Source organism: Marinomonas sp. ef1, assembly GCF_002806845.1.
GTDB lineage: Bacteria > Pseudomonadota > Gammaproteobacteria > Pseudomonadales > Marinomonadaceae > Marinomonas > Marinomonas polaris.
Genome location: NZ_NHTT01000007.1, coordinates 173,014 through 230,684, shown reverse-complemented (window position 1 = coordinate 230,684; position 57,671 = coordinate 173,014). Strand labels below are relative to the sequence as shown.

At 43.2% G+C, this 57,671-nt stretch carries 51 protein-coding genes and 9 tRNA genes (1 of these 60 running past the window's edge); 19 read left to right on the top strand and 41 right to left on the bottom strand.

Annotated features, from left to right (window positions below):
- Positions 1-58: 58 nt before the first annotated feature.
- From trmD to ffh, 4 genes are all read right to left on the bottom strand, one after another.
- Entirely contained in the window at positions 59-811 is a 753-nt protein-coding gene (gene trmD / locus CCS02_RS12120; RefSeq protein ID WP_100187645.1) for a tRNA (guanosine(37)-N1)-methyltransferase TrmD, read from the bottom strand.
- Between the two features lie 22 nt (positions 812-833).
- A complete protein-coding gene (gene rimM, locus CCS02_RS12115; RefSeq protein WP_072841534.1) occupies positions 834-1,379 on the bottom strand; it encodes a ribosome maturation factor RimM in 546 nt (181 codons plus the stop codon).
- A 15-nt stretch (positions 1,380-1,394) separates the two neighbouring features.
- The gene (gene rpsP / locus CCS02_RS12110; protein ID WP_012071436.1) at positions 1,395-1,643 is read right to left on the bottom strand and encodes a 30S ribosomal protein S16; all 249 of its coding nucleotides are present in this window, start codon (positions 1,641-1,643) and stop codon (positions 1,395-1,397) included.
- Between the two features lie 178 nt (positions 1,644-1,821).
- Positions 1,822-3,204 (bottom strand): signal recognition particle protein, encoded by a 1,383-nt coding sequence (ffh, locus tag CCS02_RS12105; RefSeq protein ID WP_072841532.1) that lies wholly within the window; start codon positions 3,202-3,204, stop codon positions 1,822-1,824.
- A gap of 129 nt (positions 3,205-3,333) precedes the next feature.
- On the opposite strand from ffh, the gene CCS02_RS12100 reads away from it, so the two are divergent.
- From CCS02_RS12100 to CCS02_RS12090, 3 genes are all read left to right on the top strand, one after another.
- Entirely contained in the window at positions 3,334-4,101 is a 768-nt protein-coding gene (locus CCS02_RS12100) for a cytochrome C assembly family protein (protein ID WP_072841531.1), read from the top strand.
- 83 nt (positions 4,102-4,184) lie between these two features.
- On the top strand, positions 4,185-5,441 hold the full coding sequence (locus CCS02_RS12095) for an HlyC/CorC family transporter (RefSeq protein ID WP_072841529.1): 1,257 nt from the start codon (positions 4,185-4,187) through the stop codon (positions 5,439-5,441).
- Between the two features lie 9 nt (positions 5,442-5,450).
- Positions 5,451-5,996, top strand: a complete 546-nt coding sequence (locus CCS02_RS12090) for an NUDIX hydrolase (protein WP_100636687.1) — start codon at positions 5,451-5,453, stop codon at positions 5,994-5,996.
- Here the strand turns inward: CCS02_RS12090 and CCS02_RS12085 are convergent.
- From CCS02_RS12085 to dinB, 10 genes are all read right to left on the bottom strand, one after another.
- A complete protein-coding gene (locus CCS02_RS12085; RefSeq protein WP_100636686.1) occupies positions 5,977-6,285 on the bottom strand; it encodes an NGG1p interacting factor NIF3 in 309 nt (102 codons plus the stop codon). The two genes, CCS02_RS12090 and CCS02_RS12085, sit on opposite strands and share 20 nt — an antisense overlap.
- A gap of 47 nt (positions 6,286-6,332) precedes the next feature.
- On the bottom strand, positions 6,333-7,196 hold the full coding sequence (locus CCS02_RS12080) for a DUF72 domain-containing protein (protein WP_100636685.1): 864 nt from the start codon (positions 7,194-7,196) through the stop codon (positions 6,333-6,335).
- A complete protein-coding gene (greB, locus tag CCS02_RS12075) occupies positions 7,193-7,702 on the bottom strand; it encodes a transcription elongation factor GreB (protein WP_100636684.1) in 510 nt (169 codons plus the stop codon). Before greB ends, CCS02_RS12080 begins: the two co-directional genes overlap by 4 nt.
- A 117-nt stretch (positions 7,703-7,819) precedes the next feature.
- The gene (locus CCS02_RS12070) at positions 7,820-8,650 is read right to left on the bottom strand and encodes a mechanosensitive ion channel family protein (protein ID WP_072841521.1); all 831 of its coding nucleotides are present in this window, start codon (positions 8,648-8,650) and stop codon (positions 7,820-7,822) included.
- A 35-nt stretch (positions 8,651-8,685) separates the two neighbouring features.
- Positions 8,686-9,057 carry a hypothetical protein gene (locus CCS02_RS12065; RefSeq protein WP_072841519.1) on the bottom strand — a complete coding sequence of 124 codons (372 nt, stop codon included), beginning with the start codon at positions 9,055-9,057 and terminating at the stop codon, positions 8,686-8,688.
- Positions 9,057-9,515, bottom strand: coding sequence for a DUF2489 domain-containing protein (locus CCS02_RS12060; RefSeq protein ID WP_100636683.1), 459 nt, complete (start codon positions 9,513-9,515; stop codon positions 9,057-9,059). Before CCS02_RS12060 ends, CCS02_RS12065 begins: the two co-directional genes overlap by 1 nt.
- Positions 9,516-9,545: 30 nt before the next feature.
- On the bottom strand, positions 9,546-10,358 hold the full coding sequence (locus CCS02_RS12055; RefSeq protein ID WP_100636682.1) for an inositol monophosphatase family protein: 813 nt from the start codon (positions 10,356-10,358) through the stop codon (positions 9,546-9,548).
- Between the two features lie 39 nt (positions 10,359-10,397).
- Positions 10,398-11,066: an alpha/beta hydrolase gene (locus CCS02_RS12050; protein WP_100636681.1), complete on the bottom strand. Its 669-nt coding sequence runs from the start codon at positions 11,064-11,066 to the stop codon at positions 10,398-10,400.
- A gap of 121 nt (positions 11,067-11,187) precedes the next feature.
- Positions 11,188-12,168 carry a hypothetical protein gene (locus tag CCS02_RS12045; RefSeq protein ID WP_072841511.1) on the bottom strand — a complete coding sequence of 327 codons (981 nt, stop codon included), beginning with the start codon at positions 12,166-12,168 and terminating at the stop codon, positions 11,188-11,190.
- A 70-nt stretch (positions 12,169-12,238) separates the two neighbouring features.
- Positions 12,239-13,297, bottom strand: coding sequence for a DNA polymerase IV (dinB, locus tag CCS02_RS12040; protein ID WP_072841509.1), 1,059 nt, complete (start codon positions 13,295-13,297; stop codon positions 12,239-12,241).
- Between the two features lie 394 nt (positions 13,298-13,691).
- On the opposite strand from dinB, the gene CCS02_RS12035 reads away from it, so the two are divergent.
- From CCS02_RS12035 to CCS02_RS12010, 6 genes are all read left to right on the top strand, one after another.
- The gene (locus CCS02_RS12035; protein WP_072841507.1) at positions 13,692-14,321 is read left to right on the top strand and encodes an LPP20 family lipoprotein; all 630 of its coding nucleotides are present in this window, start codon (positions 13,692-13,694) and stop codon (positions 14,319-14,321) included.
- A gap of 3 nt (positions 14,322-14,324) precedes the next feature.
- Positions 14,325-15,518, top strand: a complete 1,194-nt coding sequence (locus tag CCS02_RS12030; protein WP_072841505.1) for a flagellar assembly protein T N-terminal domain-containing protein — start codon at positions 14,325-14,327, stop codon at positions 15,516-15,518.
- Between the two features lie 58 nt (positions 15,519-15,576).
- Complete coding sequence (locus CCS02_RS12025; protein ID WP_072841503.1) at positions 15,577-15,807, top strand: cell division protein ZapB; 231 nt, start codon at positions 15,577-15,579, stop codon at positions 15,805-15,807.
- The gene (locus CCS02_RS12020; protein WP_072841501.1) at positions 15,804-16,277 is read left to right on the top strand and encodes a hypothetical protein; all 474 of its coding nucleotides are present in this window, start codon (positions 15,804-15,806) and stop codon (positions 16,275-16,277) included. The genes CCS02_RS12025 and CCS02_RS12020 overlap by 4 nt, the downstream gene beginning before the upstream one ends.
- Positions 16,278-16,463: 186 nt before the next feature.
- Complete coding sequence (locus tag CCS02_RS12015) at positions 16,464-17,432, top strand: ProQ/FINO family protein (RefSeq protein ID WP_100636680.1); 969 nt, start codon at positions 16,464-16,466, stop codon at positions 17,430-17,432.
- Positions 17,433-17,483: 51 nt separating this feature from the next.
- Positions 17,484-17,567 (top strand) — tRNA-Tyr (locus CCS02_RS12010).
- Positions 17,568-18,159: 592 nt separating this feature from the next.
- Here the strand turns inward: CCS02_RS12010 and CCS02_RS12005 are convergent.
- The 9 genes from CCS02_RS12005 to CCS02_RS11965 all read right to left on the bottom strand — a co-directional run bounded on the left by CCS02_RS12005 (position 18,160) and on the right by CCS02_RS11965 (position 20,062).
- A tRNA-Lys gene (locus tag CCS02_RS12005) sits at positions 18,160-18,235 on the bottom strand.
- Between the two features lie 27 nt (positions 18,236-18,262).
- Positions 18,263-18,339 (bottom strand) — tRNA-Pro (locus CCS02_RS12000).
- A 1-nt stretch (position 18,340) separates the two neighbouring features.
- A tRNA-Asn gene (locus tag CCS02_RS11995) sits at positions 18,341-18,416 on the bottom strand.
- 40 nt (positions 18,417-18,456) lie between these two features.
- Positions 18,457-18,532: transfer RNA gene (locus tag CCS02_RS11990), tRNA-Lys, on the bottom strand.
- A gap of 13 nt (positions 18,533-18,545) precedes the next feature.
- Positions 18,546-18,621: transfer RNA gene (locus CCS02_RS11985), tRNA-His, on the bottom strand.
- A 28-nt stretch (positions 18,622-18,649) separates the two neighbouring features.
- Positions 18,650-18,726: transfer RNA gene (locus tag CCS02_RS11980), tRNA-Pro, on the bottom strand.
- Position 18,727: 1 nt separating this feature from the next.
- Positions 18,728-18,803 (bottom strand) — tRNA-Asn (locus CCS02_RS11975).
- Positions 18,804-18,844: 41 nt separating this feature from the next.
- Positions 18,845-18,935, bottom strand: a tRNA-Ser gene (locus CCS02_RS11970).
- A 62-nt stretch (positions 18,936-18,997) separates the two neighbouring features.
- A complete protein-coding gene (locus CCS02_RS11965) occupies positions 18,998-20,062 on the bottom strand; it encodes a polysaccharide deacetylase family protein (RefSeq protein ID WP_072840058.1) in 1,065 nt (354 codons plus the stop codon).
- A 199-nt stretch (positions 20,063-20,261) separates the two neighbouring features.
- Here CCS02_RS11965 and CCS02_RS11960 point away from each other — a divergent pair, with 199 nt between their 5' ends.
- The 4 genes from CCS02_RS11960 to glsB all read left to right on the top strand — a co-directional run bounded on the left by CCS02_RS11960 (position 20,262) and on the right by glsB (position 24,478).
- Positions 20,262-21,482, top strand: coding sequence for a glycine C-acetyltransferase (locus CCS02_RS11960; protein WP_100636679.1), 1,221 nt, complete (start codon positions 20,262-20,264; stop codon positions 21,480-21,482).
- Positions 21,482-22,507, top strand: a complete 1,026-nt coding sequence (gene tdh, locus CCS02_RS11955) for an L-threonine 3-dehydrogenase (RefSeq protein ID WP_100186387.1) — start codon at positions 21,482-21,484, stop codon at positions 22,505-22,507. Before CCS02_RS11960 ends, tdh begins: the two co-directional genes overlap by 1 nt.
- A 73-nt stretch (positions 22,508-22,580) precedes the next feature.
- Positions 22,581-23,399, top strand: coding sequence for an NAD(+) diphosphatase (gene nudC, locus CCS02_RS11950; RefSeq protein WP_072840061.1), 819 nt, complete (start codon positions 22,581-22,583; stop codon positions 23,397-23,399).
- A gap of 167 nt (positions 23,400-23,566) precedes the next feature.
- On the top strand, positions 23,567-24,478 hold the full coding sequence (glsB, locus tag CCS02_RS11945) for a glutaminase B (RefSeq protein ID WP_072840062.1): 912 nt from the start codon (positions 23,567-23,569) through the stop codon (positions 24,476-24,478).
- Between the two features lie 112 nt (positions 24,479-24,590).
- On the opposite strand, the gene ppnN is transcribed toward glsB, so the two are convergent.
- The 3 genes from ppnN to CCS02_RS11930 all read right to left on the bottom strand — a co-directional run bounded on the left by ppnN (position 24,591) and on the right by CCS02_RS11930 (position 28,257).
- Positions 24,591-25,964: a nucleotide 5'-monophosphate nucleosidase PpnN gene (gene ppnN / locus CCS02_RS11940; protein ID WP_072840063.1), complete on the bottom strand. Its 1,374-nt coding sequence runs from the start codon at positions 25,962-25,964 to the stop codon at positions 24,591-24,593.
- A gap of 167 nt (positions 25,965-26,131) precedes the next feature.
- Positions 26,132-27,271, bottom strand: a complete 1,140-nt coding sequence (gene zapE / locus CCS02_RS11935) for a cell division protein ZapE (RefSeq protein ID WP_100636678.1) — start codon at positions 27,269-27,271, stop codon at positions 26,132-26,134.
- A gap of 80 nt (positions 27,272-27,351) precedes the next feature.
- The gene (locus CCS02_RS11930) at positions 27,352-28,257 is read right to left on the bottom strand and encodes a LysR family transcriptional regulator (protein WP_100636677.1); all 906 of its coding nucleotides are present in this window, start codon (positions 28,255-28,257) and stop codon (positions 27,352-27,354) included.
- Between the two features lie 125 nt (positions 28,258-28,382).
- Here CCS02_RS11930 and CCS02_RS11925 point away from each other — a divergent pair, with 125 nt between their 5' ends.
- Complete coding sequence (locus CCS02_RS11925; RefSeq protein ID WP_100636676.1) at positions 28,383-30,005, top strand: NADH-quinone oxidoreductase subunit L; 1,623 nt, start codon at positions 28,383-28,385, stop codon at positions 30,003-30,005.
- Positions 30,006-30,014: 9 nt separating this feature from the next.
- Positions 30,015-32,453, top strand: coding sequence for a DUF2309 domain-containing protein (locus CCS02_RS11920; RefSeq protein WP_100636675.1), 2,439 nt, complete (start codon positions 30,015-30,017; stop codon positions 32,451-32,453).
- 35 nt (positions 32,454-32,488) lie between these two features.
- Here the strand turns inward: CCS02_RS11920 and CCS02_RS11915 are convergent, their stop codons facing one another.
- From CCS02_RS11915 to CCS02_RS11855, 13 genes are all read right to left on the bottom strand, one after another.
- Complete coding sequence (locus tag CCS02_RS11915) at positions 32,489-33,709, bottom strand: MFS transporter (protein WP_100636674.1); 1,221 nt, start codon at positions 33,707-33,709, stop codon at positions 32,489-32,491.
- Between the two features lie 186 nt (positions 33,710-33,895).
- Positions 33,896-36,718 (bottom strand): M16 family metallopeptidase, encoded by a 2,823-nt coding sequence (locus CCS02_RS11910; RefSeq protein WP_100636673.1) that lies wholly within the window; start codon positions 36,716-36,718, stop codon positions 33,896-33,898.
- Between the two features lie 99 nt (positions 36,719-36,817).
- Positions 36,818-39,574 (bottom strand): TonB-dependent receptor, encoded by a 2,757-nt coding sequence (locus CCS02_RS11905; RefSeq protein ID WP_157807990.1) that lies wholly within the window; start codon positions 39,572-39,574, stop codon positions 36,818-36,820.
- 112 nt (positions 39,575-39,686) lie between these two features.
- Positions 39,687-40,673 carry a FecR domain-containing protein gene (locus CCS02_RS11900; RefSeq protein ID WP_100636671.1) on the bottom strand — a complete coding sequence of 329 codons (987 nt, stop codon included), beginning with the start codon at positions 40,671-40,673 and terminating at the stop codon, positions 39,687-39,689.
- A gap of 5 nt (positions 40,674-40,678) precedes the next feature.
- Positions 40,679-41,197 (bottom strand): sigma-70 family RNA polymerase sigma factor, encoded by a 519-nt coding sequence (locus CCS02_RS11895; RefSeq protein WP_012071476.1) that lies wholly within the window; start codon positions 41,195-41,197, stop codon positions 40,679-40,681.
- A gap of 161 nt (positions 41,198-41,358) precedes the next feature.
- A complete protein-coding gene (locus CCS02_RS11890; protein WP_100186398.1) occupies positions 41,359-42,024 on the bottom strand; it encodes a glutathione S-transferase in 666 nt (221 codons plus the stop codon).
- Between the two features lie 246 nt (positions 42,025-42,270).
- Positions 42,271-43,488 carry a M20 family metallopeptidase gene (locus CCS02_RS11885; protein ID WP_100636670.1) on the bottom strand — a complete coding sequence of 406 codons (1,218 nt, stop codon included), beginning with the start codon at positions 43,486-43,488 and terminating at the stop codon, positions 42,271-42,273.
- Positions 43,489-43,498: 10 nt separating this feature from the next.
- Positions 43,499-44,914 (bottom strand): M20 family metallopeptidase, encoded by a 1,416-nt coding sequence (locus CCS02_RS11880; protein WP_100636669.1) that lies wholly within the window; start codon positions 44,912-44,914, stop codon positions 43,499-43,501.
- 58 nt (positions 44,915-44,972) lie between these two features.
- Positions 44,973-45,806, bottom strand: coding sequence for an ATP-binding cassette domain-containing protein (locus CCS02_RS11875; protein ID WP_100186401.1), 834 nt, complete (start codon positions 45,804-45,806; stop codon positions 44,973-44,975).
- Positions 45,806-46,804 carry an ABC transporter ATP-binding protein gene (locus CCS02_RS11870; RefSeq protein WP_100186402.1) on the bottom strand — a complete coding sequence of 333 codons (999 nt, stop codon included), beginning with the start codon at positions 46,802-46,804 and terminating at the stop codon, positions 45,806-45,808. Before CCS02_RS11870 ends, CCS02_RS11875 begins: the two co-directional genes overlap by 1 nt.
- Before the next feature lie 16 nt (positions 46,805-46,820).
- Positions 46,821-47,738 carry an ABC transporter permease gene (locus CCS02_RS11865; protein ID WP_072840077.1) on the bottom strand — a complete coding sequence of 306 codons (918 nt, stop codon included), beginning with the start codon at positions 47,736-47,738 and terminating at the stop codon, positions 46,821-46,823.
- Between the two features lie 10 nt (positions 47,739-47,748).
- Positions 47,749-48,666: an ABC transporter permease gene (locus CCS02_RS11860; protein ID WP_072840078.1), complete on the bottom strand. Its 918-nt coding sequence runs from the start codon at positions 48,664-48,666 to the stop codon at positions 47,749-47,751.
- 116 nt (positions 48,667-48,782) lie between these two features.
- Positions 48,783-50,357, bottom strand: a complete 1,575-nt coding sequence (locus CCS02_RS11855) for an ABC transporter substrate-binding protein (protein WP_100636668.1) — start codon at positions 50,355-50,357, stop codon at positions 48,783-48,785.
- A 205-nt stretch (positions 50,358-50,562) separates the two neighbouring features.
- On the opposite strand from CCS02_RS11855, the gene CCS02_RS11850 reads away from it, so the two are divergent.
- The gene (locus CCS02_RS11850) at positions 50,563-51,483 is read left to right on the top strand and encodes a LysR family transcriptional regulator (RefSeq protein WP_100636667.1); all 921 of its coding nucleotides are present in this window, start codon (positions 50,563-50,565) and stop codon (positions 51,481-51,483) included.
- A 100-nt stretch (positions 51,484-51,583) separates the two neighbouring features.
- Here the strand turns inward: CCS02_RS11850 and CCS02_RS11845 are convergent, their stop codons facing one another.
- Both CCS02_RS11845 and CCS02_RS11840 read right to left on the bottom strand, forming a co-directional pair.
- Positions 51,584-52,921, bottom strand: coding sequence for a D-serine ammonia-lyase (locus tag CCS02_RS11845; RefSeq protein ID WP_100636666.1), 1,338 nt, complete (start codon positions 52,919-52,921; stop codon positions 51,584-51,586).
- A gap of 29 nt (positions 52,922-52,950) precedes the next feature.
- Positions 52,951-54,438 (bottom strand): amidase, encoded by a 1,488-nt coding sequence (locus tag CCS02_RS11840; protein ID WP_100636665.1) that lies wholly within the window; start codon positions 54,436-54,438, stop codon positions 52,951-52,953.
- Positions 54,439-54,864: 426 nt separating this feature from the next.
- On the opposite strand from CCS02_RS11840, the gene CCS02_RS11835 reads away from it, so the two are divergent.
- The 3 genes in view from CCS02_RS11835 to CCS02_RS11825 are tightly spaced (each overlapping or abutting the next) and all read left to right on the top strand, a layout consistent with a single transcriptional unit that may run on beyond the window.
- Positions 54,865-55,548 (top strand): thermostable hemolysin, encoded by a 684-nt coding sequence (locus CCS02_RS11835; protein WP_100636664.1) that lies wholly within the window; start codon positions 54,865-54,867, stop codon positions 55,546-55,548.
- Positions 55,548-57,044: an AMP-binding protein gene (locus CCS02_RS11830; RefSeq protein WP_100636663.1), complete on the top strand. Its 1,497-nt coding sequence runs from the start codon at positions 55,548-55,550 to the stop codon at positions 57,042-57,044. The genes CCS02_RS11835 and CCS02_RS11830 overlap by 1 nt, the downstream gene beginning before the upstream one ends.
- Positions 57,041-57,671, top strand: partial view of a TenA family transcriptional regulator gene (locus CCS02_RS11825; RefSeq protein ID WP_100636662.1) — the 5' portion only. It continues 41 nt past the right edge of the window; 631 of the gene's 672 nt are visible here — the first part of the coding sequence; it begins with the start codon at positions 57,041-57,043; its stop codon lies off the right edge, out of view. Before CCS02_RS11830 ends, CCS02_RS11825 begins: the two co-directional genes overlap by 4 nt.

The window sequence follows — 57,671 nt, the reverse complement described above, 5'->3', positions numbered from 1 at the left end:
CTAATGATATGGTTTCTTATCAGCATGAAGGCTCTTCTTTCTGATAAGCTCGCAATTCCTACTCTGCCGAGGTTGAATCTTCAGTTTCGCGAATAAACTCTTCTAACAGCAACTGCTGTTCCTTGTCCAACTCAAGGTTCTGCAGAAGGTCTGGCCGGCGCTGAAAAGTTCTTGCGAGCTTTTGCTTTAAACGCCAGCGTCTAATCTCCTCGTGGTTGCCACTAAGCAGCACCGATGGCACAGGTTCACCATTTAGTACTTCTGGGCGAGTATAATGCGGACAGTCCAACAACCCATCCGAGAATGAATCTTCATCCGCAGATGCTTGCTTTCCTAACACTCCTGGAACCATACGAAATACAGCATCCATGAGCACCATTGCCGGCAACTCACCACCGCTTAGGACAAAGTCGCCAATTGACCATTCTTCATCAATCTCAGATTGAATCAAACGCTCATCAACTCCTTCATAACGACCTGCTACCAGAATAAATTCTGCTTGTTTAGCAAGCTGTTGCACGCCTTCTTGCGTTAGCGTACGCCCTTGAGGGGATAGATAAATAACTTTTGCATTGGGTACCAATAACTTAGCACTCGCAATAGCATCTTTGAGAGGCTGAACTTTCATCAGCATCCCTGGACCACCACCATAAGGTCGATCATCTACAGTCTTATGCTTGTCATGAGTAAAATCGCGGGGATTAAAAAAATCCACCTCAACCAACCCAGACTTAATGGCTCTGCCTGTTACTCCATATTGGGTAATGGCCTGAAACATCTCCGGAAAGAGCGATATAACGCTAACCTTCACGTTGTGACCTCAGCTTATCTGTTTAAAATTCTGGATCCCAGTCAACTACCATTTCCTGCTGTTCTAAATCTATATTTAAAACATAAGTTCCTGGAGCATAAGGAATCAATCGCTCTTCACGATCAAAGCTACCTTCACACGCGCGGACAACAACTACATCATTCGCACCAGTTTCCATAAGTTGAGAAACCTTCCCTAAGAGGACACCCTCTTTGGTAATAACCCTCAGTCCTTCCAGTTGGCTCCAGTAATAATCACCTTCTTCCAAATCTGGTAGTTCTGCTGCATCTATATAAACGTCCATACCACAGATATCTTTTACTTGATCTCTGTCGGTATAACCTTTTACCGATGCTACCAAACCTCGCCCTTGCAGACGGCCTTGGCTTAATTCAACGATCTTCCACCCACTAGGAGTTTTCAACCACCAATGCTTGTAATCAAAGATCCCTTGCATTGGATCGGTGTGCGAATATAACTTCACCCACCCTTTAACACCATATACCGATGTAATGCGTCCAACCACAAGGGCTTGCTCAGGAGCGGCCGCTTGTTTTAATTCAGACATAGCATTACCTCAGTATTAAGCGTTTTTGCTAGCATCTTTTACAAGCTGCGCAGCACGGTCAGAAAGTTGAGCGCCTTGGCTAACCCAATGATTTACGCGATCTAGATCGATGCGTAGACGTTCTTCTTGACCACGAGCAACAGGGTTAAAGAAACCCAAACGCTCGATATAACGACCATCACGTGCACGACGGCTATCAGCCACGTTCAAATGATAGAATGGGCGCTTTTTAGAGCCACCACGAGAAAGACGAATAGTTACCATATGATTGGTTCCTTATTGCTTAACGAAACACCCCTTGCCGAGTCGAATTTTTGACTCATACAACAAGAAGGCGGCATATTCTAGTCGATTAACTAGAAAAACAAAAGGGTGAATTACTCACCCAGACATTAAAAACGGCAGTTTTTTAACTGCCGTTAGTAAAAACAAGAAGATATGCTTAAAATTTAGGGAAATTTCCGCCGCCAGGCATACCACCGCCCGGCATCATCCCCCCCAAACCACGCATCATTTTCTTCATTCCACCTTTGGCGGTCATCTTCTTCATCATCTTCTGCATTTGTTTATGCTGCTTTAAAAGACGATTCAAATCTTGAATTTGTAAACCCGCTCCCGTTGAGATACGTTTTTTACGAGAACCATTAATAACATCTGGATTATGACGTTCAGCTGGTGTCATGGAATTTATCAAGGCTTCCATTTGAACGAACATTTTATCATTCACTTTATCTTGGATATTACCTAGCTGCCCCATTCCAGGAAGCTTATCCAACATGGAACTCATACCGCCCATGTTTTTCATTTGCTGAAGCTGCTCTTTGAAATCTTCTAAATCAAAGCCTTTGCCTTTTTTCAGCTTACCTGCAAGTTTCTCAGCTTTTTCTTTGTCGATCTTTTGCTCTGCTTCCTCTATTAAGGAAAGCATATCGCCCATACCAAGAATACGAGACGCTAAACGATCAGGATGAAAAGGTTCTAATGCATCGGTTTTCTCGCCAACACCTAAGAACTTAATCGGCTTACCTGTAATGTGTCGAACAGATAAAGCAGCACCACCACGGGCATCACCATCAGTCTTGGTTAAGATAACACCGGTGAGCGGCAACACATCACCAAAGGCTTTTGCCGTATTCGCCGCATCTTGGCCCGTCATGGCATCCACAACGAATAAAGTTTCAATAGGATTGACAGCGGCATGCAGAGCTTTAATCTCTGCCATCATGTCTTCATCAATCGACAAACGACCTGCCGTATCGACAATCAACACATCTTTATGGGCTTTTTTAGCGTAATCGATAGCGTTATTAACAATATCAATCGGCTTTTGTGACAAGTCACTTGGGATGAAATCTACTCCCACTTCACCCGCCAATGTTTCAAGCTGTTTAATAGCCGCTGGACGATATACGTCAGCACTAACAACCGACACCGATTTTTTCTCACGCTCTTTTAAGTATTTTGCTAGTTTAGCCGCAGATGTGGTTTTACCAGCACCTTGCAAACCAGCCAATAAGATTACTGCTGGGCGGGCTGCACGAAGATTAAGGCCATCGTTAGCCTGCCCCATAACATTTTCAAGTTCCTGCTTAACAATTTTCAGGAAGACTTGGCCAGGACTCAAACTTTTCGAAACTTCGGTCCCTATCGCACGCTCTTTAACAGCAGCAATGAAATCTTTAACAACTGGCAAAGCAACGTCGGCTTCAAGAAGCGCCATACGCACTTCACGCAACACTTCTTGTATGTTGTCTTCAGTTAATTTAGCTCGACCTCGAATACGATCAAGCGAGGAAGTTAAGCGATTCGATAAATTGTCGAACATATTGCCCTCAAATTTTGGCTCTAAATGGAAAAAACCTACGGTTTCAGTTTATCCAAGGTGAAATTGTCTCTATTATAACGGATAAATGATTATCACCCTATACCTTTACCCTGCGGAACCTTTAGTTTCATGACTCAATTATCGCTTTGGCTTGCTTGTATCGCTTGTTTGATTGCTGGCACAGCGTATTACCTGCGTCCAGAAAATCGCTCAACCCAGTACATTGGGGCAATTACGATTGCCATACACACATTTTCTCTCACACAAGTATTACTGAATAGAGATGGCTTTAACTTTTTAACAATTGGGCTACTTATTGCTTTAATTGGCAACAGCCTACTTTGGTTCAGTAACCGCGACAAAGATTTGTCGCTATTGCTCGGCACCGCATTCCCACTTGGCGCGATTATTATTGCATTAAACGCGATCGAGCCGTGGAACTTAACCCAACTGCACAGCAACTCTTGGGGCACTAGTGCTCATATTCTTATTGCCTCTGCTGCTTACAGTTTATTCACTGCTGCTTGTGGCGTTGGTATTCTGCTTGCTATGCAAGAGTACCAACTTAAAAATCACAAGTTAAAGCAACTACTTAGAGTACCGCCATTACAAGTCCTAGAACGCTTGATGTTTGAGTTTATCTGGGCGGCTTTCATTTTGTTAACCATCACAATAGCAACTGGCTTTTATTTTATTGAAGACATGTTTGCCCAACACCTAGTTCACAAAACATTTTTCACAATTGCTTCTTGGTTTGTGTTTGCAGGATTACTACTTGGCAGACATATAGCAGGCTGGCGTGGACAACTGGCGGTAAAACTGACGTTGAGTGGTTTTTTCTTGCTAATGCTCGGCTACTTTGGCAGCCAAATAGCACTACAAATATTACGTCATTAGCTATTAATGACGTAAAGTATGTTTGACAGTCTGATCTTAAGAACCAATAATCCAGTTATCTACATAATTGAGGCGATCCCTTTTTGAACGAAGTACCCTTAGGTGTTCTTAGTGGAATACTTTTTTGTCTTATTTTACTTTCTGCTTTCTTTTCGAGTTCCGAAACAGGAATGTTGTCGATAAATAAATATCGACTCAAACACCTTGTTAAGAACAAGAATCGATCTGCAATAAAAGTAAACTCTCTTTTAGAACGTCCTGATAGACTTATCGGCGTTATCTTAATCGGAAACAACTTTGTTAATATCCTTGCTTCTGCTATAGCAACGATCATTGCCGTGCGCTTATGGGGCGATGCTGGTGTCGCTATCGCTACAGCTGCGCTCACTATGGTTGTACTGATTTTCGCAGAAGTCACACCAAAAACATTGGCCGCGATACATCCTGAGAAAATTGCTTTTCCAGCTTCTTGGATCCTTGCAATTTTGTTAAAGGTTCTTTATCCGCTAGTTTGGTTGGTAAATGGCTTATCTAATGGCCTTTTGCGTTTAATCGGTGTGCATGCCTCACAAAAAAGCCACGACACGCTTGACTCGGAAGAGCTAAGAACCGTGGTAAATGAAGCGAGTGGATTGATCCCTGCTGCTCACCAAGAAATGCTTATTTCAATTCTGGATTTAGAAAAAGTCTCTGTCGAAGACATCATGATTCCTCGCAATGAAGTCATTGGCATCGACATTGAAGACTCGATCGAAGAGATTATCGAACAAATCTGCCAAAGCAGACACACGCGTATGCCTGTCTATAATGGTGAGATCAACAAAGTCATCGGTATACTTCACGCACGTCATGCTGCGGTATTTCTTCGCGATCCGACACCATCAAAGGCTGCCCTTTTGAAAGCAACCGTTGAACCTTACTTCATCCCTGAAAGCACATCTCTAAACACAGTACTGCTGAACTTCCAAAAAGATCATCAGCAAATGGGTATCGTGGTAGATGAATATGGTGATGTCCAAGGTATTGCCGCTTTAGAAGACGTACTTGAAGAAATCGTGGGTGAGTTCACTCCACCAACCCAAGACGAAGAAGAAGAAATTCAAACTCTTGATGACGGCTCTTTTAGAATCGAAGGTTCGACACACATTCGAGAGATAAATAAAACGCTTGATTGGCATCTACCAACAGACGGACCAAAGACACTTAACGGCCTTATTATCGAAACACTGGAATTCATCCCTGAGCACCCAATTAGCTTATGGGTTGGACATTACATGATCGAAATCCAAGAAATCGAAGATAAAGTCGTCAAATACGCCAAGCTTCAGCTGAAACGTTAAGGAAACATCATGAGATATTGCCCGCAATGCGGTCACGCCGTTAATATGACCATCCCTGCCGGGGATAATAGGCTACGTGCGGTTTGCCCAAGTTGCGAGTTTATTGATTATGATAACCCTAGATTGATTACCGGCACCATTCCGCTTTATGACGGTAAGATCTTATTATGCCGAAGAAATATTGAGCCACGCTTAGGCTTCTGGACTTTGCCTGCCGGTTTCATGGAAAACCAAGAAACCACAAGTGAAGGCGCATTAAGAGAGACATTAGAGGAAAGCGGATCAACAGCGATATGCAAACAAGCTTTTAGCATGATCAGCATCCCTCGCATCAATCAAGTGCATCTTTTTTATATCGCAGAATTAGAGAAAGATGACTTTCATGCCACCGAAGAAAGCTCAGAAGTTGCCCTATTTGATTTTGATGAAATCCCTTGGGATGAACTGGCTTTTAGCAGCGTAACTAAGACTATTGAGTTTTTCATCGAAGACCATAAAAAAGGTCAGTATGGTTTTCACGAAGACACCATCCACTTCAATACTGTATCTGAATAAAATGATAGGCCACCTCTTCATAGGGGTGCGCCAACAATAAAGCCGCTAAAACACTCGCCTTAACTTCCTCTCTCAGCACCATTTCCACCCGATATTCATCAACAAACTCTAATTCATCGACCTTACCAAGAAAAGGCGTCGCTCCTTTTACCGGCTTGAACTGCCCTTGCCCTTTCACTTGCCAACAACAAGAGTCATAGTTTCCCATTGAGCCTGCGCCAGCCGAAAACACAGCCTGTTTAACAGACTCTAAATGAGATTCAGGCACGTAAAACACTAATGAATACATAACACCTTCCAACCATTTCATTTAGACGAACAATACATTTATTAAACTTACCAAAGGCTAACTTGCTCCTGACTTTGCGGAAGAACCAAAGCACTCTGGTAATTGGGCGTTAGCGAGCGAACTTTTTCATCCAATTGCGCAGCCAGAGTTGGCGCTGCGATATTATCTGAAGAATGCACAAATACACTTGGCGTGAGCCCTTCAGATAGCCACTGTGATAATTTAGCCGCCCACTGGTCTAGCCAAAACTCATTACGCGGTAAATCCGGATGACCAATAAAACGTACGACTGGATGATTCGCTGTCGCTACGGGATGACAAGGCACTCTCGGCTTTTTCTTCTGAGCATCAACCAAGCTTTCGCAATACGCTTCCGTAGAAAAAACTGGTCTAGAGTCCATCACCACACGATTCACATTACGCTCAGACAATCCAGTTAAAAAACGTCGCTCGGTTTGAGACTTATCAAAATAGGCAAGATTACGTACTTCAACAGACAAAGGTGTTGATAGCGTCCACATATCACATAAAGCTAGAATCGTTTCTAGAGCACGCTCGTCGCATATCGCAGGGAACTGCAACATGGTTGGACCAAGCTTAGCCTGTAACGGTTGCAACGAAAGCATGAAGGCAAACCAATCTTGCTGAACGTCACGCCAAGGACGCTCTATCAATCGGTGAGTGACTGTTTGTGGCGCCTTAAAACTAAACCTGAAGTCACCAGCAACAGACTCATACCAACGTAATAACTGAGCATCGTCCACTTTGGTGTAAAAAGTACTGCCAACTTCAACCGTTGAGAACACTTGCGAATATCGGCCAATTCGCTCTGCAGTAGGAAGCGAAGTAGGATAAAGCCAATTAACCCAAGCTGGATGCTGCCATTGCGCCATGCCGTAATGGATAGTCATGTAACTACTTGACGGTATTCAACAGCGTCAATAATGTAGGTTTTCTCTCCGCCAGCAAGGCGAATTACCACCTCATCACCTTCTTGCTTCTTGAGCAAAGCCCGAGCGACAGGAGAATCAATACTAATATAATTCGGGTTATGATCTAGCTCATCTGGACCAACGATGCGGTACTCTTTGACATTTCCTACTTCATCTTCTAGCGTCACCCAAGCCCCAAAAAACACTCGCTCTTGGTCACTAGGAAAACGATCAACAACAGTACAAACATCCAAACGTTTTTCCAGATAACGCACTCGACGATCTATTTCTCGAAGCTGCCTTTTCCCATATATGTATTCCGCATTCTCCGAGCGATCGCCTTGGGCCGCAGCTTCTCGAACCGTTTCGGTTACAGCAGGACGCTTCTCTTTCCACAAATACTTAAGCTCAGCCAATAAAGCATGAGCTCCCTCTTGAGTAATATATGCAGACTTGGGTGGCGAGGGCGGACGGTATCGACTCATTTTTAGCAGCCTTTTTAATTATTAAAAAACGAAAGATAGTAAAAACAAAAATGCCGCCAGCTATTAGTTGGCGGCATTTCATATATTACAGCGAAAAGAAGTTAAAGTTATGTAAGCTTACGATTCTTGCTTATGCACATGCACATCCATTTGAGGGTATGGAATACCAACGCCACGCTCATCAAAAGTGTATTTGATTTTTTCTAAAAGATCCGCTCGCACTGTCCAATAATCGCCAGAAGCAACCCAAGGACGCAGGAAGAAATTCACTGAACTATCAGCCAATTCAGAAACCGCAATTAAGCATTTAGGATCTTTTAAAATGCGTTCATCAGCATTAACAATTTCTTCCATGATTTGTTTTGCCAAACGGATATCTGCATCGTAACTAATACCAATAACAAGGTCTAAGCGGCGAGTTGATTCACGAGAAAAGTTTACAATAGAGCCGTTCATCACAGAAGAGTTTGGCACGATGATGACACGATTATCTGGCGTCTTAAGATACGTATGAAATAACTCTATACGATTAACTGTACCCATTTGACCGCCAGCATCAATAAAGTCACCTGAACGGAATGGACGCAATATTATAATCAATACACCTGACGCAAAGTTAGACAAAGAACCTTGCAAGGCAAGACCAACAGCTAAACCAGCAGCACCAAGAATAGCAATAAAGGATGTCGTCTCTACCCCTATTTGCCCCAATGCCATCAAGGCAACACCAGCAAACATCAAAGCATACAAGATACTTGACGCAAAACCTGCAACAGCCTGATCAACGGAAGCCTTAAGCATTCGTTTCTCACACCAATGCGAAACTTTGGAAGCAATGAACTTACCTACAAAGAAAACAACAAGACCAATTACTAAATTGATAACACTATCTGCCAACCAAGGCATCAACTCAGAACCTTGATCAAACAACGCCTCTATTTCATTCATACTTAAACCCTATGCTCTTCCGTTTTAAAATAAAATCAGACCAAATATTTTGATTTATGCTGCCACTCATCCAATAATAATTCCAGCTGAGAAATACCTTTTTTATTAAAATTAATACAAATCCGCCCATTAATTAATTGCGTTCCCTTCACTCCTAGTTCATCAATCAATAAACACTGCTCTCTTAACTCATCAAGCACATCATCATCTCTAACAGTCATACCGATGAAAGCATGCCACTCATATTCAGGCAAAACACCTTGAATTGCTTTTTTAAGCAAGGTTATACATTGATCTTGGGTCAACCTATAATAAGGTACTTTTGATTGATGACGAATAAAAAACAACACCAAAAAAACTAACAGTAGAAACAAAAAACTGATAGAAACTAGCAGCTGAACCAACATTATTTAAAGTCATAAGCCATTAAAGAGGATCTAGCGCGCTGTAAATGCTCAGCATGCTCCACTTCGTAACTGTCCATTTCGAGTCGAAACTTCATTTTTGCAGGCTTAGGTAAATCCCCCCACTGATCGTGAGTTGGAATATGCTGGGTTTTCTCAGTAATAATATAAAAAGCCGAAATATCTTCGTGCTTAGACAAATCCTCGCTCAACTGATCCAACAAATGTTTTATTCGAATACTGGCTTCTATCCAATTTAGCTCTTCTGTCCCCACTGTTTTCAAAAGAACTCGAATACTATCAATTCTTTTTTGACGCTCTTCAAGAAAACGATTTTCTCCAGCACGAATCTTTTCTTCTCGGGTTTGATTCAACTTTAGTTGATGACGAATAAACCAAAGAGAAACGGCAATAACACCAACACAACAGAGCAAAACAATCATAAATGCAGTAAAAGACATAAAAAATCCAATCAAACAGAAATAAACACGTTATAAATCGACATCAACAAGAGCTAAAAAGTCAGCATATAATTGAGGTGTCGATACCAAAAGCCCTTCCCCATTAACTACATCAGGCCAAGTTGATGTGCTAGATAAATAGTACCCCACCTTGGCGCCAGCCTCTTCCGCTATTAAAGTGCCGGCTGCCATATCCCAAGGTTTCACACTTTCAAAATACGCATCTAGACGACCAGCAGCCACCCAGCACAAATCCAAAGCAGCAGAACCATTACGACGAACATCTTGGCAGTGATGCAAAATACGCGAAACTCTTTCAATAATAGGCGTTAGTGCCGTTTTTTGATAAGGGAACCCCGTGGCGACCAAGGCATTCCTTAACTCTTGAGCGCTAGAAACCGCTAAAAGCTTACCATTACAGAAGGCTCCCGCCCCTTTCAGCGCCCAAAAACACTCCCCTAAAAACGGCGCATTTACCACGCCCAAAATTCGCTGATCGCCGATATAAAGACCAATAGAAACAGCAACATGATGATGACCATGTGCAAAATTCACCGTACCATCAATAGGATCAATCACCCAAACAGGTACGTCATCACCAATACTACCAAGATCCATATGCGGTGAAGACTCTTCAGACAAAATACAGTGAGAAGGATAGCTTTCAACAATGCGACTACAAATGTACTGGTCGACCGCAATATCAGTCGAAGTAACCAGTTCATGATTCATTTTATAATCACGTACAAAGGTTGAATTTTCTCGCGCCGTTACGATCATTTCGCCAGCCTTCATTGCTAGAGCTTTCGCAAAATCCAGCCATTCCTCATAGTTTTCAGACACAAAAGCCCCTTAAAAGAAGAGATAAATATACTTAACCAACTATGCTAATCGAGCATTTAACCAACGAGAGATATCTAGTACTTGCTCAGGACAAACAGAATGAGGCATATCATAAGATTGATAAGCAACAGAATAGCCTTTAGAAACTAAAATATCCCTTGCTTGAGTAGCCAACACTGGCGCAACCACTGGATCTTGCAAGCCGTGATGAATAAGAATTGGAGTTTGACCATTAGGACAAGCATCTGCTTCTGGCACTTTATCGCCATTAACCAAATAGGTTGATAACGCGAGCACGCCAGCTAACACATGCTTAGTGTGCAATGCTGTTTGATAAGCAATAACGCCACCTTGAGAAAAACCAGCCAAGATAATTCGATTTGGGGCGATGCCTTTATTAATTTGATCTTGTATCAACTGCTCGACTTGTAGACAGGATTCATCGATATTTTCCATGTCTACTTTTCGCTCTAGAGTCATCTCGTAGATGTCATACCAAGCACGCATCTCCATACCACCATTGACAGTAACAGGACGACGTGGGGCATGAGGAAAAACAAAGCGCACTTTTAACGTTGGTAACAAAGATAAAGCAGGAACCAAAGACTCAAAATCATGGCCGTCTGAACCTAAACCATGCAACCAAATAATAGCAGCATCGGGCTGCTCGTTCGTTTCCACTAATACAGAGGGCAATAATTCAGTCATTCTTTAACACTCCAAAAAAATAGGCTATCGCAATTAGCCATAGCCTATCATATTGACGTTTCTCACTCGACACCTTGCTCCTACTGCAGTCTCTTTTAAAATAGTTTTTAAAGTTAAAAGTTTAGTGCTCAACTGGAAAGCGCATCTCCATAACCTCTTGTTTTTCATTCAACTGAAATAACACATCAGCTTTACCTGGCATCACCGCTAACATGTGTCGAGTCAGTCTTTCGTAATACTGCATAAATTGCTGCAGCTCTTTCGAGGACATCACTTTTAAATCAATAGTATCCAGCAAAATACCGTGAATATCATGAAGATGACTTTCCAGTACCCGCTCTTGCTTATCACGCCAATGATAAATAACATCGTAGTTTGGTGCCTGCATCCAAGCCATTAAATCAATTTGCGAAAATAACGCTTTATAGTCGTCTTTTAAGAGTTGATTCACTTTATTACGCCACAATCCATCAGCATCCATTTCTGCTTCAAGCTGGTTCAACGGTTGATCCATGTCCCCACCCATTGGTGGTGCACCAACACACCAACCTTCAAATAGAACAACATCAACAGGTCCCTGAACCTCTTGCCATAAATGTACCGCTTTTCGATCATCAATAGACTTATCGAAGCGAGGAAACTTCATCACTTCACCTTCTTTAAGATTCTTCAATCGCTCAAAAAGCGAGAGCGCAAAACTAACATCATGAGTTCCAGGTACACCTCGCACAGAAAACATTGATGTTGTTTGTTTGGCAAATTTCATGCGATCTTGCCGAGTGCTGTACAAATCATCCAAACTGATCACGATACAATTCAGGTCAAAGCCCTTACTTAATATTCGACTAATAACACTACAAAACGTCGTTTTCCCACACCCTTGCGCACCACCAACACCTACAACTAAAGGCCCTTTCCCTACATGAGCCTTTTGACTCAACCAGCTAGAAAAAGGCAAATACAATCCATCCATTTGATCAACCAAAGAAGCATCCGCATACAAACAGCTTAATGTTTGCTCCACTTCGAATCGCAACCGGTGTGACAAGGGGTCTGGCATGCTTAGATTTGTATAATCAAACTTACTTTGCTGTTTCAACATAATGATCACCTCCGTATTGTTCGCCCTTAAGTATAGTAAGCCGCCACGAAATTGATCAAAATTTACACACTCAAATGAAAGGGAGGTTCAATTGATGAGGCTCTGGTGGAGACAAACGATAGCCCACACCAATTAAACGAACTGGACGACGAGACCGGGAATAAGCCTGCTGCAACAGTTGCGAAAACACATCATCAGACAATTTGGCTTTAATTGGTTGCTCTATCGTTGTTTGCTTAAAGTCGTCAAATTTTACTTTTAGATAATATTTACTTAGTTGAGATTCGAAATCTCTTCCCGACATACGCTTTTTTAGATCGGTCAGCAAGATAGGTAGGACTGACTGACACTCTTTGAGATCAAGCAAATCTTTAGAAAAGGTATGCTCCACCGAAATACTCTTTCTTTCCCGAGAAACAGTCACTGGACGATCATCAATACCTAGGGCAAATTGGGACAAACGAAATGACATACTGCCAAAACTTTTTTGCAGAACAGAAAAATCTAATGCTTGTAAATCTGAGCACTTAAATACGCCTAGTGAAGCAAGCTTTTCTTGCGCAACACGGCCTATTCCTGAAATAAATTTAACGGGAACATTAGAAACAAACTCAAACTGCTTTTCTGGCGTAACAACCGTTAATCCATCTGGTTTATCCCAATCGCTTGCTACTTTTGCGATGAATTTATTAGTCGCTACTCCTGCAGAAACCGTAATACCAACTTCTTTCAGTATTCTTGAACGTATCTCTTCCGCAATCCGTGTAGCACTTCCTTGAAAACTTGATGAGTTAGTAACATCAAGATACGCTTCATCCAATGATAAGGGCTCAATGATATCGGTGAATTCTCGAAAAATAGCGTGCATTTGCTCAGAAGCAAGTCGGTATTTATTCATATTTCCAGGTATAACAAGCAAGGCAGGACATAGCCGTTTCGCCACAGATGTCGGCATAGCAGAACGAACACCATAAACTCGAGCGGCATAGTTAGCCGTCGACAATACACTCCGTCCACTTGCGGGCCCCCCAATAGCCATTGGAATATCGCGCAAATTAGGATCGTCCCGCATCTCTATCGCAGCATAAAAACAATCAGCATCTATATGAATAATCTTTCGATTCTGCAATATAACACCCAAAAAATACTGTATAAAAACACAGTTTACACTATCTAAAAAACACCTTCACCACCCCAATAAAAAATGTAAATTTTCTTCTAGATAACTCTCTCTGAACGTAAAATAATCGAGAAAACTCAAAAAAATGCACTGATAGAACAGATTTACTATCAAAAACAAAGAAAAAGCGCTTTTTTAAGTGGTCAAACATGGACGCTAGAGAGCAAAATGGTTTACATTTTGTCCACTAGATTAGGCATGTTGAAAAATAAAAGGATTTTTGAACAAACTATTCACAATAAAACCTGTAGCGCAAAATCGCTCAGTTGAAATCACATCGTATAAAGTGTGTCATTTCAACACAGGATATTAAGGTAAAGACTTCCACACAAAGGGCACCACCATGACATTATCACTTCGTATTTTTTTTATAGCCATAGGGGCGATAATTCTTTCCGGGTGCCAAAGCCTTTACCAGCAAAGTGCAGATGGAACACCTTGTACTACTGTCGCGCCTTGTAACGGCAATACTGTCGGAAACAGTTCATCTTATGGCTATCCACAAAATGGTGCCTTAAATGCGAACAACACTATTGCAGTTATTAAACAAGAACCTATCATAGTTACTGCCACAGGTTATGCGGCAATGATGACAAACAAACGTCTGACAAAATCCCAAGCCCGAATTATGACAATGCGCAGTTCTATGCTAGATGCCTATAGAAATCTATCAGAACGAGTTTATGGCTTGAAAATTGACGGCTCCAGCTCATTGAGCAACATGGTCATGCAAAACGATGAGTTAAGAACCTATGTCGATGCATACCTAGTTGGTGCAAAAGTCGTTTCCCAACGCGAACATGAAGACGGAATATTCGAAACGGTTGTTGAAATGGCGCTGCAAGAAAACTTTCGTCAATGTTTAAGTTCCTCAAACATTCAAACAGATCCAAATTGTAAGATTCAACCTGGCTACCGTGCTGTTAATGTGGAAAACGCAACACCAACAACCAACTTTTATAGCATTGAATAACAAATGTTACTTTTAAAGCGTTTACTGATCATAGCTGCTGCATTTTTATTGCCAACAGCCAGTTTTGCCAAAAGCATCACAGCTGTCGGTGAAGCGGTTATTTATAATAATGATATTGCTGATGCTCGCTATAGAGCGACACAACAAGCCATAAAACAGGCCGTTTTAGAGTCTGGGTCCAGAGTTAACATTAAAGATGAACTCTATAATGGTGAACTAGAGTCTAATTTAGAGATACGCAGTTCTGGCTATGTTCAAAAAGCCAAAATACTTTCTGAAGAGCAAAATGGTGACTTCCTCACCATTGTGGCTCGCGTAGACGTCACACCTGACTCACAGTGTAGCTCTGGGCCCACTAGTTACTACAAAAAAACGGTTGGCGTAACAGGGTTTGAACTACAAGTCCCCCAACAAGCAAGATTGGGAGAGCTCAGTAATATATCCAGAGAATTACCAAAAGATCTAGCCGATGAAATAAATAAACAAGGCTACTTAAGAGCCTTAACCGCAACAAATATTGCTATTTATCCAGACCTAATAAACGCACCATCTTCCACAAACTATGATGGATCCCTAACAAACGTCACAAGAATCAGTGAACAGTTGGGTGTACAATACATAGTTAGCGGCGTAATTAGAGATATCGGAGAACTATACCTAAGACATCCAGATGATAAGAACACAAAAGACCTATTAGATGAAAATATTGATAAAGAAAGAAACTTTGTTGTCGATATCTATATTTATGATGGTTTCAGTGGCGCCCTTTTGTTCGAACATAGATACAATGAAATAGGTAACTGGGATGTATCAGATCACGCAAAAATAGGTTTTGGCAGTGCAAAGTTCTGGACAGTACATTATGGTAAAGTTGTTCAGCAGGCACTCAGAGAAAGCGCCTTAGACACCAGCGAGAAGCTACGTTGCCAACCATTTATAGCTAATATTTTTCGCACAGAAGGCAACAGAATACATATTTCAGCAGGATCATTAGCAGGGATAAAACAGGGAGATAAATTCAACGTTTATCGACGTTACGAGGTTTTTAATCAATTGCAATCTGCTCAAACTCAGCTGAATAATGCAAACATCAGTGTTACAATAAAACAGGTACAGCCCAACTTTTCAGTTGGAGAACTCGTTGTTGACTCACACATATTAAACGTGCAACAACAAGATGTTGTTATTGCCTGGTAATTTCATACAACTACGCCCATACACAAACGGCGATTTTTATTTTTTTAGGACAGACACAATGAATAACGAACTACTACACCACCTAGAACAACGCATCAACGAAGCAGTAGAAGAAATTGGCTCACTACGCAAACGCATCTCTGAATTAGAAATGCAAAACTACGAGCTTAGCGAAGAGAAAAGTGAAATCCAGAGCACACTTACTCAAACCAAAGAGCAGCAGTCAAATTGGGAGTCATCTCTTTCCCAAATGCTAAACCGCTTAAATCAAATGGACGATAAACAATGAAATCACTTCTACTTGCAGCTTTAGTTCTAGTGAGTGCAAACGCATCAGCTGAAGGTCAGATTGCGAGTTTGGTAAATTTTTCATCAACAGCCGTGCGACCAACAACTCCCGAAGGAGAAACAAATGTCACCTCCATTATAGATGCATCAATGGAGTATACTCTGCCAGAGAACATTTCTTTTTATGGCGGATTATCATTTGTTATTGGAGAGACTTTCGAGAATGCTATCTCTTTAGGGTCACGTTATTATAGCTCAACACCAGCGCTTCAAATTTTACCGGGCATTCCAATGTGGTCGTTTATCGGTGGTGGCATCTCGTTTCTTGACGATACTGTCTACTATCCAGAAGCTGGCTTTCGCATAGGGATATCAGATGTATCACGACTAGATATATTCGTAAAAATATTAAACAGCAGTGGCGACACCTACGACAAGCACGTCATGGTTGGCGCAGGACTTACTTTCTGAGTAAGATGAAATTATTAACTGTTTTCATCGCTAGTTTTTTAATAATAACGACTTACGTTTGGTGGCAAAAAGGTAGCTATATATCCATTACCCTACCAAACGAGAATCAGCGAAAAGAAATGATTGGCACAAGCAATACACCAAGTATTCCGCTGTCTCCAATAAAATATTGAGCCTTGTGTCTTTATGGAACAACTTATCGCTAAACTCGAAGCAAGGATTAACTGGCTAACTAAGCAGTTAGAAAACGCGAACGAGGAAATACAAAAATTAAAGGAAAAGAACGACCCCTCCATTGAGTACAGCGCTTCAATGGACCTATTGCAACACATGGCCGATCGTTCAACTGAAGATCAATTGCAGCTCTATATCGAAGACTCTCTTGACCTTTTAAGTGACACATCAGCCCCGGAGCAAGCAATAAAAATAAGCGAAGTCGAATATCAACTTCGCTTTGATTTATTGCACGAGCATGCTGATAGCAGCACCACAACCACGACAACAGAACAGATTGATTACATGACCACACAACAACCTGAGCTTAACGGCTTGCAAGAAGACGACAAACTAGTCGATACCGACATTAGCGTACAGGAAGCAAGTGACAGCACTACAGAGGCAGCGACTCTGACGCCTGAACAAAAAAAGCGTCAAAAGAATCAAAAAAATAATCGCCGTCTAATTAAAATGCTTGAAGACCGTTACCCCAAAGCGTTTGACTGGAATCAACCTAAACCTCTAAAGGTCGGTATAGACAAAGATATGGTGCTGGATGATGACTTCAATGCCAGCAAGCAAAAACGCGCCCTAGCAGCTTACACACGCTCAGACAGATATAAGAAATGCTTATTGTCTGGCCAACCACGAATCGACCTAGAAGGTATTGCAGTCAACAACGAGCCTGCCCTACCTGACTCTATGATTCCAGCAAAAGCTAAAACAGCGACAACGAGCAGACTCGCAAAAGAAAGACCTGCCCAACCAGCTCGCAACAAGCCAAAAGCTCAAGCTCAAGCTCAAGCTCAAGCTAAAAACAAAGCACATTCAAAGCCTAAAACAGCTCAAAGCGCACCTAAACAAGAAGATATTTATGACAACTTATCTCCTGAAGAGCGCATGAAAGCGAAATTAGCAAAACTATTAAATAAATCTTAAAAAACTATTTACATAGTAAGGCGCGATGTATATTATACGTCGCGCTGCTGTGGAGGGGTTCCCGAGTGGCCAAAGGGAGCAGATTGTAAATCTGCCACGAAAGTTTCGGTGGTTCGAATCCACCTCCCTCCACCATTAGCAGTTTCTAATTAAGATTCAATATCTTACCATCTAGATTAACAAAACAATCCACAAGTAATTTTAATACCCATCTACATTTATCAACAAAACAACACCTTAATAACAGACTTATCCACAAGAAAAATCCACACCTCACCAGACACACCGAAGAACCAGCCCAAAAAAAACCACCATCACAACCAAAAATCATCACACCACAAGACACACTTAGCAACAATAGACTTAATAGCCCATCCACACAATCCTCACCCCACATTACAAAAGCAAGCATGACACCCACCACCAAGCCGATCCAAGGCAACAAGTGATACTAAACACTCTCAGAAAGCCCGCAGCACACATTTAGAGCAGACCGCAGCGCATGACGATAGACGATAGACGATAGACGATAGACGATAGACGATAGACGATAGACGATAGACGATAGACGATAGACGATAGACGATAGACGATAGACGATAGACGATAGACGATAGACGATAGACGATAGACGATAGACGATAGACGATAGACGATAGACGATTTTGAAGCTATCTAGAGAAATATCAAGAAATAAATACGAGAGATAGGATAATTATGAGAAGAATGGTGGGTCGTACTGGATTCGAACCAGTGACCAATTGATTAAAAGTCAACTGCTCTACCAACTGAGCTAACGACCCGCTCATAACTTTTTACTTTAAAACTGATGGTCGGAGTAGAGGGATTCGAACCCCCGACATCCTGCTCCCAAAGCAGGCGCGCTACCAGACTGCGCTATACTCCGATGGCTCCTCGAACTGGACTCGAACCAGTGACCCAATGATTAACAGTCATTTGCTCTACCAACTGAGCTATCGAGGAATTAATCAGATTCATACAGAATAAGGTATTTTGAGATAGTTGGTGGGTCGTACTGGATTCGAACCAGTGACCAATTGATTAAAAGTCAACTGCTCTACCAACTGAGCTAACGACCCAACTATCAAGTAATGGGGTGGACGATGGGGCTTGAACCCACGACCGCCGGAATCACAATCCGGAGCTCTACCAACTGAGCTACGCCCACCATTACTAATGGTGATGATAAAATATAATGGTCGGAGTAGAGGGATTCGAACCCCCGACATCCTGCTCCCAAAGCAGGCGCGCTACCAGACTGCGCTATACTCCGATGGCTCCTCGAACTGGACTCGAACCAGTGACCCAATGATTAACAGTCATTTGCTCTACCAACTGAGCTATCGAGGAACTAATATTTTATCTTGCTTACAACAACCATCTTCAGAAGATGGCGGAGGAGGAGAGATTCGAACTCTCGGTAGGCTATTAACCTACGCCAGTTTTCAAGACTGGTGCATTAAACCGCTCTGCCACCCCTCCGTTGCGAGCGAGGTGTATAATACTGATTTGAAATTTCAGTGCAACCTCTTTTTTAAAAAAGTTTAACTTTTTTCACTCACATAGCCCTGATCAGGGGAAGAACGGATCCAAACATTAGAATACCAGTAATAATGTTTGCCCGAATTGTCTGGCATAGTGCAGTTAATACGGCCACGGCCAACACTGAATGGTTTCTCTGCAGTCGCCGTCACTTCTGTATCAGACACCCAATCCAGCTTAGCTTTGCCTTGGCCTGCAACGTAACAGGTTAAGTCTTTCAAACGGTACTTACCTTCTTTAAAGGTCAAACTAATAGAAACAGGCTGATCTGTTGCATAGTCACCGCCAGTCTTTTCGGACAACAAAGGCATTGGCTTAGCATTTAGCTTCGTCTTTAACGTAGATAACTTGGCATAAGCTCCTGAAGCGGGGAAACGAGGCAAATTTTCGAAGTCCGAATCCGCACTCACTACACCAGACTGCTGCCCAAATGCCATTATGCCCCGCTCTTTCATCATGGTTCGAATTTGGCTATTAGATTCGCCATAAGGATAAGCCAACATTTTTGGTGAATGCCCAAGGTTTTTCTCTAGTAAACCTTCAACCGTATCTACTTCGTTTGTCATACGAGACAACCAAGCCTCATCAGACTCACCCTTTTCTTTACGCAACATATAAGGATGACTAATGGTGTGATTAGCAAACACGCCACCAGACTGTTCCATTTCTTTCATTTGCTCCCAAGTTAAGAAGCTACGACTTTTACGTTCAACAGGTTCTGTATTAATAAACACTGTAAAAGGAAAGTTTCTTTCTTTAAGGATTGGAAAGCCTGCTTGGTAAATACTGCGGTAAGCATCATCAAACGAAATCGCGACCGCTTTTTCAGGTAATGGTTTATTGGCTTTTAAATCATCCAACGCAGAACGCAAATCCACAACCTGAAAGCCTGCGCTCTTTAGGTAATCCATTTGCTCGGTAAACTGTTCAGGGGTAACAGAAGTCGATTTAGGTGAACTAGCACTTACATGATGGTATTGCAGAACGGGTAGATAATCCTGAGCTTGAGCCGCAATACTGGCGCTCAACGCCCCCAGTAAAATGCTGTAATGAACCTTTGACAACATGTCATTTCCTCTTTGCTTAATATTTACCCACATTCTACGGACGAACGGACAGCAAGACCAGCCTGATCAAAAAGCAAAACTGTTATGCCCGTTTTACTATGTCACTGCATCTACTCATATTGAAGCCGCCCTCCTACACTCAAGTGACATCAAGGAGTTCGCAGCAAAAGGAATACCTATCTCCACAAGAGGAAAAGTCATGAGTAAATCCGTTTTTTACCAAAATCTTGAGAATCAACTCCAAACACTTAAACAAGAAGGTCTCTATAAAGTAGAGCGCCCGCTTATCACGCCACAAGCCAGCCAAATTACCACCGCTGATAAAACGCCCTTAATCAATCTTTGCGCGAACAACTACCTTGGACTAGCAAATGATAGCCAAGTCACAAAAGCCGCTCATCAAGCACTAGACGAATACGGTTACGGCATGGCTTCCGTACGTTTTATTTGCGGCACACAAAGCATTCATACTCAACTAGAAAAAAGCCTTAGTGACTTCCTGCAAATGGAAGACACTATTTTGTATTCTTCTTGCTTTGATGCTAACGGCGGCTTATTTGAAACCCTATTAAACGAAGAAGATGCTGTCATCAGCGACGCACTCAATCACGCCAGTATCATTGACGGCATTCGTTTGTGTAAGGCAAAGCGCTATCGCTACGCCAACAATGACATGCGAGAGCTAGAAGCTAATCTAAAACAAGCAGATGAAGACGGTGCGAAAACCAAGCTTATTGTGACCGATGGTATCTTCTCCATGGACGGCATCATTGCTGACCTTAAATCTATCTGCGACCTTGCTGACAAGTACGACGCTTTAGTCATGGTAGATGATTCCCATGCGGTAGGCTTTTTAGGCGAAAACGGCCGCGGCAGTCACGAATATTGTGATGTACTGGGTCGCATCGACATTATCACTGGCACATTGGGTAAAGCCCTTGGTGGCGCGTCTGGCGGCTACACCAGCGCCTCTAAAAGCATTGTCGATTGGTTGCGTCAGCGCTCTCGACCTTATTTGTTTTCTAACTCATTGGCACCAGTCATTACCGCCACCAGCTTGCAAATTATCGAGTCCCTCAAACATGGCGATTCAGCCCGCAAGCAATTAAAAGCCAACAGCCAATACTTCCGTACCCAAATGAATGCTTTAGGTTTTAACCTAGTACCTGGTGATCACCCAATCATTCCTGTTATTTTAGGTGACGCAAAACTCGCACAAGAGATGGCAAATGCGTTATATAAAGAAGGGATATTTGTGACAGGATTTGCCTATCCAGTCGTACCAATGGGGAAAGCCAGAATTCGCACACAGATGTCAGCGTCACTAACAACGGAACAGCTTAATCTCGCCATAGCCGCCTTTACCAAAGTGGGCCGCGAGATGGGTGTCATTGAAGGAAGGATGGAAGGAAATAAATAATGAAAACGCTTGCGAAACTTCACGCCGAAAAAGGCATTTGGATGACAGATGTTCCACATCCAGATTGTGGTCACAATGATGTCGTTATCAAAATAAGTAAAACCGCGATATGCGGGACAGACATGCATATTTATCAGTGGGACGATTGGGCACAAAACACCATTCCAGTGCCGATGACAGTTGGTCATGAGTTTGTTGGAGTGATCACAGAAATCGGCCCAGAAGTCTCTGGTTTCAAAATTGGTGATCGCGTTTCTGGTGAAGGCCACATTACTTGCGGCCATTGCCGTAACTGTCGTGCGGGTCGTCGTCATCTATGCCGAAAAACCCTCGGTGTTGGCGTAAACCGCACCGGCGCGTTTGCCGAGTATTTAGTGATTCCTGCTAGCAACGCGTTCAAAATCCCCGACAATATTAGTGACGATATGGCCGCGATATTCGATCCGTTTGGTAACGCGACTCATACCGCCCTATCGTTTGATTTGATCGGTGAAGACGTTTTAATCACAGGCGCTGGGCCAATTGGTGCAATGGCTGCAGCCATTGCTAAGCACGTAGGCGCACGTAATGTGGTGATTACTGATGTGAACGACTTCCGCCTAGATCTAGCAAAAAAGATGGGCGCAACCCGCACGGTCAACGTTAGTCGTGAGTCGTTAAAAGACGTCATGACAGAAATAGGCATGAATGAAGGATTCGACGTGGGTTTGGAAATGTCTGGCAATGACACGGCCTTCCGCTCCATGTTGGAATGCATGAACCACGGTGGAAAAATTGCCATGTTAGGTATTCCTAGCAAAGGCACACTCATCGATTGGAACCAAGTTATCTTTAAAGGCCTTATCATCAAAGGCATTTATGGCCGAGAAATGTATGAAACTTGGTACAAGATGGTTGCTATGTTGCAGTCTGGCTTAGACATTAGCCCAATCATTACCCATCGTTTTAAAGTCGATGAATTTCAGCAAGGCTTCGACACCATGGGCTCAGGTCTATCAGGAAAAGTCATTTTGGATTGGAATTAAATCCTCTTAGGTTATTGCGTCTAGAAGATGATCGCGTTAGCGTAATTCCTTTAGACGCAAACCGAGCAATCACATGTTAGAAATAGGCATTCAAACACACCCGCTTCCCCATCAAGATGCGCTCTACATCTTGTTACATAGAAACCAAGTATTAATAGAATCCGAAAATCAATTTCTTACGCCTTTTACGCACTTCCAGCCTAACTCTAAAATGAGTGCTGTGTATTGTGGCCAATGGCATGGCCAAGATATCTTCGTGTGTCGTTTTGAATCTATTCCCAAAGGCTTTACTGAAATTGGTCTAAGAGAGTTACTCTTCCTACAAGATCAACACAATTACATTTTGTTAAGTCGAGCACACCAGCTATCTACATGGGATCGTGACCATCAATTTTGTGGCCGCTGCGGCACCGCCATGAGAGAAAAGCACGCCACCGAACACACAAAGATCTGTCCGTCGTGCAATCTGCGTCACTACCCTCGAATCTCCCCCTGCATCATTGTATCGATCCGTAAGGACGATCAAGTACTGCTTGCTCGAGGCCCACAGGCGCCCAAAGACAGATTTAGTAATATCGCTGGTTTTGTCGAAGCTGGCGAGACATTGGAACAAGCGGTAGCAAGAGAAATTAGAGAAGAAGTTGGCATAGAAGTCACCAACATTCGCTACGTAAGTAGCCAGCCATGGTCTTTTCCACATCAATTAATGACAGGTTTTTTTGCTGATTATGCCAGCGGTGAAATTACGCCAGCACCTGGCGAAATAGAAGAAGCTAACTGGTATCAAATCGATAATTTACCGAATATACCAAACAACGCAACCATCTCAGGACAATTGATTAACTTGCATGTAGACCATATAAAAAAAACAAGAGAAGTAAAAACGCTATAGTAACGACTCTCTTACTTTCAAACACGCCAGCAATCAAATGGCGTGTTTGAAAGCAGCCATATTCACCAAATCCCCCTTTATCCCTAGAAATTTTTAGGTAAATACCTATACTAGCCCCCCATCAAGCTCAACCATTCACTTCCCATTAAAATAACACTGAGAACCTCGTGGAAGATTTACTGCATTCAATAGAACAAAAAGTAAAACCATTAATCGGTTTAGGTAAAGTCGCAGACTACATACCCGCGTTGGCCAATGTCGATCCTAATCAATTTGGTATTGCCATCTACAGCAACAACGGCGAGCTTTATCATGCAGGCCAAGCCTATACAGACTTCTCTATCCAGAGTATTTCTAAAGTCTTTAGCTTAACCCTTGCCATCAAACACTATGGCGAAGATATGTGGAAACGCGTTGGACGAGAGCCTTCAGGCAATCCGTTTAATTCATTAGTGCAGCTAGAATACGAAGCCGGTGTACCCCGTAATCCCTTTATCAATGCTGGCGCTCTAGTAATCAGCGACATGAATCAGTCCCGTTTTGCCTCACCGCATTACGCCATGCGAGAGTTCATTCGTCGCTTAGCCGATAACCCGCTATTGAACTCAGACAAAATCGTTGCCAGCTCCGAATACGAGTTTCGTGCGCGCAATGCTTCCATGGCGTATTTGATGAAAGCCTTTGGCAATTTTGAAAACGACGTAGAAGATGTGTTGCATAGTTACTTCGATAACTGTGCCATGCGCATGAACTGTGTGGATTTAGCTAAGGCCTTTAGTTTCCTTGCCAACAAGGGCTACTCACAGCTTAGTGGTGAACAAGTACTTAGTGCGCGAGAAACTACTCAGGTAAACGGTCTACTCGCCACCAGCGGCCTATACGACGAAGCAGGTAACTTTGCTTATCGAGTAGGACTGCCAGGAAAAAGTGGTGTTGGTGGCGGTATTCTTGCCATCGTCCCTAATCGTTTTTCAGTGTGTGTTTGGTCACCCGAACTGAACAAATCGGGCAATTCACTAGCGGGCATGGCAGCGCTTGAAGCACTATCGGAAAGCATCGGCTGGTCAGTGTTTGGTTAAGCTCAAAACCAGAGCAAGAACGCTCACAGCTAAAACAGAAAAGGGCTTCACGAGAAGCCCTTTTTTACATTAGAAGTCTACAGATGACGTTACGAGCACAGTAGCCATACTATTAGTCTGTGATGACTTTATAACACGGCACATACGCACTGCCCGGCAACTTCATACGTTGCTGACGAACAAAAGCTTGTAACAAGGCATCCAGTTTCGCTAACAAAGCTTTATCTCCATGAATCTCGAATGGCCCAAACTCTTTGATATACGCCACGCCTTGCGCTTTCACATTACCGGCAACAATAGATGAAAACGCTCGACGTAAATCCGCGGCAAGCAAATGCGTTTCTTGATTAAAATGTAGATTCAGCTCACGAACTTTTTCATGGGTTGGTTCAAACGGATACTGAAACTCTTCTGGAATATGCAGTTTCCAATTGTAGTAAAACGCATCTTGATGGGCTTTACGGTATTGGCGAACTTCTTCCATACCTTGCTTCATGGCGCGAGCCACTTCCACTTCATCTTCAATAATAATGCGGTATTTGTTCTGCGCTTCCGCACCTAGTACATCACCAATGAAGGCATGAATTTGCTCAAAATAATCCGCACTTTCTTTTGGTCCAGTAAACACCAAAGGAAATGGTACATCGGCATTTTTCGGATGTAACAAGATACCCAAAATATACAAAATTTCCTCTGCGGTCCCGGCCCCACCAGGGAAGACCACAATGCCATGCCCAGCACGTACAAAGGCTTCAAGACGCTTCTCTATGTCTGGCATAATCACTAGCTGATTCACGATTGGATTCGGTGATTCAGCGGCTATAATGCCCGGCTCCGTTAAACCTAGGTAAATACCATTTTTGATACGTTGTTTTGCGTGAGCAATGGCAGCGCCTTTCATCGGCCCTTTCATTGCCCCTGGTCCACAACCGGTACAAATATTCAGTTCACGTAAACCTAATTCATGGCCGACACGCTTGGTGTAATCGTACTCGTGACGCGCAATAGAATGGCCGCCCCAACACACAATCATATCTGGATTTTGAATACGTCGAAAAACATTAGCGTTACGTAATAATTCAAACACCACATTGGTTAATTTATCTGAACTCGCGTTTTCTAAACCGCGAGCAAGAATGTATTCGTGCTGAGTAAAAATAATATCTCGCAATACGCTAAACAACATTTCGCGTACGCTGCTAATCATCTTGCCGTCGACAAAAGCACTGCCCGGTGCATTTTTCAGCTGCAGTTTCACGCCTCGTTCTTGTTGTACGATGCGGATTTCAAAATCTTTAAACTCTTCCATGGCAGCTTGCGGATCATCAGAATCACTACCGCAGTTCAAAATAGCCAAAGCACAACGATGAAATAGTTCATGAAGTGGACCTGTTTCTTCTGACAAACGAGAAATCTCATCTTGAGACAACATTTCTAACGAACCTTTCGGTGCGACTAACGCATCAACGCGATCTTCATACTGCATGATCGCCCTCCTTATTGTCATTTTATTAATGTCTTTTAAATTCATTGCTTTTAAATATAGTGGTCGCGCATTCTGGTTTTATCAAGCTTTTACGAAAAACTTAGCAAAAATAGTCAGAATGAAATCAACCATTTAACCCGTCTATTTGGTCAATAAAGCTTGCCATACTACTTATTCATCAGACTTATTCGTAATGCTTGATAGTAATGAGATTTCATTTCAATTAAACGACTGTATGTACGACGAAACTCAAACAACAACGAACCGTTTAAATACAAGTTATCCAAAGGTACGCCAGCATTCAGTAACAAAACCACCTGATGGTCATAGCACTCATCCACCAAACTAATAAAACGACGCACAGCATCATCATTAACACCTAATGAAACCGCGCGTTCACCAGTTTGCCCTGAGCCAATAGCGCCGTCTTCTGTGCCTCGCGCTTTGATGTGTTCATAAGGTTCGCTGCTTAGTTCTGGAATACCTGTCAGCATTATCAACGGATAAGTTTGCGCTAGCTCAATGTAATCCAGAGACGATCTAGGGCCATCACACAAAGCATAAAAGTCAAACCAAGCAATGTTATCCGCCGATTCAATCACCGCAATAGCTCGACGACAGATTTGCAGCGGCTGTCGGTTGATTTTTCCCTTTGCCAGCTGCTTAAACAAGAGCGACATATCTTGCTCGTGTTTGACAAAATAAATCGGCGTAAATCCTGTATGACGTAATCGATGATCCTCTTCACCGCCAAGATGAATGCTATTTAAATGCGCTTGTAACAAGGCAATAGCTGGCGCGAAGCGTTCTTTTTGCAACTGGTTTTGAAACAAGTTTTCCACCGAAATATTCGATGTTGCCACCAGCATCACACCTTCTTCAAACAAGGCTTCAACCAACCCCCGCAGTAACATAGCATCACCAATGTCAGAGACAAAAAACTCGTCAAAACATAGCACTTGGCATTCTGACGCCAAGCGTTTGGCAATGCCTTTTAAAGGATTTTTCTGACCGCAGGCAAGATTCAACTCTCGGTGTAAACGCGCCATAAAATGATGAAAATGCAGCCTTAACGCCATTCCATCAGGCAAACAGTCATAAAACAAATCCATCAGAAACGTCTTGCCACGACCCACATCGCCCCAAAGATAAACGCCTTTGATTGGCTCTAACACGTCGCTATTTGATAGGTTCGACAGTAACGATTGATAAACACGTTCTAACTCATTTAGCGCAGGCTGCTGACGCTCATCAAACGTCACTTCGTTCTGCTCTAGACGAGTTTGATAGACTTGCAAAGGAGTCATGTACTATTTCCTTGTTTAGTATTGCCTTCTTACTATTGCCTTTTTAATTATGGGGCTTTCAGACTGCGCCTTCAAAACACTTAAATTGAGTGGTCCACAGAATACTGATGAATCGCAATTTTGATCAAATCCAATACAGGTTGCGAAGTAAATTTACGTGGCATAGTAATGGCGTAAAAGTTTTCGAATGCTTGAGGAATGCTTTCATAATCCTGTAGCACTTTCGATTGAATCTCGTCTTTTACCACCACCGGCGGCAATACGGACAAATAACCACTGTCCCTTGCTAACAATCGCAACATCGCCATGTCATCCACTTCCGCCTTGATATCTGGCTGATATTGATGCGTGGCGCAAAAGGATTCAAATGAGGAACGAATATCGGTGTTGCGCCCCGGCACTACCCATTTTTTATCTTCATAGCCCTGTGGAAAAGACATCTCGGGCTTTTCGCCATAAGGCCCAACAATCGCCACAGCTTGTCTAGCGACTAGCTGGTTTCGCCATGTCGTGTCATGGCCTTCACTCAAAATAGCACGATTGGTCAGTGCCAAATCTAATTCATGATTGACGAGTCCATTGAGCAAATCCGTCATGCCTCTCGAAGCAAGTGAAAAATCCACGTTCTCGCTTTTTAACAAAGGCGCAATAAAGCTTTCGATGAAATTTCTCGATAAATTGCTCTGTACGCCGATGGTAATATGCTGAACCTGCGTCGCACTGTCCTTCTGGATAAACTTTTCTAGCTCTTCGCCGGTATTAAAAATATCTTGCGCATAAGCCAACACCCGACGCCCAACATCGGTCAGTACCAGCTTACGCCCTTGACGAATAAACAATGCCACATCAAGACTCTGTTCAAGCTGCTTGATCTGCGCCGACAGAGCGGACTGAGAGATGTGCAAGGTTTCTGCCGCTTCCGTCAGACTCGGGCTCTTGGCAACCCGCCAAAAATAATACAAATGATGATAATTCAACCGACTCATTGCCTATCATCCTTTAAATACATAACTAAAAGTGAACGTTACATAACAATATATGTATTTTTATTAACAAAATAAAGACTTCATAATCGCCTCAATTTATTAAATCCAATAAACGTAGGTTATGTATGTCCTTAGTCGTGTTAAGTTTCTTACCGATTTTCATTCCCTTTACGCTGTTTTTTGGCGGCTGGTATCTCGGCCATGAGAAAACCCAATACGTGGCACAAAAAGCGTCTCGATTAAGCTTTGTCTTGCTGATTATCTTTCTCGCCACCTTTCCGGTCAGTTACTTTTTCACTGATGCTTGGCAATCTTCTACTTTGATTCGTCACACAGCACTCAATCAGATCATGCTTGGATTGGTGACTATCATGGGTTGGGTGCTGATCAGCTTCTCGCGAAACTACATGGCAGGACAGGTTAATCTGAATCGTTACTATCGTTGGTTAATGTTTACCTTGGCGTCCGTAGCCATAACAGTGACCACCAACCATTTGGTGATTTTCTGGCTCGGCTGGTTAGGCATTAGTTTGTCACTCAACAACTTATTAACCTTCTACGCGGATCGTCCACGAGCCATTCTCGCCGCCCACAAGAAGTTCATGCTGGCACGAATTGCCGAGCTGTCTTTGTTTGCCGCTTTTGCCTTGCTTTACCAGCAATACGACAGTTTATACATCAACACTATTATCGATACCGCTGTTGCCCAATCTAGCGCCGGATTGGCATTACACTGGCAAGAGCAAGTCACAGCCTGCTTGATCGCACTGGCTGCGTTAATCAAATGTGCTCAACTTCCTTTCCATGGTTGGTTAATACAAGTTGTCGAGTCGCCAACACCTGTCAGCGCCTTACTCCATGCAGGTGTTATCAACCTCGGCGGTTATCTACTGCTTTTGTTCACGCCTGTGGTTGCGCAAAGTTCCGTGGCAATCTGGCTATTGTTAATTGTGGCTGGATTGTCGACACTCGCTAGCGCCTTGATCATGACAACTAGAATCAGCGTCAAAGTTCGCCTTGCTTGGTCGACTTGTGCGCAAATGGGGCTGATGCTGCTGGAATTTGCCTTAGGGTTGTACGAATTAGTCTTGCTGCACTTGCTCGCCCATTCTTTTTACAAAGCCTACTCTTTTCTCAACTCCGGCAACGCGGTGAATGACGCCATTAGATTACGTCTTTCTAGCGCCGCAAAAACCAATACTCAGTCTTCACCGACGAACAAAGCCATCATGCCTAACGCACAAACTTGGCTGCTTTCTCTTGGTTTAAGTACCGCGATTGTGGTGATTGTGCGAACTTTATTTGGCTTCGATAGCGCGTTTAGTGCTTGGTGGTTATTCGCTCTCGCACTCACTATTCTTATCGTGCAATGGCGCACGTGCGAGCACTCACCTTCGGTTGTTTACACCTTCATGATGGGCGTGTTTTTGTGTGTGATTTATGCTGCATTAAAATACGCCATGCATTACGCATTACCGACCTATTCAACTCACACGATTCAGGCTTTTTCCCTAGCCGATATCTGGGCGATGGTTTTATTTAGCCTGCTCTTCATCTTAAGTGCGCTGCTGCATTATCAAGTACGCTGGCGCGCAGTTCGTCGCTTATCTATTGCCCTGTTTGCAGGGCTTTATCTGGATGAATGGCTCACACGTCTGGTGCTTAAATTCTGGCCAGTCACCTTACCCGCCAGAGCCAAAGAACAACATCACGCATTAAGCAAAAATAAACCGTCGCTAAAACCTTAGGAGAATCGCATGACTATCAAGGCTACAAATACATTAAGCATGCAACAAAAGGACCTATTGCTCGATGCGACTCGTACTATTGCTCCCCATTGGCCATTGGATAAACTGATCGCGGTCAATCCACTTTGGTCATTGGTTGATAAACCCTTTGATGACATTTCTGATGAATTATCAGCCTTGGCAGGCATCAAAACCTATATGTCTAATGAGACGTATCGCGCTTGGTTTGATGAAGGGAAAATTTCACACCATTGCCTAACCAAAGCTTCTGAACACTATGACCTCAATGAGCAAGACGCCTTACTTGAGCATTTGTCTCAAGCCAATAATTTGCCAGATTCTTGGCGTAATATTGCAGACCTTGCCGATCAACATAGACCCGCTAATAAGATGTCTTGGCACGATGAAATCACCCATCAAGTCAGCCAGTTTTGCGCCGCGCATTACCAGCAGCAAAGCCCAACCTTAAGACAGCAAAACATTAACAACGAGCTCGATCTATACAGCCATTGGTTAGAAGTCACCAATGAAGACAAAGGTCTAAGCATTATCATGGGCGAATCAAAACTCACTGACTTCTTCCATAACTTACCCACTGACAAAGAAGCCTTATTTGCTCTGGCCATCGAAGAATTGGCCTTGGATGATCAAGCGCTACATTTCTACGCACAAGCATTATTGCTCGATATTAATGGCTGGAGCAGTTATCTGGCTTACTTAAATTGGTCCAAAGGCGATAGCAATGAAAACCTTGCGCAAGAAAACCATGTGGAGTCTTTGCTCGCCATAAAAATGGCATGGGAATTGGTTGTTTGGCGTTACTTAAAACACACATCCCAAGCATTACATAGCGCAATAGCTAACAAATGGTCAGAACAAAAAAATGCCATCCCAGCGCTGATTCAAACACATCAAGACGCTTTATTAACATCCAAAACTTGGGCCTTGGCACTGGAATACAGTGAGCAAAAAAGCTTACATCAAACTCTGATCTCTACACCGCCTTCATCTTCTTTAGCAGGCTCAGCAAGACCTGAACTGCAAGCTATATTTTGCATCGACGTTCGTTCAGAAGTATTTAGACGTGCGCTGGAAAAACAATCCGACAAGATTCAAACACTGGGTTTTGCGGGCTTTTTTGGTTTGCCTATCGAATACAAAGCAAAAGACAGCCACTATGTTCGCCCACAACTTCCCGGCTTATTACAAGCGTCCATAACCGTCACCGAATTGACGAGCGATAAAAATCACGTTCACCACCAGCAAAAAGAAGCCCGTTGGCATCGTTGGGGACACGCCGCGCCAGCATCCTTTTCCATGGTGGAATCCATGGGTTGGTGGTACGCCTTTAAAATGTTCAAGCAAACACTTTTCTCCCAGAGACAAGAACACCCAGCCAATCGTTTAGCGCCAAATACCGACTGGCAATTGACTCAGCATGGCCTTGCACTGACAGATCAAGATAAAGCCAATTTAGCAAAAGGCATTTTAGATACCATCAAGCTAACCACCTATGCGCCTATCATCATGTTAGTCGGTCACGGTAGCCATACCAGCAACAACCTTCATGCTGCCGGATTAGAATGTGGCGCTTGTGGCGGACAAAGTGGCGAGGTCAACGTCAAGGTTTTGGCATCACTATTAAATGACCACAAGGTGCGCGCCTTACTCAACGACATGGGGATGGAGATTCCTAGCGACACGCAATTTGTCCCTGCGATGCATAACACCACCACAGATCAATTAACTTGCTTTGATCAAATAAAAGACGCCAAAAGCATCGATAGCAAAATAATGGATTGGTTTGAAAAAGCCCAGTTTCTCGCTCAACAAGAACGCGCAACAAGGTTAGATATGGCCTTGCTGGATGCTTCGGACAAACAACGCTCAAAAGCTTTTAGCAAACGTGCCAACGACTGGTCACAAGTTAACCCAGAATGGGGACTTGCTAACAATCATTCTTTTATCATCGCTCCACGCCAGAAGACCCGCCACCTCGATCTTGAAGGACGCAGTTTTCTACACGATTATAATCAACACAATGACTCAGACTTTAGCATTCTAGAACGTATTCTTACCGCGCCAATGCTGGTGACTCACTGGATCAACATGCAATACAACTTATCGGTGACTGATAACTTCAAATTCGGCTGCGGTAATAAAGTGCTGCACAACGCAGTTGGCGGAAACATTGGCGTATTTGAAGGTAACGGCGGAGACTTGCGCATAGGACTTTCCATGCAGTCTTTAAACGACGGCCAAAAATGGATGCACACACCGGTTAAACTCGCGGTTTACGTTGCTGCACCAAAAACGGCTATCGAGAAAATCGCCGCAAAGAACAATATTGTTAGACAACTGATCGATAACGGCTGGCTGTATTTGTTTCAATGGGAAGGCGACAAGGTTCAGCGCTTCTACCAACAACAATGGCAAGCACAAGAATAGAAGCTAAGGCTCTTAGTTTCTATTCTTTATATCACTCAAGCCACAGCGGCACGAAGACGTGCCACTGGGCGCTCGTCGATTAAGATATGAATCAATGCCGTAATCAGGGCGATAATACAAGCTGCCCACCAGACAACATCGTAAGAACCAGTTTTATCGTAGAGATAACCGCCTAACCAAACGCCACTAAACGAGCCAAGTTGATGACCTAAAAAGACGATGCCGTACAGCAAGCCCATGTAACGTAAGCCAAACATTTGTGCCACCAGACCCGAGGTTGGCGGTACCGTCGCCAGCCAAAGCAAGCCTGTCACAATGGAAAAAACATACACAGACATGCTTGTCATTGGCAGCGTCATAAACAAGGCAATCGACAAGGCTCGAAGTGCATAGATAATAGTGAGCAATTTTTTCTTCGAATATTTCCCAGCCCAACTGCCAGATAATAAACAACCAAAAATATTAAACAAACCAATAAGAGCCAAACTCGCTACCGCCACATCGGGCAAAAAACCTTGATCAGATAAAAACGCTGGCATATGCACAGTGATAAAAGCCAATTGAAAACCACAAACAAAAAAGCCAACCACCAACAACCAATAATGGGAATAAGCACTTGCTTCACGCAAGGCTTCTTTCATGGTCTGCGTCACTTCTATTGTGGTTGCATTCGCATTCATACCGTCTTTTTCTTGGCGAAATGGGCTAGACAACAACACCATCATCAAGGCACACACCGCCATCAACAATAAGGCGTTGCTCCAACCATAGGAAGCAATGAAGTCTTGAGCAATAGGGATTACTAAAAGCTGCCCAGCAGAACCTGCCGCACTGCCCAAACCCAAAGCAAAGGAGCGTTTTTCAGGAGAGACCATGCGCGCCATCGCTGGCAATACCACACCAAATCCCGTTGCTGCGATGCCCATGCCCATTAATACGCCAGCGCCCATATTGAGTCCTAGCACACCATCGGCACCAGCGGTCACATATAAACCTAATGCATATAACGCAGCCCCAATAAATAAGGTTTTCAAAGTGCCATAACGATCGGCAAAGGCACCAGCAATCGGCTGAAACAAGCCCCAACATAGGTTTTGTAATGCCAAGGCAAAAGCAAACACTTCGCGCCCATAACCAAACTCTTGGGAGATCGGTGCCATAAAAAAGCCCATTGATGAGCGCAAACCAAAGTTCAACGCCAACAGGAGACAGATAAGACCAATAGAAACACTGAGTAATTTCACGGGACGCGACATGAATGCTTTCCTAACTAAGACAGCTAACTAAGACAGATCACAATGATAGATTGATTTCATAGTATTCATGACTTACTCATAAGTCGAGCAACAAGCCACCTTTTAACTAACCTTTAATGTTAAAAAAATGCCCAGCAATCTCATTACTGGGCATTTTAAAGTGTTGTTAGATTAGTTATTGAATGATTAATCTATAGGGCGATAAAACCCTGTCACTCTATTGGTAAAGGTTAATGTATCGACCAAGGCTTTTAGCTTCGCCACCGTTAAACCGGACTTCAATTGATCCATTTCATCAAGATAGCGGGCATCACCATAAAGTGTTTCGCTTAACTCAAGACGATGTAACAAGGTGGAATCAAAGGCTTTCTCCAAGCGGTTCTGCTCAACATCTGCGAAGGCATCCTGTATTTCCTTTGCCCATTCTTCTGTCACTATGTCTGGCAAATCAGATAGCACGTTTTTGGTCATCTCTGCCAAATCGTCTAATCGTGCTGGAGAGCTGGAATACTGAATACTTAACTCAGCACGCTTGGTATCTTTGTTCAGATCCAAGCCTACTCTTACACTGTAAACGCCTTGAACCTCACTACGCAGCCGCTGTTTTAACTCTGCCTCTAAACGCTCACCCAAATAGGTCAACTGAAGCGCGGCAACAGGCGACCAAGGCAAAGATTGATAGGCATACAAACGATATTCGGCTTTCGGTTCCGTATTCAATGAAACATCCACAATCGCTTCACCGGCTTGCTGCACAACAGCCTTAGTGTTATCTGTGGAAGCAAGCTGATCACGAGGAATATTGGCCAAATACAAAGCCGCCAAGCGAGTCACATCTACTTCAGGCAAACGAGACACCATAAAATAATGCACTGGCAAGGCAACTTGTTGTTGTCGTGTTTTTTCTATCTTATCTAACGACAACGGCGCTAAATGCGACAAACTCAACGTCGTGTCACTTTTCCCAAAGCGCGCTTGTGCTAAACGTCGTGAAAACACTTCAATCGGACGTACAACATCAATACTGGCGCTTCTTTTTAAGCTTGCCATTATGCTGTCGTAAACATCGATATCGATTTTGGGGGTAACTTGGTTCACATGGTAAACGTTCAGTAACTTATCTAAATTATCACTATCAATTGACCCTCGATACGCAAGGCTTTGCGCCTTCTGTTTAGAGGTTAAAAACACACTATTTTCTTTACGCCATTGTTGAAACTCTTCATCAGTCCAACCATAAACACCGGTGGCATCAGACATTTGCACGGCAATTTGCTCTGCCCAAGTAGAGCCTTGCTTTACGCTATAACCTGCGTCAGAAATCGCGGTGAAGTAAGTTTTATTGTCTATTTCGGATTGATCAATTTGATAACGCTCAGCCAAAACACTCGGGTCTAGCACTGTCAGTTTATCGCCATTTGATAAAGACCAATTTGATACACCCAATTCTGCGTTTCGCGATGTAAGTACCACCGAGCCACTTTTCGTTACAACAGGCAATGCTTTCACCGCCACTATTTTTTCTTTTTCTAAGGCACCAAGCTGGCGAGATTGCATCTCATCAAACAATGCTTCAACAGATTCCACCGTACCTATATCTACATACTTCCCGCCCACGGCTTGTGTATAAAGAATACGATCTGGCGAAGACAGCCACTGCTTCAAGCGAGCATTTACATCCTCAAGCGAAATCGTCTTAACAAGACGCAATATTTGATCATTACTTTGTTTAGGGTCATGAAGGGATTTGTCAGACGTTACCGCCTCGACCATTTTCACTGACCAAATGGTGCCTCGGCTCTTTGCCGCGTTTTTATTGCGTTTAGCAACATCAACAACCTTTTGATAGATTTGATCAAAATCTTGCTGAAAAAATCCCTGCGTCTCTATTCGTTCAATCTCTTGAATTAAGGTTTCCAACCCTAGAGCGTGATATCCGTCGTCCACATTGACTGAAAAACCTAATATCGCCACATTTGGAGAGACCGTTCCTTTTGTACTCGATAATACCCGTACATGCTCAGGTAATACCTCTCTCTGACGATAAACCTGCTGAGTTAAAAGATTGCGAGCCATGTAATCAATCAAGCCGTCACGACGTGCTTCGTCAGTGCTACCTGCTTCACTTTCAAATCGGTATAAAAAAACCACTCGGTTCACTTTATTACCAGAATCATTAAGCTGACCAATTTTTAGATTCCCATCCAGTACAGGGTCTTTTGGGTGACGCTTTGGAAGCTCTCGCTTACGTTCAGAACCAAAGACACGCTTAATTTGTGCTTCTAATACAGCGGTATCCATAGGTCCAAAAACCACCAACGCCATGTTATTTGGCGCATACCAATGTTGATAAAAAGACTGAAGCTGTGTTGCTGGGGTGTGTTGAATGGTTGCCTGAGTACCAAGCACTGGACGTTCTGGATACAAAGAGCCAACTCTCAGTAAGGTTTTTTTCTCGTCATTAACGCGGGAACGATGGCTCAACTTGCCACGCCATTCCTCTTGAATAATTAAACGCTCTTTATCCAAAGACGAGGCTTTGATTTCGGCATGAAAAGCAATTTGCTGATAAATATCCAACACATTGTTCAATCGATCTGGCGTGGTGTTTTTCAAATTCACCATATAGCGGGTATTTTCGCTGTTGGTCATGGCATTAAAATCACGACCTTGCTTAAACCCCATATCAGTAAAGGCTTTTCGCACGCCATTCGGCAACCCCTTACTTTCGTGGAATACCATGTGTTCCACCATGTGCGCCACGCCTAACTGATTTTCTTCCTCATCAATGGCACCAGAAAGTACGACTAAATTCGCTAATGTCAGCCCTTTTGGCGCGTCTTTTTCTTGTTTTGAATCGAATAAATAATAGCGGAAGCCATTATCCAAAGTCCCCTGCACAACACGCTTATCCCAAGGTAAACCCTTATCATTGGCATATACTGGAGTGACAAAAACAAACAAACAGGTTAATCCCATAACACACAGGATTTTTTGTAAAAAAAGCATAAAACAGCTCACAAAAAAATCATTCAAAAACAGCCATAAACAAATGCTCGAGAGAGCATTTGTTTACAAGAAAAGAAAGGAGATAAAAGAAACATCTGCTTAGAAGCGCATACCGACTTCCAAACTGGTAGAGCGGCCCAATGTGTAAGAATAACTTCCAGAACTAGTCGACTTATCAATATAATCATCAAACACATTGTTTATAGAAAGCTTTAAATAACCTTCTACTTCTTTAAAGATAACTGGTTTCCATTCAAAAGACGTATCTAAAGTGATTAAACTGTTAAATTCTAGATCATCATAAATATCATAATTACCGGATAGGTCTGTATAATTATCTCCTGTATCTTGAGCTATTTTTCCGCCAGACTCGACATTAATTCGGTTAGTCCAAACTAAATGAAAATCAGGAATAGCTGTCGATGTAGAGAAATTTATACTAAACGGAATATTAAAGTCAGACTTAGGTAATTGTGAGTTATAAATAACATTACCTTTATAATAAATCTGTTTAGAGTTAATTTCATCCTCATAAGATACATCTGACAACGTATTTGTTTTACTTTCTTGATAACTAATAGAAAATTCACCATCAGTCTCTGTTCCACCGAACTCAAAAGGTTTTCGAGTTTCTATCTTTAAAGAAATAGTATCGGTAGAACTACGACCAAAATTTGAATAGTAATTCAATCCTGATGCAGTCTTAGAACGAGTTACCATGTCACGAGTTTCACGGTTCACATACTTTACAGTAACATCAACATTACCTACTTGCTGAATTACACCAAATACCAGCTCATCAGAGTAAGGTGTATCAAGATCATAATCATAAAAGGAATTATCTGAATAAGAGGTAAACTGGTTAAGTGTACCATCGGTATTATATCGATAAGTCGTACGCCAAGAACGCAACTGACTATTAACCTCATATTGAAAAAAATCTCTTCCGTAATAACGATTTGCCCCAGTGATTAAACGGGTTTCATTATCACTAAACACATCCCATTGCACATTAAATCGTGGCGAAAAATTTAAATTCTCTAAAGTGGATTCATAATCCGCACGTAATCCTAAGTAATAAGTCCAATCTCCATTTTCAATCGTATCAGAAAAATAAACACCTTCTGAGTGAGATGACTTCTCAAGCTTATTTGCATCGACAATATTAAGGATACGAAGATATTCATCATTATAGTCAATAACACCATCACTATTTGTATCACCGCAGCGACTGATTACACACTGATAGTTTTCACTGACAATTTTGTCTTCTACTTGATAAAACTGTTTTTTTCGATTCAACTCAGCACCAACTCTAAAGGTGTGTTTGAAAGAGCCAACATCAAATGCTTTTTGTAGCCAATCAAGTTTAAAGGTCGTCGTATTCTGTTGCTGATTTATGTTTCCATAGCCACCAGTATAAGGCCATCGCCCATTATAATAATCGGCATAATGATATATGTACTCTGAATCATCGGAAGATAAAGTGTCTCTTGCCTCATCGTAAGAAAATGTCGTTTTTAATATTCCAGAGTCTGTGCTATATATAACCTCAGAGCTAATACCTGATGCTTTATGTGATTTTATAAATGCAGAGTCATATGAAGCATTAGTAACACCATCATGGTATCGGTTAGCATAAAGAACAGACACACCAATATCTAAATTATCGTTGGCTTTATAGTCAAATCTAGCCATTAAATTATCGATAGTATCATCATAAGAAACGCCCTGCTTTCCATAAACAGTATTACCAATATTTTTCACATAGCTTTGTTCAAAATTAGAGTTCGCACGAGAAGCGGTAAATGTCACACCAAGCTTGTCTGTAATTCCTTGCGCACCAGTTAATGTATAGGTCTGCTTTAAATACTCTGGCGTATATTCTCCTTCTAATGAATCACCATCAGCCATATCTCCCTCTAAAGATTCATCAGCGTGCATTTCATCCCACTCATCCTTAGAGATCGCATATTTTACTGAAAAATAATCTTCGCCATCATATCGCTTTAATTTTGCTGAAATAACGCCACCCAGAAAGCCGCCAAATTCGACAGGAATATTAGAGTCATAAACAGTAACTGACTCCACAGCATCAGGGTCAATATAATAACTTTGAGATGAACTGCCGGACAGCATGCTCAAATTACTCGGATTAATCGGATTTGAATAAGTATCTTCGGAGTTTCCAGGATTTAAATCATTATTAGCAGACATCCCGTCGATAACAAACGAGTTTTGATAATGTGACTGACCATGAATAGATACTTCGTCAGGACGCATACTTGCGCTACTTGCTGAAGTACTAGAAGAACGACTATAACGGACCGCACCATTTCCTCTTAGTAAATCAGTAAGATTTCCAGTCTCTCCAGCCATACTTTCAATTTCACTTGCGTTTAGTATGCTCGCACCTAAAGTGGTTACAACTTTATCTTCACGAACCAACAAGGGTGACATGGTGATGCCATTCTCACCTTCAGAAACAGACTCAGTATCAATAAGAACTATACTTCTACCTTCCCCTGCTTCATATGACAAACCTGTACCTATTAACAATAAATCCAGCGCTTGTCCGGCAGAGTATTCACCTACAAAACCCTGCGTATTTTTACTTTTAAGAAGCTCACTGTTGCCACCTAAATACATACCTGATACGGCAGAAAATGCATTAATCGCCTTAGATAAAGGCTCTGCAGGAATGTTGTAATAATGTATCTCTGATGCTGCAGCTTCTGCATAAGTTACTGAGCTAAACATCATACCAACGCCACCAGCAAGTAACGTATTAGCGAAAAGCAACGACAAAGCGGTACGAGCATTCTTTCGTCGCTTAAGTGAACAAGCAAGGGCCATATAAACTCCGTAATAATAATATTTCTTATTACTATTACCGAACGTAAACGAAGAAAGGGACATGAAAAAAAATGTTTTTTAAAAATACTTTGAAAATAAATTCCACTGAACACTAAGCTACGGAAATGCCCACCCACCAAGGCAATGGATGCTTTATACGAATAGGAAAAGATTTAGATAACATAGAAAGCACAAGATCCATATCGTGAGTAGGAAAAGTCCCCACAACACGCAAGTCCGCTAAACTAGGATCAAGATTGAAATGGACATAATGATAACGACCTATTTCTGCCATAAAATTTGCTAGCGGCATATCTTCAACAATTAATAACCCATTACGCCAAGACTCATAAAGCAAAGAAGCTGGCCGAGTATCAGATATAGACTGAGCGTTAAAAACGACTTCTTGGCCAACATACAGCGTCTTAGACAACTGAGAATCCAAAAGCGCAAGGGAAACTGCCCCTTCATAAACCGCTAGAACAGTTTGTTTATCCGATAGTTGGCGTACACAAAAACGAGTTTTGTCTACACCAGAGCGTATAATGCCATGAGCACAGGAAACAGAAAAAGCGCGGCTGTCTGAAGAGGCTTTAGTTTGTACCAAAATTTCTCCCGTCACGAGAGACAAACCTGGATAATCACGGCCATTGGATCGATTCATTGCACTATTGGTATTCAGCCAGATCTTAGTACCATCCTCTAAATCGTAGGCCGACACCTGTCCAACTTGAGTATGAAAATCAGCCATCCAAGCTGACGCTATTCTTGGTAATGATGTTTCGCTCCAGCCAATCCAGCCTAATGCAGCAACACCAGTCACTCCTAGCACGCCTTTCATCAACTGACGACGATTAATTAAACTAGTATTGTCTAAAACATAGCTTGCCGATTGCTGAGATTTATCATCTTGAAAAGAGGAAAACATAGCGCCAACTGACTCAACTTGCTGCCATGCTTTACGATGCGCTTCATCTTCGTTTAACCACTGCTGCCAAGCAAGTTGACTGGCTTCAGAAACAGGCTTATCAGCCAGCACAGCAAACCATTCGGCAGCGGCTTCTAAATGAACATAATTTGCAGGTTGGGAAGATGCCATAAAATCTAAAGAGACCGATCGGATTTAAACAAAAGACATTGCAACATCGCCTGTGCCATATAGCGCTTCACCATGCGCTCTGATACGGACAAACGTTCGGCAATTTCTCGGTAGGTCAAACCATGGAGTTGAGACAAAATAAGCGTATTTGCCACTTTTTTAGGTAACTTAGCGATCATCGCGTCTAGTTCGCAAAGCAATTCAATCATAGAGGCTGAATGTTCTGCTGAAGGCACAAACTCTTCGTCGCAATGGGCTAAAGACTCCAACCAAGCCTGCTCGACCTGCTTACGCCGCCAGTGATCGATGTACAAGCCTTTGGCAATGGTGCTCAAAAAAGCTCTGGCTTCGCCCATATTAGAAAAGTATTTCGGTCTTTTAAGCAATCGCACAAAAGTATCTTGTGCAATATCTGCTGCCAATTCATGACAACCAAGGCGGCTACGAATCCATCCAGTGAGCCATGAGCTATGCTCAGCATAAAGCTCACCAACCTGTTGAGATTTTTGACGCTCAGGATTCATTGAACCGTTCAACCTCATTTTAATAAAAATATATTTTAGAAGCAGAAAAGTACAACAAATGAGAATGAATATCAATAAATGAAAAATATTTAAACATCAAACTAAAGACTATTATAAAGAATCAACTCTAGTTTGATGTAAGCAATACTTTAAAAAAGAGACTACAAAGTAGTAAAAGTACCACCTTTTGCTAAAGCTTGTTGATAAGCTGGCACCGCTTCTACTTGCTTGATAAAACGCGCAATATTCGGATATTTAGACAAGTCCATGCGTGTGCTCGATGCTTGCAATGGAAAACTCATCTGAATGTCTGCAGCAGTTAATTCCTCACCGACAAACCACGTATGCTCACCCAAAGTTTTTTCAATAAACTGCATTTGAGGAGTAATACGTGGCGTGATGAATTTATCTTGGATTTTACTGGTGATCGCTTTCGCAATGGGTTTGATAAAGAAAGGCATCGGACTTTGTGGCACCTTCATCATCACCAACTTCATCACTAACAAAGGCATCAAAGAGCCTTCAGCAAAATGCAACCAATAACGGTAATCCAATAACGCTTTGCCATCCGTCGGCCTCAGACGCTTTTCCGTATCATATTGATCTAACAAATATTCAATAATCGCACCAGACTCAGCCACGGTTAAATCACCATCAGTAATCACCGGAGACTTACCCAGCGGGTGTACTTTTTTCAAAGATTCAGGACCAGAAGCGGTTTCAGGGTCACGCTTGTATTCCACAATCTCATACTCAAGCCCAAGCTCTTCCAACAACCATAAAATACGCTGAGAGCGGGAATTCTCTAAGTGATGAACCGTAATCATATAATCTCCTTATTGTCTTATCAGGAACGGATATTATTCACTTTTACACTACAAGCTATACGCAATAAAGCAGAAAAGAGATGACTAACTAAAAATAAAAACGTCTGTAGAAAATAAGAGCGCTTATGAAAGGCCAAATAGTAAAGGTCAAAAAAATCAAAAAAAGGCTTCCCTGTGGAAGCCTTTTTATAGATAAAATAAACTACACTCGATAATTTAATGACGAAAATGCTATTTTTCCAGCTTTTACGGCAGAAGTAACACACTCTTAGCAACCGCTTGAGTACGAGGCACGAAGGTATCCAACAAACAAAGCTCGCCATCAGTATGCATTTTTGCGCCTACGGGTCCTGTTCCACATAAGGTCGGAACGCCCATCGACGAGGTAAAACCAGCATCCGAACAACCACCCGTGAATTCCCCTTCTACGGTGAACCCCAGTGACTCTGCTTGTTTTTGATAGTGCGCCAATAAGACATCGCTCATGCTTGATTCAAAAGGATGGAACGCCGATATCAATCGCACAGAAGCGGTCACACCATTCAGTCTAGGCGTATCAACAATAGCCTGAATTGCGTCTATAGCTTCGACCATTTGTTCTTTGGTGATATAGCGTAAATCCAATTTGGCAGTGGCATCTGAAGCCACAGTATTGGAAGACATACCACCGCTAATTAAACCAACATTGGTCGTTACACCGGTTTCGTAATTAGTCAACGCATGCAGCTCAGTGATGATCAGAGCCAAGCCACCAATTGCGCTGGCTCCATCAGCATGGTTTACGCCAGAGTGAGCAGCTTTGCCTTTAACTAAAATTTCAAAGCTCGCACCGCCTTTTCGGGCCGACACAACATTGCCACTGATACGACCAGGTTCGGCATTGAATACGGCTTTTGCGCCCTTAACCATTTGCTGAATAACGTGTCGACCTTCTGGCGAGCCAATTTCTTCATCACCAGTGAACAAGCCAACAACGGGATGAGGCAATTCGGTGAGATCAGAGTTATTCAACAGATACTGCAAACCTCTTAACACAAAGCAATTCAATACCAAGCCAGATTTCATGTCAGCTACGCCAGGCCCAAACGCCGTCATGCCGTCACGAGTAAAACCTCGCGTTGCCGTCGTTCCTTTGGGAAAAACTGTGTCCCTATGTCCCATAAGATAAATAGCAGGCTGTGCGTCTTTTTTATCAAATCCAGAAGCAATACGTGCTTCCAATACATCGCCAGAGCTAGCAGACTTATGCCATCGACATTCGATACCATCGGCTTCTAACCAAGAGGCCATCAGCTTTCCTGCCGCATCAACACCATCTTTGTCATAGCTGTTCGAGTCGGTATCGACTAATTCCTTTAGACATTGGATCATCTCGTCTTCTTGTGTTGCCAACCAGTCACAAAGTAAATCCGCATAAGGTGCGAGTGCGCTGTTGCTTACCTTTTTTGCTGTCGATAATGTCATTTTGCTCTCCTTAACGTTTGGCCTGAATTGATGAGCCTTGTTCGGATAAATCCCAAAAAAGTCCCGTCATTATCTGTAAGGCTTCACGACACACTGGCGCTAGAACGTGTTCATTTGGCGCATGTTGACTGCACGCTGGGTACGAATGTGGTACCCAAACGGTAGGTAAATTAAGAATATTGGCAAACACATCATTTGGCAGCGAGCCACCTAAATTAGGCAGTAACACAGGTTTCTTACCGGTAGTTTGAGCAAGAGAACCCAAAGCCCAATCCACCCAAGGATCTTCAGGATCAAGACGCGTTGCCTCCATGATATGACCACTATCAGTGACTTCAACATCGCTGAAACCATGACGATCAAGGTGGTCACGAATATGTTTTAAAAAGTTTTGGCTGTCGCTTTCTACCACAAAACGCAGCTGACAATGAGCGCTAGCGTAACCGGGAATAGCATTTACAGGCATATCTGGATTACCTGTTTTGCACGCCAACATTTCCAAAGTGTTCCACGCAAAAACCCGCTCGGCTGGGGTTAAATCTGGCTCGCCCCAATTAGGATCAATGGCCGGGCTATTTGCACCCTCACCCACAGGAATGTCTTTTAAAGCAGCACGAACCGATTCAGGCAAGCGCGCAGGCAACAAGCCTTTGACAAGAATCTTACCTTTGGCATCCACCATGGAAGCCCAAGCATGGGCCAAGCGCGTACCAGCGTTGCTCAATAAACCACCCCAATTGCCTGAATGATGAGCACCATCGCGCAACAGTACTTTTAAATCGAAACTGAATCCTCCACGAGAACCGAGGAAAATTGTCGGGTGCTCAGCACTTAACCTTGGACCATCGGACGCAATAAACAAATCTGCAGCTAGTTCCTCTTTATGCAGTTCACAAAGCTCAGCCAATCCGGGTGAACCTGCTTCTTCGCCCATTTCTAAGATCACTTTAACGTTAAAGCCTAGCTTGCCTTCTTTCGCATCAATAACCTGTTTCAATGCAGCAAAATTGATAGTGTGCTGGCCTTTATTATCCGCCGTTCCACGTCCATACCAACGGTCGCCATCTACCACTACTTTCCATGGCGATAATCCAGCTTTCCATTGATCGTCATAGCCGCGCACGACGTCGCCATGACCATAGGTCAGCAACGTCAGTTGGGTTGGATCTTCGATTCGTTCGGCAATCAAAAATGGCCAAGAGCCCGGCTGTGTTGCTTCGGTAACCGGATTGGCAACAATACGTGATTGAAAGCCCAATGAAGCAAGTTCGGGCATAATAATGTCTTGCAAATAAGCATGTAATTGATCAAAGGCATCGTGGTTCTGGCTTTCACTGTGAACGCTAACACGTTGCTCTAAGGCAGTAAAAAAGGCACCGGAATCAAAGTAAAACTCCGCACCTTGAATGCTGGATTGACGACTCATGTTCTCTCCTTAAGTAAAATAAAAAGCAGGCTAAAGTGGCCCTTAAAAAATGAAAAAATTACGAAGCCTTATCCCATGCACTAGAGTCCAACACGTCAGGCAAACCTAGAGCTGGCTCTGGTGTTAAAACGGAAGACAACAAAGCTTGTGTATAAGGATGTTGTGCATTTTGAAAGATTTGTTCTCGGGTGCCCTGCTCGACAATTTTCCCGCGATACATCACTGCCACTCGATCCACCAAATGCTCAACCACACCAAGGTTATGACTGATAAATAAGTACGTCAGTCCTAGCTCTTTTTTCAGATCCATCAATAAGTTAAGAATTTGTGCCTGAACAGACACATCTAGCGCCGAAGTCGGCTCATCGCATACCAAAATGCTAGGTTTTAAAATCAAGGCTCGAGCAATAGCAACACGTTGACGCTGACCACCTGACAATTGCCCCGGATAATTTTTTAATAACCGCTCAGGCAAACCCACCAAATCGCTGATGTCTTTCACGGCTTTTTGCTGGCTTTTAGCATCACCAATTTTATGCAGCTGCAATGGCAAACGAATAATTTGCTCAATAGTTTTACGTGGATTCAAAGACGAATAAGGATCCTGAAAAATCGGCTGCAACTGACGAGACATCGACAAGCGTGAACTTGATCCTCTCGCCTTATCATTAATCAATACGTCGCCATTAGTAGGCTCTAATAAACCTAGAATCATTTTCGCCAAAGTACTTTTCCCGCAGCCTGATTCGCCAACCAAACCCAAGGTTTCACCGGGACGAATACGTAACGAAATGCCGTCTACTGCTTTCAGTAATGTAGGCTCTTTGAAAGCCCCATTTTTTAGATAAAAATGGCGCGACAAATTTGATAACTCCAAAGCATATTCTGACATTACACCGCCTCCCGAAATGACGACGCTGTAGCAATAGAACAACGTACTTGATGATCTTCTGAACCTAGGTGATTTTCTAAGCTAGGCGAACGGTAACAACACTCTCCAATAGAGACGCTACAACGGTTTTCAAAAGCACAACCTTTTAGTTCACCAATCAGACTCGGAACCACGCCCGGAATAGACTCCAAATGACTACCAGGTAAGGTTTTACCAGGAACAGGAATACAGTTGAGCAACCCTTTGGTATAAGGATGCTGTGGATCAGAAAACAAATCTTGCGCAGAAGCCGTTTCTACTACTTGTCCGGCATACATCACCGCTACACGATCGGCAATGCGTGCGACCACACCAAGGTCATGAGTGATAAAAATAACGGCGGTGCCAAATTCCTGCTGAAGTTCACGAATTAAACGTAATATCTGTGCTTGAATCGTCACATCTAGTGCCGTGGTTGGTTCATCCGCGATGATCAAGTCTGGCTCGCACATCAGCGCCATGGCGATCATCACTCGTTGACGCAAACCACCAGACAATTGATGTGGATACTGATCTAAACGCTTTTCTGGATACGGCACACCAGCGCGCTCCAATAAATACACTGCGCGTTTTTTGGCTTCATCTTTGCTCACTTTTTTGTGCTTGATAATGCCTTCGCAAAGTTGATTGCCTAACGTATAAGAGGGATTCAGCGAGGTCATCGGCTCTTGAAAAATCATCGACATACGCATGCCGCGCACTTGATTTCGCTCTTTTTTCGATAAGGACAATAAATCCATACCGTCAAATTGCATTGCCTCGGCGGTCACTTCAGCTCGCTTCGGCAATAAGCCCATCAGCGCCATAGAAGTCATGGATTTACCACAACCAGATTCCCCTACGATACAGAGCATTTCACCTTTATTTACATGTAAATCGATACCACGCACAGCTCGCAAATCGCCATTTGGCGTTGGCAGACTGACTTGTAAATTTTTCACGTCGAGTATTCGTTTCATGATGTCTCCTCTGGCCTCAGTTCCGGCCTTCTGGTGCGTTCATATCACGCAAACCGTCACCCACTAAATTAATCGCCAATACCAACACCATCAGCGCAATGCCGGGAATAGCAATGACCCAAGTTTTAAAAAACATGTACGCTTTGCCTTCCGAGATCATTAATCCCCAGGATGGCATTGGCGGCTGAACCCCCAATCCTAAAAAGGACAAGGTCGCTTCTAGCAAGATTGCATGTGCCATTTCCAAGGTCATAACGACAATCAACGCGCTTAAAATATTAGGTAATAATTCCCGTACTAGGATGTAAGTTGTTGAAGCACCTAGTACTTTGGCCGAAGCTATGAATTCAGCATCCCGCAATTGCTGAGTCGTGGAACGTGCCACCACCGCAAATCTATCCCACAACAACAACCCCAATAAGATGATCACCATTTGCAAGGAGCCACCTACCAAAGCAGACATAGCTAAAGCCACAAGAACAACCGGCATAGCCAAACGCGTAGTAATGATGTAGCTGATTACTGCATCGACTCGGCCACCGAAATAGCCAGCCAGAACACCCAAAGTCGTACCAATTAGCCCAGAAATAAGTGCTGCGGACAAACCAATCGTCAGCGAAATTCGCGCCCCGTAAAGCAAGCGACTTAGGTAATCTCGGCCTAATTTATCGGTGCCAAAGATATGTTCCCAAGAGCCTTTTTCGTGCCAAACAGGTGGGATCATGCGCTGAGAAATATTTTGTAAATAAGGATCATGAGGTGCCAACCAAGGCGCCAATATCGCCAGCACCACAATCAGACCAAGAATAATTGAGCCCATTAACAAACCACGGTGACCCAAGAAGCGATTCATCATTCGGCGCCACTCAGGAACCACAGGCAAAAAGGTATTTGCGCTAGGAGCGGTTGAAACAGTAGAAGTAGAATCAGACATAGTAGACACCTCAGCGAACACGCAAACGTGGATCAAGCATGGCGTTGATCACATCAGCTAGAAAAGTTAACAGGATATAAAACACCGCAATAATCAACACCACGGCTTGCACCACTGGATAGTCATTACGGGTGATCGCATCCCACGCGAGCTGCCCTAAACCTTTTAAAGAAAACACCGATTCGATAACCACCGAGCCGCCTAACATAAAACCCAATTCGACCGCCGCCAAGGCCACAACAGGAATTACCGCATTGCGCAAAGCGTGTTTAAAGATGACAGAAGATTCATTCAAACCTTTAGAACGAGCGGTACGAATGTAGTCAGAATTCAATACTTCAAGCATGCCGGTACGCGTTAAGCGCATCATGGCTGGCATGGCGTAATAGCCCAAAGCGATGGCAGGTAAAACAAAGTGCTGCCATGTCTCATTACCGCCAGCAGGTAACCAATGCAAGTTAACCGCAAACACCACAATCAGAGTTAAACCAAACCAAAAGCTCGGCATAGCTTGACCAATAACCGCGATGGTCAACGCCAAGCGATCAATCCAAGTATCTTGCTTAATAGCAGCAATCACACCAAGAGGGATGGCAATTACCGTTGCTAATCCTAACGCCAAACCACCTAGTGTCAGCGTTACCGGTAAACGATCACTAATCAGTGACATTACGGTATCTTGAAAATAATAAGAGCGACCAAAATCCAATTGAACCGCTGACCATAGCCAATCAAAGTATTGATAAACCATCGGCTTATCCAAACCAAAATCGATTCTGATTTGCTCCACCTGTTCAGCGGTAGACTCAGGTCCAGCAATCGAAATAGCCAAATCACCAGACAAATGCAGCAACATAAAGCTCACGATAGACACAGTGATTGCCACACTCAACGCCACCAGTAATCGACGAAATATAAATACCAACATAAAAAAACCTCACAACCGCCTTTGTGACTTTGATCCTTTGTACCCTTTATCACTAGGCACAGGAGCAAAGGTTCAAACTAGCGACGCTTACCACAAAGTAGTAAGCGTCTTACTAATTACTTCCAGCTTGATTCTACAAAGCGCGGTAACTCATCAGGGTAAGGTGTGAAGTTCAACTCTTTACTGAAGGCGTAATTACTTGAATAAGAAAACATTGGCGCCCAATAAGCCTCTTCAGTAATTTTCTTAATCGCTTCACTGTAATTCTTTTTACGAATTTCAGGGTCAACGTTGGTATCCGCTGCATTGACTAAAGCGATCACCTCTTTGTCATGGTTCATGTCATCCGCGCCACCATTAAAATAAACGCTGGTCATGGCGGAAGCATCGTTCACAGAATAAGAACCCCATGTTTGGAAAGCCAAGGGAACGTTTCCTGAACGCTGCTCTTTGCGCAATGCTGCATAGGTCAACATGTGCATTTTAGCGGTGATACCAACTGCTCGAAGGTTACCTAGAACAGCCTCAGCTAAATCCATATCTCGGTAAGCATAAAAATCAGTTTGGAAACCATTTGGGTAGCCAGCTTCTGCAAGCAAGGCTTTCGCTTTGGTTGGGTTATAGTCGAATTTTTTCGCAGCGGACACATCACAACCAAACTGGGAAGGGAAACACGGCGTATAAATGGCACGACTGCCGCCACGAACTAATTCATTTGCTAGCGCATCACGATTAATCGCGTAGTTCACAGCCTCACGAACTAGCTTATTGTGGAATGGCGAATCTTTTAGAGCTTCGCTGCTGGTATCCATTGCCAAATAGCCAACTCGCATAGTTTCGGAACTAATTACTTCCAAATTTGGCATCATTTTCATTTCATCTGCCTGATCGGACGGTACACGCCATGTCCAATCCACACCGCCGGTCATCAGCTGAGCAAGGCGAGCATCAGGATCAGGAATGACTTTGAATTGAATTTTTCCGATTGCAGGTTTTTTAATCGGACCACCTTCAAAGTAGCCTTCATAGCGTTCTAGGTTCGCTCCTTCACCACTCAGTACTTCAGTGATTTTATAAGGGCCTGTACCAATAGGTGCTTTGGCATAGCCTTCAATGCCAACCGACTTAAAATATTTTTCAGGATAGATAGGCGTTGGGCCAGACAAGTATTCCAATGCTGCGGGGAAAGGCTGCTTTAGTACCAAACGTACAGTGTATTCATCAACTTGCTCAGCATGATCGATCCAATCGACGTTTTGACGCGTGACGATTTTAGACTCAGGAGACGTAACATAATTAAAGGTGAAAGCCACATCCGCCGCGCTGAAAGCATCTCCATTTTGGAAAGTGACGCCCTTACGTAAAGTAAAAAGCAAATGCGTTGGATCTTCCCATTTCCAGCTGGTCGCTAACAAAGGCTGATATTCGCCAGTTTCCATGTCTCGATGAATCAACGTATCCCAAGCAAGATGAGACAGGATAATACCTTCCCTCACATTGTTGTGATAAGGACTGACGTTTTCCGGCTCAAGCCCTACAGCGTACACCAAGGTGTCATTCGCCTTATTCGCTAATGCTGGCGCTGTCACACCAACCAAAGAGCAAGCGATAAGAGCACTGACCAGCGTTCGACGTGGAGCGCGGTCTAATACTTGACGTCGAGAAAAATGGTTATGACTGAGTTTTTTCATCGTTTCGTTCCTTTTACATTTTTTTAATGTGATATTCATGCAGTGCAACTTTCATTTTTCATTCACATTATGCAAAAAATACCATTGCCACAATTAAAAAAAATGCAAAGAATCGTTGCCAAAAAAGCATGACTATGGCGAAATGATAAAAAATATAAAATCTAATAAAAATCGCCAACGTTCGTTAAAATGCAGGAAAAACACGATGGAAGCCGCATTAAGATTACAAGATACCGCGCTACGCTATTTTTTAGAGGTCGCAAGATATGGATCGATAAGCGAAGCTTCTTTGCACTTAAATGTGGCAGCAAGCGCAATTAGCAGGCAGATAAATAATCTAGAAGATATTCTCGGTACAACCTTGTTTGAGCGCCGTCCTAGAGGGATGGAGTTGAGTGCAGCAGGTGAAATGCTCGCGGTTTACGCTCGTAAAAACGCACTAGAATCGGACAGAATTGTATCGGAAATTGCCGCTTTGGAAGGTCTTAATCGAGGCCATGTGAAAATTTCTTGCTCGGAAGGTTTTGCAATGGAATTCTTGCCTCGTAACATTGCAAGTTTTCGAGAACAACATGAAGGCATTCATTTTCAGATCAATGTCAGCTCTCCTGGGGAAGTATCACGACGCGTTAGCCATGGAGATGCCGACATAGGAGTGACCTTAAGTTTATCTCCAGCCAAAGATATTCAAGTCGCCTACCGACAACCTTCTCCGATCCTCGCTGTGGTAAATCCAAATCACCCATTAGCTAACAAAAAAAGCATCTCCTTAGCCCAATTACAGCCATACCCAATAGCTCTACCAGAAGAAAGCACCACAGTCAGACAGCTGTTTGATATCTGCTGTAGCCGTTTAAATTTGTTATTCGATCCTGTTTTAGTATCCAACAATATGGCGACCTTAAACCGCTTTACGACTTATGACGGCGGTATTCATCTTGCGGGTGAAATTTCGATACGTCATCAACTGGCCAGCAGCGAATTGGTCGCTATCCCGATTCGAGATAGGGGTATGGACATCCGCAACATTGAAGTACAAACCCTATCAGGACGAACCTTACCCGCTGCAGTGAGAGTATTCTTAGATTATATGATCGAAAAAATGCAGAATGAAAAAAGCATCTAAGACATAGACTCAGCACTACTTTCAATTTTTAAGATATAAAAAAAGAGCCAAAGACAATCTTTGGCTCAATTCATCAAAACAATAATGCTGTGCCTTTTTTCTAGAAACCTCTACCCTTTTCCAAGAGAGCCTTACCTTTCTGATAATAGGCTTTTCTTTCTTCTTCAGGCACCATGTCGCCGCCAGTTGCCCACATAATATGTGTCGCTTGCGACATTTTTTCTTCGATTTGGTGAGCCGTTAGGTAATCATGCCCTTCGGTTAAAATTCGCAGCACACCACTTGCACCCGCGGCGCCAGACGGCTCTACAGGAATACCTTCAGTATCCACCAGCATGGCTAAATGACGATACATATTGTCATCAGAGACGGTATAAACACCGCTGAGCAGTGAATCCATCATTGGGCCAACAAAAGCAGAAGGTCGGCCAACGGCTAAACCATCGGCACAGGTTTGATTATCGATACCCAGTTCTTGTACAGAAATGCCGTTATGCAAAGCCGTTTCCATTCCTAACACCATACAAGGAGAATGCGTCGGTTCTGCAAAAAAACAATGCACATGATCACCAAACACCTGTTTCAGGCCAAAGGTAATACCGCCAGGCGCGCCGCCGACACCACAAGGTAAGTAGACAAACAAAGGATGATCTTTATCGACGACAATACCCTGCTCGACCAGCTGCTTTTGCAATCGTAATGCCGCCACGCTGTAGCCTAAAAACAATGACTTAGAATCTTCATCATCGATAAAATACGCCGTATCCTTTTGCATGGCTTCCTGTCGACCTTGTTCCACTGCCACTCCATAATCAGCAGTATGTTCAACGACATTGACGCCTTTGCTTCTTAGCAAGGCTTTTTTCCATTCACGGGCATCAGACGACATGTGAACCGTGACATCAAAGCCCAATTTGGCGCTCATAATGCCAATGCTTAAGCCAAGATTTCCGGTTGAACCGACAACTATTTGATGCTTTGAAAATAACTCTCGAAAATGCTCTAAATCACAAGCCCGATAATCGTCACTGGTTTTTAATAAGCCATTTGCTAGCGCCAAACGCTCGGCATGCAATAAGACTTCATAAATACCACCACGAGCTTTAATAGAGCCAGCAATCGGTAATTGATTGTCGCACTTCACCCATAAACGGCCGGGGATTTCTAGATTCAGCGAATCCGACAAAGCTCGCTGCATAGCAGGAATGGCCTTTAACTCAGATTCGATGATGCCGTTAGTAACCGCCGTTTCGAAAAACACTTGAGCAAGATAAGGCGCAAAACGCGTGAGTCGATCAGAGGCATCTAGCATGTCTGACATTTGCAGAGACAGCTTAGATTGCACTTCATCAAACCGCGCTTTTTTTGGATTGAACCAAGTGATTTCCTGCAATGCAATTAGCGACTGCACAACAGGGGTAGAAATATAGTCGGTCACTTAAATACTCCATGAAAGCTTTCGATAAATTAAAATCCCATAAAACCGTCTGTATTTTTCAACGCTGGCAAACGAGACAACATGGCGATATCGACTCTTGGGCGCGCGAGATCAGGTGTTTTTTCTAACAAGGCTTCTAACGATTTGGCAAACGCCAAGGTGGATAAATCGTCGCCTCGTCGGCCAATGATCTGCAAACCAAACGGCATGTTGTTTTTGTCTCGGCCCACTGGCAGAGTCACAGATGGATGACCTGTTAAAGTCGATGCGTAAGCCATAGAAAGCCAGTGATAATAGCTTTGTGTCGGCTTGCCATCAATCTGCTCTGGGTAAAGTTCATGCCAATCTCGTGGGCTAATCGTCGTGGTTGGCGCCAAAATAAAATCATACTCATCAAAAAACAGCTGCCACGCACGATACATCACGCTTTGTTTGTTTAGCGCACTGACTACATCTAATGCGCTGTATGACTCGCCTTCTTCAATATTCATCAAAATATTTGGCCCCATTTGATCTGGGTATTTGTGGGACAAATCGCGGTGATGACCAGAAAAGTTAAGCGCTCTTAACACAGCAAAAATATGATCGGCGTTGTCGCAATTAGGATGCGCATTGTCACATTGGGCGAATACAGAACCAAACTTGTCGATTTTTTCTTGGAAGGATTCTTTGATCAAATTTTCCGTCATGGCAAAGCCAAAGTCGTTGGTAAAAGCCACTTTAGCGCTACTCAGATCAAAGTCCGGTAAGTGGCGATAAGCATCGGCATTGTGTTGCCCAACGCCCTCCACCACAGAGACCCAAGGATCACGACGATCAGGACGAATCATCTGCGATAACATCAAGCCAACATCTTCGACTGAACGAGCCATCGGCCCATTGGTTGGTAGAGGAATTAAGCCGATAGGCCGACTATGTCCAGGCACCACGCCAGGAGAAGGACGAAAGCCAACTACGCCACAAAAGGCCGCTGGATTACGCAAGCTGCCGCCAGTATCTGATCCGGTTGCTAATGGGGTCATGCCGCAAGCTAACGCCACCGCCGAGCCGCCAGAAGATCCGGCCGCCGAACGAGTCACATCAAACGGGTTCGCCGTCGCACCATAAACAGCATTGCGTGTATTGCCACCCGCACTCCATTCCGGATTATTGGCTTTACCAAGCGGCAAAGCGCCTGCTTGGCGTAACTGCGCGACCATTGGGTCATCAGATGTGGCCATATTATCTTTATAAATTGTACTGCCGAATGTCGTTGGGAACCCCGTTAGGTCGACCATGTCTTTCACGCTCAATGGCAAACCATGCAACACGCCCAACGACTCGCCTTTATCAATGGTTTTTTGAGCTCGCTTAGCTTGAGCCATTAGATCATCTGGATCACAAGCAACAATTGCATTCACAGCATGATTCACTGCATTCATTCGCGTAATACAGCTTTGCGCCAACTCCATAACAGACAATGACTTTTGCGCCATCAATCGGCGCGCTTCGGCTGCATTTAGATCACAAGCTTCCATCCATACCTTCTTAGTGAGTTATTCACATCGTAATTAAATTAAAACGATGTTAAGCCTCAAAAAGGCATCGAAAAAGCGGAATAATTCGAAGGTATCCATGCATTTTAGGCAAAGCAAGTGGCCTCCTTAAAATAATAAAACACTCTCGATAACTTCTTGTCCATGCGTCTAAACCCAGCTAGCTCCAATCGCTTAATTTTCCATGTACTTTCTTAAGCATTCTTAAGGAAAGTGCTTTTCTTAAGCCTCTAAGAGGCTTCAATAAAATTAAAAATAGAAGATAAGCACATGATATTAAAAGGTTTATTAATTACTAATCACGTGGAAAACTTTTTTATTATTATTAATAAAATACTTTTTCGACGTAAGTTTTTCTTAATTCTAAGTCTCTAATCTGAAGCTATACAAATTGAGGTGTTTTCCACTATGCAGCATTCAGATTCATTACAGACCAACAAAGAGCGAACCATTGTCGCCACCCCAACCATGCCCTATGAGTTTGTTGCTGCTAATGCAGACGGTTACGCTCGACAGGATTTAGAAACTTTTGTCAAAGACGGTTTTGCGAAAAAATACCAAGCGGATGTGAACACTTTCATGCCGATTCTGCTTGGTATTAAAGCACAAGGTTTAAGAGCAGTGATGGGCGTTCGTCGCGGCACTCAGCCATTATTTGTCGAACAATATTTACCTGTTTCAATCACCGAGAGCTTAGAAAAACACGGCATCTGGACCGAACGCTCCAGTGTTGCAGAGTTAGGTAATCTCTATAGTCAAAACCAGCGTTTTACCTTGCCCTTATTAATGACGGTAGTGATGGGTCTATACCTTTCCGAGGTGAGCTACTTAGTTTTTGCAGGTACAGAAAAGGTGCGCCAGCTATTGGGAAAACTAAAACTGCCACTTACCTTTTTAGCCGATGCAAACCCTAACTTGCTAAAAAATGACGGCACTCAATGGGGCAGTTATTACGACAACAACCCCAAAGTAATGTTTTTGGACGTGAAAAAAGCAGTCGCACTAGCACTGCAGCAACCTGAACTAGAAGCCTTAATGGATCTTGTTCAAGCAAATTTCCAACACCTATTGCAGCAGCTAAGGAACGCATAATGTGGTATTTCTCTTCACCAGAATGGGCAAATAAAATCGCCCTAGTACAACAAGACAAACAGCTAACCTATCAAGCGCTAGCTAATGCTGTGACCGCTCGTAAAAACTGGCTGATAGAGCAACAAGTGTCTCGGGTTGCCGTCGCCATGGATAACACCATTGAATGGGTATTGTTTGACCTAGCATGCCAAGACGCAGAGCTTTGTTGCGTGCCAGTACCGAGCTTTTTCAGCCCTCAACAAACGGCTCACTTGCTTAATGAAAGCGGCATCGAATTGATGCTAACACAAGACAACAATAGTCCCAGTAACAGGAACAGCCCAGCTAACAATGATGCGACGGATAGCCCGTTTGCAGGTGTTTATGCCACTCGTTTAACGGTACAACATGAGCCCAAAATTCCAGCTGGGACGAATAAAATCACCTTTACATCTGGCACCACAGGCAGTCCGAAAGGCGTCTGTTTGAGCAACGAAGCACAATTAAATGTCGCGCACTCTCTTGCTGATGCAGTAGCGCTACAAGACGTTCGCCATTTGTGTTTATTACCTTTGGCGACTTTGTTAGAAAATATCGCGGGTATTTATGCGCCTCTTTTAGTTGGCGGCACCATTATTTTAGCAAGCCAAGAAGAACGTGGTTTTAGTGGCAGCCGTTTGGCTCAACCGCAACAATTACTAGCACTGATCAGCCAGCAACAACCAACCAGTTTGATTTTAGTACCAGAGCTGCTTTCGCTGTTTGTTGGTGCCTGTCAGCAAGGTTGGAAGCCTCCACAGTCCTTAAGATTTATAGCTGTTGGCGGCGGAAAAGTCGCTGCAGGTTTAGTGCAAAAAGCACACGTTCTTGGTTTACCTGTTTATCAAGGTTATGGCTTGTCTGAATGCGCGTCTGTGGTGTCATTAAATACACCTATGCAAGAAGACCAAGCCTCTGCCGGAGCCGTGTTGCCCCATAATCAATTACATATTGAGCAAGGAGAATTAGTAATCACTGGCAACCTTTTCCTTGGTTACCTAAATCAACCAGAAAGCTTTTATCCACAAGAAGTACGCACTGGAGATTTAGTCAGCTTAACAAACGGTTTTCTGAACATTGATGGGCGCCAGAAGAACATCATCATTAACTCTTTTGGTCGCAACTTGTCACCAGAATGGGTAGAAGCCGAACTCATGGCAACGGGTTATTTCCGCGAAGCATTGGTGTTTGGTGAAGCAAAACCTTATTGCGGCGCATTACTCAGCCCTGCAGCAGCGCACATAACCGAAGAGCAAATTCAACAAGTGGTTTCCATGGTGAATCAACACTTGCCAGATTACGCTCGTATTGGCACTTGGCTTCCACTAGCGCAGCCATTGATGAGCATTCCAGGCATGGTCACCGCTACAGGAAAACCGATTCGCGATAAAATTTTGGCGCATTTTGCCGACCAAATTGAACCCTTATACCAAGACACTTTTTTACAATTAAACACCGCATTTGGAGAATCACTATGACACTTTATCAACGCCTACAACAAGAAACCCTAGCTGAAAGACAATACTTGGTGACATCACCTATTATCCAACGCTGTTTCCATGGCCAAATCACCTTAGAAAACTACATCGATTTTTTGACTCAGGCTTATCATCACGTCAAACACACTGTGCCATTATTGATGGCTGTGGGTAGTCGTTTATCGGAAGAAAAAGAATGGCTACGGGAAGCTGTTGGCGAATACATTGAAGAAGAAATGGGCCATCAAGAATGGATCCTAAACGACATCGCAGCCTGTGGTGCGGACAAAGAAACCGTACGCAGAAGCCTGCCAGCAGCGGCAACAGAATTGATGGTAGCGTACGCCTACGACGCAGTAAATCGTATCAATCCATTGCGTTTTTTTGGCATGGTTTTCGTGCTTGAAGGCACCAGCATTGCCTTAGCTGATAACGCTGCAGAACAAATCAAAAACAAACTCGACTTACCTGCGAATGCCTTTAGCTACTTGCGTTCACATGGCTCATTGGATCAAGAACACATCGTCTTCTTTGAAAACCTGATGAATAAAATCACTGACAAAAACGAACAAGATCAGATCATTCACAGTGCAAAAATGTTTTTCAAACTTTACGCCAATATTTTCC

Bases quoted from the DNA above. Each gene is read 5' to 3' on its own strand.
- CCS02_RS11965 (WP_072840058.1), bottom strand. From the start codon at position 20,062: ATGTTGTCAAAGGTTCATTACAGCATTTTACTGGGGGCGTTGAGCGCC.
- ppnN (WP_072840063.1), bottom strand. From the start codon at position 25,964: ATGCAGTATGAAGATCGCGTTGATGCGTTAGTCGCACCGAAAGGTTCG.
- CCS02_RS12015 (WP_100636680.1), top strand. From the start codon at position 16,464: ATGGAACAACTTATCGCTAAACTCGAAGCAAGGATTAACTGGCTAACT.
- greB (WP_100636684.1), bottom strand. From the start codon at position 7,702: ATGAGTCGATACCGTCCGCCCTCGCCACCCAAGTCTGCATATATTACT.
- CCS02_RS11865 (WP_072840077.1), bottom strand. From the start codon at position 47,738: ATGTCTGATTCTACTTCTACTGTTTCAACCGCTCCTAGCGCAAATACC.
- CCS02_RS11835 (WP_100636664.1), top strand. From the start codon at position 54,865: ATGCAGCATTCAGATTCATTACAGACCAACAAAGAGCGAACCATTGTC.
- CCS02_RS11920 (WP_100636675.1), top strand. From the start codon at position 30,015: ATGACTATCAAGGCTACAAATACATTAAGCATGCAACAAAAGGACCTA.
- nudC (WP_072840061.1), top strand. From the start codon at position 22,581: ATGTTAGAAATAGGCATTCAAACACACCCGCTTCCCCATCAAGATGCG.
- CCS02_RS11880 (WP_100636669.1), bottom strand. From the start codon at position 44,914: ATGAGTCGTCAATCCAGCATTCAAGGTGCGGAGTTTTACTTTGATTCC.
- CCS02_RS12080 (WP_100636685.1), bottom strand. From the start codon at position 7,196: ATGACTATCCATTACGGCATGGCGCAATGGCAGCATCCAGCTTGGGTT.
- CCS02_RS12050 (WP_100636681.1), bottom strand. From the start codon at position 11,066: ATGACTGAATTATTGCCCTCTGTATTAGTGGAAACGAACGAGCAGCCC.
- CCS02_RS11960 (WP_100636679.1), top strand. From the start codon at position 20,262: ATGAGTAAATCCGTTTTTTACCAAAATCTTGAGAATCAACTCCAAACA.
- CCS02_RS12090 (WP_100636687.1), top strand. From the start codon at position 5,451: ATGAGATATTGCCCGCAATGCGGTCACGCCGTTAATATGACCATCCCT.
- ffh (WP_072841532.1), bottom strand. From the start codon at position 3,204: ATGTTCGACAATTTATCGAATCGCTTAACTTCCTCGCTTGATCGTATT.
- CCS02_RS11915 (WP_100636674.1), bottom strand. From the start codon at position 33,709: ATGTCGCGTCCCGTGAAATTACTCAGTGTTTCTATTGGTCTTATCTGT.
- CCS02_RS12100 (WP_072841531.1), top strand. From the start codon at position 3,334: ATGACTCAATTATCGCTTTGGCTTGCTTGTATCGCTTGTTTGATTGCT.
- CCS02_RS11875 (WP_100186401.1), bottom strand. From the start codon at position 45,806: ATGTCAGAATATGCTTTGGAGTTATCAAATTTGTCGCGCCATTTTTAT.
- CCS02_RS12020 (WP_072841501.1), top strand. From the start codon at position 15,804: ATGAAATCACTTCTACTTGCAGCTTTAGTTCTAGTGAGTGCAAACGCA.
- CCS02_RS11905 (WP_157807990.1), bottom strand. From the start codon at position 39,574: ATGGCCCTTGCTTGTTCACTTAAGCGACGAAAGAATGCTCGTACCGCT.
- CCS02_RS11930 (WP_100636677.1), bottom strand. From the start codon at position 28,257: ATGAGTCGGTTGAATTATCATCATTTGTATTATTTTTGGCGGGTTGCC.
- zapE (WP_100636678.1), bottom strand. From the start codon at position 27,271: ATGACTCCTTTGCAAGTCTATCAAACTCGTCTAGAGCAGAACGAAGTG.
- CCS02_RS11830 (WP_100636663.1), top strand. From the start codon at position 55,548: ATGTGGTATTTCTCTTCACCAGAATGGGCAAATAAAATCGCCCTAGTA.
- CCS02_RS12030 (WP_072841505.1), top strand. From the start codon at position 14,325: ATGTTACTTTTAAAGCGTTTACTGATCATAGCTGCTGCATTTTTATTG.
- CCS02_RS12045 (WP_072841511.1), bottom strand. From the start codon at position 12,168: ATGTTGAAACAGCAAAGTAAGTTTGATTATACAAATCTAAGCATGCCA.
- rpsP (WP_012071436.1), bottom strand. From the start codon at position 1,643: ATGGTAACTATTCGTCTTTCTCGTGGTGGCTCTAAAAAGCGCCCATTC.
- CCS02_RS11885 (WP_100636670.1), bottom strand. From the start codon at position 43,488: ATGACATTATCGACAGCAAAAAAGGTAAGCAACAGCGCACTCGCACCT.
- CCS02_RS11890 (WP_100186398.1), bottom strand. From the start codon at position 42,024: ATGATTACGGTTCATCACTTAGAGAATTCCCGCTCTCAGCGTATTTTA.
- CCS02_RS11895 (WP_012071476.1), bottom strand. From the start codon at position 41,197: ATGAATCCTGAGCGTCAAAAATCTCAACAGGTTGGTGAGCTTTATGCT.
- CCS02_RS11870 (WP_100186402.1), bottom strand. From the start codon at position 46,804: ATGAAACGAATACTCGACGTGAAAAATTTACAAGTCAGTCTGCCAACG.
- CCS02_RS12065 (WP_072841519.1), bottom strand. From the start codon at position 9,057: ATGTTGGTTCAGCTGCTAGTTTCTATCAGTTTTTTGTTTCTACTGTTA.
- tdh (WP_100186387.1), top strand. From the start codon at position 21,482: ATGAAAACGCTTGCGAAACTTCACGCCGAAAAAGGCATTTGGATGACA.
- CCS02_RS11850 (WP_100636667.1), top strand. From the start codon at position 50,563: ATGGAAGCCGCATTAAGATTACAAGATACCGCGCTACGCTATTTTTTA.
- CCS02_RS11860 (WP_072840078.1), bottom strand. From the start codon at position 48,666: ATGTTGGTATTTATATTTCGTCGATTACTGGTGGCGTTGAGTGTGGCA.
- CCS02_RS11910 (WP_100636673.1), bottom strand. From the start codon at position 36,718: ATGCTTTTTTTACAAAAAATCCTGTGTGTTATGGGATTAACCTGTTTG.
- CCS02_RS12070 (WP_072841521.1), bottom strand. From the start codon at position 8,650: ATGAATGAAATAGAGGCGTTGTTTGATCAAGGTTCTGAGTTGATGCCT.
- CCS02_RS11840 (WP_100636665.1), bottom strand. From the start codon at position 54,438: ATGGAAGCTTGTGATCTAAATGCAGCCGAAGCGCGCCGATTGATGGCG.
- CCS02_RS12060 (WP_100636683.1), bottom strand. From the start codon at position 9,515: ATGTCTTTTACTGCATTTATGATTGTTTTGCTCTGTTGTGTTGGTGTT.
- rimM (WP_072841534.1), bottom strand. From the start codon at position 1,379: ATGTCTGAATTAAAACAAGCGGCCGCTCCTGAGCAAGCCCTTGTGGTT.
- CCS02_RS12035 (WP_072841507.1), top strand. From the start codon at position 13,692: ATGACATTATCACTTCGTATTTTTTTTATAGCCATAGGGGCGATAATT.
- CCS02_RS12025 (WP_072841503.1), top strand. From the start codon at position 15,577: ATGAATAACGAACTACTACACCACCTAGAACAACGCATCAACGAAGCA.
- CCS02_RS12085 (WP_100636686.1), bottom strand. From the start codon at position 6,285: ATGTATTCATTAGTGTTTTACGTGCCTGAATCTCATTTAGAGTCTGTT.
- CCS02_RS11855 (WP_100636668.1), bottom strand. From the start codon at position 50,357: ATGAAAAAACTCAGTCATAACCATTTTTCTCGACGTCAAGTATTAGAC.
- CCS02_RS11900 (WP_100636671.1), bottom strand. From the start codon at position 40,673: ATGGCATCTTCCCAACCTGCAAATTATGTTCATTTAGAAGCCGCTGCC.
- CCS02_RS11925 (WP_100636676.1), top strand. From the start codon at position 28,383: ATGTCCTTAGTCGTGTTAAGTTTCTTACCGATTTTCATTCCCTTTACG.